This window comes from Streptococcus sp. 2022WUSS037 (genome assembly GCF_044427225.1).
Taxonomy (GTDB): domain Bacteria; phylum Bacillota; class Bacilli; order Lactobacillales; family Streptococcaceae; genus Streptococcus.
The window spans coordinates 1-57,671 of sequence record NZ_JAOTGJ010000001.1; the positions used below are offsets into that span (position 1 = coordinate 1).

The 57,671-nt window shown below is 43.6% G+C and carries 52 protein-coding genes and 2 pseudogenes (1 of these 54 running past the window's edge); 11 read left to right on the top strand and 43 right to left on the bottom strand.

Going from position 1 to position 57,671, the window contains the following annotated elements:
* Positions 1–285: 285 nt before the first annotated feature.
* The 4 genes from ODU55_RS00005 to ODU55_RS00020 all read right to left on the bottom strand — a co-directional run bounded on the left by ODU55_RS00005 (position 286) and on the right by ODU55_RS00020 (position 3,344).
* Positions 286–759, bottom strand: a complete 474-nt coding sequence (locus ODU55_RS00005; protein ID WP_398581441.1) for a DUF6773 family protein — start codon at positions 757–759, stop codon at positions 286–288.
* Entirely contained in the window at positions 740–958 is a 219-nt protein-coding gene (locus ODU55_RS00010) for a helix-turn-helix transcriptional regulator (RefSeq protein WP_105113856.1), read from the bottom strand. The genes ODU55_RS00005 and ODU55_RS00010 overlap by 20 nt, the downstream gene beginning before the upstream one ends.
* Positions 959–1,102: 144 nt before the next feature.
* Entirely contained in the window at positions 1,103–1,612 is a 510-nt protein-coding gene (locus tag ODU55_RS00015; protein WP_398581442.1) for a hypothetical protein, read from the bottom strand.
* 421 nt (positions 1,613–2,033) lie between these two features.
* Positions 2,034–3,344 (bottom strand): nucleobase:cation symporter-2 family protein, encoded by a 1,311-nt coding sequence (locus ODU55_RS00020; protein ID WP_398581443.1) that lies wholly within the window; start codon positions 3,342–3,344, stop codon positions 2,034–2,036.
* 216 nt (positions 3,345–3,560) lie between these two features.
* On the opposite strand from ODU55_RS00020, the gene ODU55_RS00025 reads away from it, so the two are divergent.
* Positions 3,561–4,142 (top strand): xanthine phosphoribosyltransferase, encoded by a 582-nt coding sequence (locus ODU55_RS00025; RefSeq protein WP_398581444.1) that lies wholly within the window; start codon positions 3,561–3,563, stop codon positions 4,140–4,142.
* 41 nt (positions 4,143–4,183) lie between these two features.
* On the opposite strand, the gene ODU55_RS00030 is transcribed toward ODU55_RS00025, so the two are convergent.
* The 8 genes and pseudogenes from ODU55_RS00030 to ODU55_RS00065 form a co-directional block, all read right to left on the bottom strand.
* Complete coding sequence (locus ODU55_RS00030; RefSeq protein WP_398581445.1) at positions 4,184–4,912, bottom strand: pseudouridine synthase; 729 nt, start codon at positions 4,910–4,912, stop codon at positions 4,184–4,186.
* Positions 4,913–4,996: 84 nt separating this feature from the next.
* Positions 4,997–5,101, bottom strand: a pseudogene (locus ODU55_RS00035) (topoisomerase DNA-binding C4 zinc finger domain-containing protein); the annotation flags it as partial.
* 145 nt (positions 5,102–5,246) lie between these two features.
* The gene (erm(B), locus tag ODU55_RS00040) at positions 5,247–5,984 is read right to left on the bottom strand and encodes a 23S rRNA (adenine(2058)-N(6))-methyltransferase Erm(B) (RefSeq protein WP_277839894.1); all 738 of its coding nucleotides are present in this window, start codon (positions 5,982–5,984) and stop codon (positions 5,247–5,249) included.
* 149 nt (positions 5,985–6,133) lie between these two features.
* Positions 6,134–6,190, bottom strand: coding sequence for a 23S rRNA methyltransferase attenuation leader peptide (locus tag ODU55_RS00045; RefSeq protein ID WP_398581631.1), 57 nt, complete (start codon positions 6,188–6,190; stop codon positions 6,134–6,136).
* Between the two features lie 20 nt (positions 6,191–6,210).
* A complete protein-coding gene (locus tag ODU55_RS00050; RefSeq protein ID WP_002935077.1) occupies positions 6,211–6,375 on the bottom strand; it encodes a peptide-binding protein in 165 nt (54 codons plus the stop codon).
* A 125-nt stretch (positions 6,376–6,500) separates the two neighbouring features.
* Positions 6,501–6,611 (bottom strand): annotated as a pseudogene (locus ODU55_RS00055) (topoisomerase); the annotation flags it as partial.
* A complete protein-coding gene (locus ODU55_RS00060; RefSeq protein ID WP_398581446.1) occupies positions 6,593–7,213 on the bottom strand; it encodes a GNAT family N-acetyltransferase in 621 nt (206 codons plus the stop codon). The gene ODU55_RS00060 and the pseudogene ODU55_RS00055, both read right to left, overlap by 19 nt.
* A gap of 36 nt (positions 7,214–7,249) precedes the next feature.
* Positions 7,250–8,419, bottom strand: coding sequence for an MFS transporter (locus ODU55_RS00065; RefSeq protein ID WP_398581447.1), 1,170 nt, complete (start codon positions 8,417–8,419; stop codon positions 7,250–7,252).
* Between the two features lie 129 nt (positions 8,420–8,548).
* Between ODU55_RS00065 and def the strand changes: the two genes are divergently transcribed.
* Positions 8,549–9,163 carry a peptide deformylase gene (gene def / locus ODU55_RS00070; protein WP_398581448.1) on the top strand — a complete coding sequence of 205 codons (615 nt, stop codon included), beginning with the start codon at positions 8,549–8,551 and terminating at the stop codon, positions 9,161–9,163.
* A 148-nt stretch (positions 9,164–9,311) separates the two neighbouring features.
* Here def and ODU55_RS00075 read toward each other — a convergent pair whose 3' ends face one another.
* The 3 genes from ODU55_RS00075 to ODU55_RS00085 form a co-directional block, all read right to left on the bottom strand.
* Positions 9,312–11,654, bottom strand: a complete 2,343-nt coding sequence (locus tag ODU55_RS00075) for a hypothetical protein (protein ID WP_398581449.1) — start codon at positions 11,652–11,654, stop codon at positions 9,312–9,314.
* The gene (locus ODU55_RS00080) at positions 11,651–12,535 is read right to left on the bottom strand and encodes an ABC transporter ATP-binding protein (protein WP_398581450.1); all 885 of its coding nucleotides are present in this window, start codon (positions 12,533–12,535) and stop codon (positions 11,651–11,653) included. The genes ODU55_RS00075 and ODU55_RS00080 overlap by 4 nt, the downstream gene beginning before the upstream one ends.
* Before the next feature lie 69 nt (positions 12,536–12,604).
* Positions 12,605–12,817 carry a hypothetical protein gene (locus tag ODU55_RS00085; protein WP_398581451.1) on the bottom strand — a complete coding sequence of 71 codons (213 nt, stop codon included), beginning with the start codon at positions 12,815–12,817 and terminating at the stop codon, positions 12,605–12,607.
* A gap of 132 nt (positions 12,818–12,949) precedes the next feature.
* Here ODU55_RS00085 and ODU55_RS00090 point away from each other — a divergent pair, with 132 nt between their 5' ends.
* A complete protein-coding gene (locus tag ODU55_RS00090; RefSeq protein WP_398581452.1) occupies positions 12,950–13,840 on the top strand; it encodes a helix-turn-helix domain-containing protein in 891 nt (296 codons plus the stop codon).
* A gap of 680 nt (positions 13,841–14,520) precedes the next feature.
* On the opposite strand, the gene ODU55_RS00095 is transcribed toward ODU55_RS00090, so the two are convergent.
* The 11 genes from ODU55_RS00095 to dhaS all read right to left on the bottom strand — a co-directional run bounded on the left by ODU55_RS00095 (position 14,521) and on the right by dhaS (position 29,759).
* A complete protein-coding gene (locus ODU55_RS00095; protein WP_044767659.1) occupies positions 14,521–15,306 on the bottom strand; it encodes an L-threonylcarbamoyladenylate synthase in 786 nt (261 codons plus the stop codon).
* A gap of 340 nt (positions 15,307–15,646) precedes the next feature.
* Positions 15,647–16,240 (bottom strand): 3-isopropylmalate dehydratase small subunit, encoded by a 594-nt coding sequence (gene leuD / locus ODU55_RS00100; protein WP_398581453.1) that lies wholly within the window; start codon positions 16,238–16,240, stop codon positions 15,647–15,649.
* Positions 16,240–17,631 (bottom strand): 3-isopropylmalate dehydratase large subunit, encoded by a 1,392-nt coding sequence (gene leuC / locus ODU55_RS00105; RefSeq protein ID WP_398581454.1) that lies wholly within the window; start codon positions 17,629–17,631, stop codon positions 16,240–16,242. The genes leuD and leuC overlap by 1 nt, the downstream gene beginning before the upstream one ends.
* Positions 17,628–18,680: a 3-isopropylmalate dehydrogenase gene (gene leuB, locus ODU55_RS00110; protein WP_398581455.1), complete on the bottom strand. Its 1,053-nt coding sequence runs from the start codon at positions 18,678–18,680 to the stop codon at positions 17,628–17,630. Before leuB ends, leuC begins: the two co-directional genes overlap by 4 nt.
* An 8-nt stretch (positions 18,681–18,688) precedes the next feature.
* Positions 18,689–20,251, bottom strand: a complete 1,563-nt coding sequence (locus ODU55_RS00115; protein WP_398581456.1) for a 2-isopropylmalate synthase — start codon at positions 20,249–20,251, stop codon at positions 18,689–18,691.
* A gap of 387 nt (positions 20,252–20,638) precedes the next feature.
* Positions 20,639–20,872, bottom strand: a complete 234-nt coding sequence (locus ODU55_RS00120; protein WP_024377350.1) for a GlsB/YeaQ/YmgE family stress response membrane protein — start codon at positions 20,870–20,872, stop codon at positions 20,639–20,641.
* A gap of 59 nt (positions 20,873–20,931) precedes the next feature.
* Positions 20,932–22,173, bottom strand: a complete 1,242-nt coding sequence (locus ODU55_RS00125) for an aminopeptidase (protein ID WP_158456506.1) — start codon at positions 22,171–22,173, stop codon at positions 20,932–20,934.
* Between the two features lie 786 nt (positions 22,174–22,959).
* On the bottom strand, positions 22,960–23,562 hold the full coding sequence (locus tag ODU55_RS00130) for a nitroreductase family protein (protein WP_398581457.1): 603 nt from the start codon (positions 23,560–23,562) through the stop codon (positions 22,960–22,962).
* Between the two features lie 143 nt (positions 23,563–23,705).
* On the bottom strand, positions 23,706–28,097 hold the full coding sequence (locus tag ODU55_RS00135; RefSeq protein WP_398581458.1) for a PolC-type DNA polymerase III: 4,392 nt from the start codon (positions 28,095–28,097) through the stop codon (positions 23,706–23,708).
* 116 nt (positions 28,098–28,213) lie between these two features.
* Entirely contained in the window at positions 28,214–29,203 is a 990-nt protein-coding gene (dhaQ, locus tag ODU55_RS00140; RefSeq protein ID WP_105149044.1) for a DhaKLM operon coactivator DhaQ, read from the bottom strand.
* A gap of 10 nt (positions 29,204–29,213) precedes the next feature.
* Positions 29,214–29,759 (bottom strand): dihydroxyacetone kinase transcriptional activator DhaS, encoded by a 546-nt coding sequence (gene dhaS, locus ODU55_RS00145; protein ID WP_024378834.1) that lies wholly within the window; start codon positions 29,757–29,759, stop codon positions 29,214–29,216.
* Between the two features lie 144 nt (positions 29,760–29,903).
* Here dhaS and dhaK point away from each other — a divergent pair, with 144 nt between their 5' ends.
* The 4 genes from dhaK to ODU55_RS00165 are packed head-to-tail and all read left to right on the top strand — an operon-like array spanning position 29,904 to position 32,570.
* Complete coding sequence (gene dhaK / locus ODU55_RS00150) at positions 29,904–30,893, top strand: dihydroxyacetone kinase subunit DhaK (RefSeq protein ID WP_222336911.1); 990 nt, start codon at positions 29,904–29,906, stop codon at positions 30,891–30,893.
* 10 nt (positions 30,894–30,903) lie between these two features.
* Positions 30,904–31,479 (top strand): dihydroxyacetone kinase subunit DhaL, encoded by a 576-nt coding sequence (gene dhaL, locus ODU55_RS00155; protein ID WP_172042403.1) that lies wholly within the window; start codon positions 30,904–30,906, stop codon positions 31,477–31,479.
* A complete protein-coding gene (dhaM, locus tag ODU55_RS00160; RefSeq protein WP_398581459.1) occupies positions 31,476–31,850 on the top strand; it encodes a dihydroxyacetone kinase phosphoryl donor subunit DhaM in 375 nt (124 codons plus the stop codon). Before dhaL ends, dhaM begins: the two co-directional genes overlap by 4 nt.
* A gap of 9 nt (positions 31,851–31,859) precedes the next feature.
* Positions 31,860–32,570, top strand: coding sequence for an MIP/aquaporin family protein (locus tag ODU55_RS00165; protein WP_398581460.1), 711 nt, complete (start codon positions 31,860–31,862; stop codon positions 32,568–32,570).
* Positions 32,571–32,647: 77 nt separating this feature from the next.
* Here the strand turns inward: ODU55_RS00165 and ODU55_RS00170 are convergent, their stop codons facing one another.
* From ODU55_RS00170 to ODU55_RS00195, 6 genes are all read right to left on the bottom strand, one after another.
* On the bottom strand, positions 32,648–34,510 hold the full coding sequence (locus ODU55_RS00170; RefSeq protein ID WP_398581461.1) for a proline--tRNA ligase: 1,863 nt from the start codon (positions 34,508–34,510) through the stop codon (positions 32,648–32,650).
* A gap of 470 nt (positions 34,511–34,980) precedes the next feature.
* The gene (rseP, locus tag ODU55_RS00175) at positions 34,981–36,240 is read right to left on the bottom strand and encodes an RIP metalloprotease RseP (protein WP_398581462.1); all 1,260 of its coding nucleotides are present in this window, start codon (positions 36,238–36,240) and stop codon (positions 34,981–34,983) included.
* Positions 36,241–36,249: 9 nt separating this feature from the next.
* The gene (locus ODU55_RS00180) at positions 36,250–37,044 is read right to left on the bottom strand and encodes a phosphatidate cytidylyltransferase (protein ID WP_029186786.1); all 795 of its coding nucleotides are present in this window, start codon (positions 37,042–37,044) and stop codon (positions 36,250–36,252) included.
* Positions 37,045–37,065: 21 nt separating this feature from the next.
* Complete coding sequence (locus tag ODU55_RS00185; protein ID WP_398581463.1) at positions 37,066–37,821, bottom strand: isoprenyl transferase; 756 nt, start codon at positions 37,819–37,821, stop codon at positions 37,066–37,068.
* 113 nt (positions 37,822–37,934) lie between these two features.
* Positions 37,935–38,258, bottom strand: a complete 324-nt coding sequence (gene yajC / locus ODU55_RS00190; protein WP_398581464.1) for a preprotein translocase subunit YajC — start codon at positions 38,256–38,258, stop codon at positions 37,935–37,937.
* A gap of 110 nt (positions 38,259–38,368) precedes the next feature.
* On the bottom strand, positions 38,369–39,661 hold the full coding sequence (locus ODU55_RS00195) for an adenylosuccinate synthase (protein WP_002937782.1): 1,293 nt from the start codon (positions 39,659–39,661) through the stop codon (positions 38,369–38,371).
* Between the two features lie 366 nt (positions 39,662–40,027).
* On the opposite strand from ODU55_RS00195, the gene gshAB reads away from it, so the two are divergent.
* Entirely contained in the window at positions 40,028–42,259 is a 2,232-nt protein-coding gene (gene gshAB, locus ODU55_RS00200) for a bifunctional glutamate--cysteine ligase GshA/glutathione synthetase GshB (RefSeq protein ID WP_398581465.1), read from the top strand.
* A 395-nt stretch (positions 42,260–42,654) separates the two neighbouring features.
* Here gshAB and ODU55_RS00205 read toward each other — a convergent pair whose 3' ends face one another.
* The 8 genes from ODU55_RS00205 to ODU55_RS00240 form a co-directional block, all read right to left on the bottom strand.
* Entirely contained in the window at positions 42,655–44,532 is a 1,878-nt protein-coding gene (locus tag ODU55_RS00205) for an alpha-N-acetylgalactosaminidase (RefSeq protein WP_398581466.1), read from the bottom strand.
* Complete coding sequence (locus tag ODU55_RS00210; protein WP_398581467.1) at positions 44,522–45,856, bottom strand: alpha-L-fucosidase; 1,335 nt, start codon at positions 45,854–45,856, stop codon at positions 44,522–44,524. Before ODU55_RS00210 ends, ODU55_RS00205 begins: the two co-directional genes overlap by 11 nt.
* Positions 45,853–46,692, bottom strand: a complete 840-nt coding sequence (locus tag ODU55_RS00215; RefSeq protein WP_024377507.1) for a carbohydrate ABC transporter permease — start codon at positions 46,690–46,692, stop codon at positions 45,853–45,855. Before ODU55_RS00215 ends, ODU55_RS00210 begins: the two co-directional genes overlap by 4 nt.
* Before the next feature lie 10 nt (positions 46,693–46,702).
* Entirely contained in the window at positions 46,703–47,623 is a 921-nt protein-coding gene (locus ODU55_RS00220; RefSeq protein WP_024377508.1) for a carbohydrate ABC transporter permease, read from the bottom strand.
* A 197-nt stretch (positions 47,624–47,820) separates the two neighbouring features.
* The gene (locus ODU55_RS00225) at positions 47,821–49,119 is read right to left on the bottom strand and encodes an ABC transporter substrate-binding protein (RefSeq protein ID WP_024377509.1); all 1,299 of its coding nucleotides are present in this window, start codon (positions 49,117–49,119) and stop codon (positions 47,821–47,823) included.
* Between the two features lie 16 nt (positions 49,120–49,135).
* Positions 49,136–49,780 (bottom strand): L-fuculose-phosphate aldolase, encoded by a 645-nt coding sequence (locus ODU55_RS00230; RefSeq protein WP_398581468.1) that lies wholly within the window; start codon positions 49,778–49,780, stop codon positions 49,136–49,138.
* A 14-nt stretch (positions 49,781–49,794) separates the two neighbouring features.
* Complete coding sequence (locus ODU55_RS00235; RefSeq protein WP_398581469.1) at positions 49,795–51,582, bottom strand: L-fucose isomerase; 1,788 nt, start codon at positions 51,580–51,582, stop codon at positions 49,795–49,797.
* Positions 51,566–52,993, bottom strand: a complete 1,428-nt coding sequence (locus ODU55_RS00240; protein WP_398581470.1) for a rhamnulokinase family protein — start codon at positions 52,991–52,993, stop codon at positions 51,566–51,568. Before ODU55_RS00240 ends, ODU55_RS00235 begins: the two co-directional genes overlap by 17 nt.
* Before the next feature lie 175 nt (positions 52,994–53,168).
* Between ODU55_RS00240 and ODU55_RS00245 the strand changes: the two genes are divergently transcribed.
* From ODU55_RS00245 to dusB, 3 genes are read left to right on the top strand one after another with little or no spacing between them, the layout of a single operon-like run.
* The gene (locus tag ODU55_RS00245) at positions 53,169–53,939 is read left to right on the top strand and encodes a DeoR/GlpR family DNA-binding transcription regulator (RefSeq protein WP_398581471.1); all 771 of its coding nucleotides are present in this window, start codon (positions 53,169–53,171) and stop codon (positions 53,937–53,939) included.
* 56 nt (positions 53,940–53,995) lie between these two features.
* A complete protein-coding gene (hslO, locus tag ODU55_RS00250; RefSeq protein ID WP_398581472.1) occupies positions 53,996–54,862 on the top strand; it encodes an Hsp33 family molecular chaperone HslO in 867 nt (288 codons plus the stop codon).
* Positions 54,855–55,859: a tRNA dihydrouridine synthase DusB gene (gene dusB, locus ODU55_RS00255; protein WP_099776988.1), complete on the top strand. Its 1,005-nt coding sequence runs from the start codon at positions 54,855–54,857 to the stop codon at positions 55,857–55,859. The genes hslO and dusB overlap by 8 nt, the downstream gene beginning before the upstream one ends.
* A gap of 98 nt (positions 55,860–55,957) precedes the next feature.
* Here dusB and ODU55_RS00260 read toward each other — a convergent pair whose 3' ends face one another.
* The 3 genes in view from ODU55_RS00260 to ODU55_RS00270 are tightly spaced (at most 52 nt apart) and all read right to left on the bottom strand, a layout consistent with a single transcriptional unit that may run on beyond the window.
* Entirely contained in the window at positions 55,958–56,452 is a 495-nt protein-coding gene (locus tag ODU55_RS00260) for an adenylyltransferase/cytidyltransferase family protein (protein ID WP_398581474.1), read from the bottom strand.
* A gap of 48 nt (positions 56,453–56,500) precedes the next feature.
* Positions 56,501–57,181 (bottom strand): Fn3-like domain-containing protein, encoded by a 681-nt coding sequence (locus ODU55_RS00265; RefSeq protein ID WP_398581475.1) that lies wholly within the window; start codon positions 57,179–57,181, stop codon positions 56,501–56,503.
* Positions 57,182–57,233: 52 nt separating this feature from the next.
* Positions 57,234–57,671: the 3' portion of a class C sortase gene (locus tag ODU55_RS00270; protein WP_398581476.1), read on the bottom strand. 414 nt of this gene lie beyond the right edge of the window; the window shows 438 of its 852 coding nt (coding positions 415–852); the start codon falls outside the window, past its right edge; it ends in the stop codon at positions 57,234–57,236.

Genomic DNA, 57,671 nt, shown 5'->3' on the forward strand with positions numbered 1-57,671 from the left:
ACTGATGAATTGCATCAGACATTTGGTTTCAGAAGTGATTATCAAATTATTAGCGAAAAAAAGATGAAAAAAATTTTACAAGCGTCAAAATCGAGAAAAAGTACGCATTTTTGATATAAAAAGAAAACCTCTCTAAACCCTTGATATGCATAGGGTTAGGGAGGTTTTTGTCGTTTAAAACTGTCAAAGACGGGATTGTAACACAAAGGTTCGTTTTTTTGCAAGGAATTTTATAAAATTTTATTTTTTAGGACAATGGCAGAGCGGGGATAAGAACTCCATTGCTTATTCGAGTTCATCTGCCAGCTCTTTTTCCACCTGCTTCTGACGATACTTATTCGCCCAAGATAGTATGTTCAACAATAGCAAATAAAGACAGGTAACAGAGACGAGGAATATCAAAATCACCACCCAAAAATGCCAATCCCAGACACCAGAATAATGCTGTCCATAGGTCTGGTAGTTGGTCCAAGCCATTACAATCGTTGTCCCAGCAATCACCCCTCCTAGGTAAAGGTAAGCCTGCCAAGTAGTTCCTCTTTCCATATCAAGCCCTTTCTTCCAATAGCCATAAAAGAGATAGACTGAAACAACCAACATGGCAATCAGTTCAAAAACATAGGTATCAAACGGCCATTTTAAGACCAGACTTTTGATGAGAAATGAGAGGGGCAAAAGAATATTCATGGTCTTTCCCACCCAGGCAAAGACTTGGTTTTCTTCTTGTTGAACACGTTCATCAGTCACAATTTTTTTCATCAGTTGGTTCCTCCCAAAATAATTGATCTAAACTTTTCCCTAAACAGTGGCAAATCGATAGACAAAGACTTAGACTAGGATTGTATTTCCCTGCCTCAATCAGACCGATGGTCTGGCGGGTCACTCCAATAGCCTCTGCCAAGTCCCCTTGGGTCATATCTTTTTCCACACGCGCTAACTTTAACCGAAGATTTTTCATTCCATAGCCATCCTCCTGTCCATTTTTATAACTTTATTATACACTATATTTTTCTTTTTGCAATATATACATTACATTTTGTTTGATTTTTTTAACAAAAAAGAAGATAAAACCGACTCCTTAAATATCCATGCTCCTCTCCGCTTATTTCACACTCTTAATCCGTTTCTTAATCTTCTGACCAAACTCCATCATTCTCCGCTTTTCTTCTGGCCAGATTTTGGTCACGCGATCCACGGCTATGATAAAAATTACCACCACTCCGTAATCTTTGGCACTGGCAATTACTCCTAGGTTTTCCAAAATCGTCAAAAGCAGGTAAAAACTAAACAAGATGGTCCGTTTGGGCAGAGCCATCAGGAATTCAATCCCCGCCTTATAGCCCAGATAAATCTGCCGATTAAGTCCCTTGGCACGTTCCAACCGCCGATTGAGAAAGGCACGAATGCGACTATAAAACCAGTCAGAAGTCAGAAAAAGTGACTGGGCACCAATTACAATCAAAGAAACATTATTGGCATGTTCTTCCTTAAGCCCGAGCGCTCTAGTCACAACGTAGGTCCAATCACCATTATCAATACAGATAAAAATAGTAAAGTAAACAACCGCTCCCGCTACTATAACAAGGGGAAGAGCACGGATATATTTCAACATAGAATAACCTCTCTTGGACAAATCTTAGAACCTATATTCATAAACAAAGTGTTCTTATGCAAGAAATCGTTTTTGCTCATCAAGGCATTTTTTTGAAGGAATACTTGACTCTATCACCATTTAGTTTCACTTTATTGCTTCGACGAGTAAAAAGCTCCTATGGCTGTTTTCGCCTACCACCTAATTGGTCAGAAATTTCCTTTCCTTATCTCCACCTTCAAACACTCCAATGAAAGCGATGAACTGTGAACACAGGTTCTTATATATATTGTAATATGTTATACCAAATACGGTCAAGCAGGGGCTAGAATTTCAGATACGACAACTGTATATCCTTAGCATTTTTTACTTACCCCAAAAAGAAGAAGACCACAAATGGACCTTCTTCTCTTTTCATCTAAGTAAGCTAATAAAATAACTCTTATTTTTCCTCTTTTAACACCAGATTTAATACCAAGGCCGCCAAGGTCCCTGTTGAAATACCTGATGAGAAGACCATTTGAAGTGCTGATGGAAGATGGCTTAACAATTCTGGACGAACGGTCACTCCAATCCCAAGCGCAAAGGCAATGGAAATAATCAAGAGCTCACGGTCCCCAATTTTAACCGTTGCAAGCGTCTTAATCCCTTGAGCAGCAACCAAACCGAACATGATAATCCCAACACCACCAAGAACCGGCTGGGGCATGATGGAAATCAAGGCTGATAATTTTGGAAAGACACCAAGTAGGGTCAAGATAATACCTGCTAGAATCATGACATGACGACTAGCAACTTTTGTCAAAGTAATGAGGCCAACGTTTTGTGAGAAGGCTGTATTTGGACCAGCCCCAAAAATACCGGCAATTAAGGAACCAACGCCATCTGCTAAAACACCATTTGCTGCCCGCTCAGAAGAAATCTTTTGATTTGAAGCTTCTCCAATAGCCATCATAATCCCCACCGTACCAATCAAGGATACAACATAGGCCGGAATGAAGGCTAGAATAGAAGATAGGTCAAATTTCACACCATAATGGAAAATTTTAGGAAGAGCAAACCAGGCTGCCTCTCCAACAGCAGACATATCTACTTTTCCAAGCAGAATACAGAGGACATATCCAAAGACCATACCGAAGAAGACTGACGCTGTTTTCAACATTCCTTTACCATAATGATTCAATGCCAGAGTAAAGACCAAGACGATAAAGGCAATACTGATATTTTCAACAGAGGCATAGTCTGAAGCGCCAGCTCCACCAGCTGCCCAGTCCATACTCACTGGCATGAGGGTAATACCGATGAGGGAAACAACGGTTCCCGTAATCAATGGTGGAAAGAAGCGCATCAAGGGTTTGACAAAACGGCTGAGAGCGATCTCTACAAATGAACCAGCAATCGTTGCTCCTACAATACCAGCAATTCCCAACTGACTACCAACGCTGATAGCTGGATTGGCAAAGGTAAAGTCCGTTCCCATCATACCAGAGACACGTGAACCTACTGACCCAACACCTTTAGATTGCAAAATGGTGGCAATACCAGCAACAAAGATAGAGGCTGATACCATAATAGAAGTATCTTCTACCGATAATCCCAAAGCACTTGCAACGACGAGAGGCACTGCGATGATTCCTGCAAAAGCTGCTAAAATATGCTGAAAAGCAAGCAAAACTGCCATCCCTTTTGGTGGTTGTTCATCAATTCCGTAAAGCATCCCTGAGGAATGTTCATTTGTTATTTTCTGAGACATGATTTCTCCTTCATTATTCCTAAATAATGGTATTAGTCTATCAGAAAACATAATCATTTTCAATACATTTTACTCCTATAAACAAATAATGTTCGTGTTTATAGAGGGATTTCGTCAATATTTACAATATTCCAACCCAAAAATTCGTTTATTGTTTTGATTTTGACAAAAAAATGCTATAATACACAAAAGTAGCATTTGGAGGAGAAGATAAACATGAAAGCTTTGGAAGCACGCATTTTAAAAGATGGTCAGGTATTAGGTGAAAATATCTTAAAAGTTGACTCATTCTTGACCCATCAGGTTGATTTTCGCTTGATGAAAGAAATGGGGCAGGTCTTGGCAGATGCCTATCGCTCTAAAGAAATTACCAAGGTTATCACGATCGAAGCCTCGGGTATTGCACCAGCCGTCTATGTTGCAGAGAGCTTAGATGTGCCAATGATTTTTGCTAAAAAGCATAAAAATATTACTATGACCGAAGGTATTTTGACTGCCGAAGTCTATTCGTTTACCAAGCAAGTCACCAGTACCGTCTCTATTGCTAGTAAGTTTTTGTCGCCTAAGGACCGTGTTCTAATCGTTGATGACTTTTTGGCCAATGGACAAGCAGCAAAAGGCTTGATTGACATTATCCAACAGGCTGGGGCGCAAGTGGCTGGGGTTGGTATCATCATCGAAAAGTCCTTCCAAGACGGTCGCCAGCTCTTACTGGATGCAGGTGTCCCTGTTACTTCACTCGCTCGTATTGAAAAATTCCAAGATGGACAGGTTGTTTTTGCAGCTGCGGATATTTAAAAGGACTTGCTTCCAATCGGGAGCAAGTCTCTTCTATTTATCTATAATTCCACACCAAAGACTTCTAATTGCTTCAATTCGGCAGCAGTCAACCTGCGGTATTCCCCCAAGGCTAAGCTGTCGTCCAATACCAAGGGCCCCATTGATAGTCGTTGCAAGTCTGTCACCGTCTTTCCACAGGCCTGCACCATGCGTTTGACCTGGTGAAATTTCCCTTCTCGGATAGTGATGTCAACGAGCGAGGTCTGCTTAGCTTCATCTGTAAAGAGGATGGTCAACTGGGCTGGCTGACAGGTAAAGTCTTTCAGCTCCATTCCTGCCGCAAATCGTTCGACATCCTCTTGGGTCATGATCCCGTCCACCTGTGCACGGTAGAGTTTATCAACATGTTTCTTCGGAGAAAGCATGGTATGAGCCAGCTGACCGTTGTTGGTCAAGAGGAGCAAGCCATGGGTATCGATGTCCAAGCGTCCAACAGGAAAAACTTCCTTCTGGCGAGCCGTATCATCTAGCAGGTCCAAGACAGTCCGATGGCGGTCATCCTCGGTTGCTGAAATAACTCCTTTGGGTTTGTTCAATACATAATAAACAAATGTTTCATGGCTCAAGACCTGACCTGCTACTGCAATCTGGTCCGTCTTTTCGTCAATCTGTTGCTTGGGGGATGTCTCTACTTGGCCATTGACTGTGACTTGCTTGTTTTTCAGGACTTTCTTGACTTCTGTCCGACTTCCAACACCACAATCCACTAAAAATTTATCTAATCGCATACGAGTTTCTTTTCCCTCTAGTAATTCTTTTACATTTGTTTTGGTGAGTTTTTTCTTTCTAAAATGTTCAGCTAAAGTAAACTTACATTCAGGATAATTTGAACAACCATAAAACGATTTTTTTAATACAATATTGTTGCCACACTTAGGACATTTTCCTACAAGGGGTCCCGAGCGCTTAGTGGGAATTTGTACCCCTTATCGATACAAATTCCCCGTAGGCGCTAGGGACCTCTTTAGCTCCTTGGAAGCTGTCAGTAGTATACCTAATAATTTATCTACATTCCCTTTAGTAACGTGTAACTTTCCAAATTTACAAAAGCGACTCATAGAATTATTTCCTCCCGTTAAATAATAGATAACTATTAAAAATAGACAATACTTGCTCATAAGTAACGGTACTTAAATTGTTTACTTTGGCGTGTTTCATTGCTTGATGAAACTGATTTTTAGTAAACAGTTGACGATATTCTCGATTGACCCATTTTGAAACAAAGTACGTATATAGCTTCCAATATTTATCTGGAACATCTGTGGTATGGCGGGTAAGTTTTATTAAGACACTGTTTACTTTTGGTTTAGGATGAAAGCATTCCGCTGGCAGCTTAAGCAATTGCTGAATCGAGACTTGAGTGTGCAAGAGCAACCCTAGTGTTCGGTGAATATCCAAGGTACGCTTGTAGAATCCTTCTTCAACAATCAGATAGATGTCAGACGCATGGCTTTCAAAAACCACTTTTTTAATAATTTGTGTACTTAAATGGTAAGGAATATTCCCAACAATTTTATACCTCTGTTTGTTAGGGAATTGAAACTGTAGAATATCTTGGTGAATTAAAGTGACACGATTGTTCAGTTTTAATTTTTCTGACGATAAGTTGAATAGATGACTGTCTAATTCAATAGACGTTACCTGTTTACTTATTTTAGCCAGTTTCGTCGTTAAATGCCCTTTACCTGTTCCAATTTCGTAAACGGTATCGGTTTCTTTTAAATTCAATTGTTTTATTATTTGGTTGAGTACTTTTTCACTCGTTAAAAAGTTTTGAGAATGTTTTATATTTTTGTTCATGTTATCACTCCTGAAGTGATTACATCTATAAACAAATACAGAAGTTAAACGATTTGTTTGTAATTTTAGTTATCTGTTTAAAAAGTCATAAGATTAGTCACTGGTAGGAATTAATCTAACGTATTTATTTATCTGCGTAATCACTGTTTTTAGTCTGTTTCAACAGTAGATGTTTTATCTACATTACGCATTTTGAATACCAACATGACGAATCCCTCCTTCTTAATTACAAATTTTTAGCATCTAATTTAACTTCAATTCCTATTATACAAAATTTTATGATATGGTGCAAGTCAGCACGAACACGAACCGTCTTATCTCCCATTATATCTTTTTTTGCACTGATTGGTGTATCATTTCGTTTTTCTTTTTGTGCGCCTAAATTTCCCACAATCACTCACTTCTTTCTATTTCTTCTTATTCTTATTTTATCATCAACAATCACAAATCACTTGTGATTTGTGATAAGTGATTTGTGATTAATATATAAAAGCCCTCTTTAAAGGGCTTTTATGTTTATTTTGAGAAAGATATAAAATCAATATATCCCTTTTCTCCGATTTTTACAACGGCATTGTAGGACTTTCTATCTTTCGTTTTGATTCCTTTTACCAGGGTTTCTTTTCCATTTTGATATATTCTGCTTGCTTTTCTATTTCTGTAAATCCAAGAGCATGAAAGAGTTTTTGGTCAACTTGATGAGAGCTAGCAACTGTCAGTTTGATACTAGCTGGTTGAACATGTTCCACTATGTAATCTTCAATAGTCTGGTAGAAAGCTCTGCCATTCCCCTGACCTGTCAAAGACGGTTTCATGCCCAAACGAATGTCAACGGTCTCGCCATCTTGGTCAATACAGAAATAGCCCATGAGGGCGGCATTGCGGATGACTGCAAAAAAGCGGTCCCCACGCGCCTCTGGTGAAATCATCTCAGCATAAGTCTCGGAGTTTGCACTAAATGTATAGGCATCCAAAGGTGGTTGATAGCGCCATTGGTTAGCAATTTCCAATGCCAGATCCTGGGGCAGGGGCATGATGTAAAAATAATCCATTCTTCGGAAATTTTTTGCCAAATTTTTAATCCGACGGTTTTGGGTGGCGTAATGATCTGTCTGATAGACATAATCCACATAGCCCTGCTGATAGGAGGGAATCATGTCCTTAAAAATCAACTGAACATCCTCGGGAAAACGAAGAATTAATTCATTTAAGCGGTTGTTTTCTAACATAGGAATATTATACCAAAAAGGAGCGGAAATCCGCTCCTACTTCTTCAATCGTACTTGTTGGTAAATCAAGCCAGCGCTTATCAAGGCACAGCCGATGGCGTAAATACCAAAGGCTCCTGTTGGGGTTGGGTTGAGTTTTTCCAGATAGGTCGGCAAGATGGCAGATGTGGCACCGCCGATATTGCAGCCCATAAGGACGATTGTCATGACCGCATTGAGCAAGGCCTTAGGCGCTCGGTCTGTTACCTGACTAAAGACAATGGTTAGAATGATGCTGTAGAAAAATCCTGACACCATGCCACCGAGTCCAAGCACCCAGAGATTATCCGCAAAGGCAATGCCGACAACCGCGAGTCCAAAGACCACGTAGGCAACAGCTAAAAGCCAGCCCTTCAAACGACCAACCAGGCTACTAAAGACCGTCCCTGCCACAATCCCCATGACCTGCATAAGACTGAGAATCAGACTGGCTTGCTGAGCAGTACCGATGCCCTTTGCCAAAACAATCTGAGGAATACGAATGGTCAGAAAGGTATTGACATTGATAACAAAGAAGGCTAAGAATGCCAGATAAATTCCCATCATCCACATGGTCTTGTCCAGTTTGACCTTGGGCGCGTTCTCCTCAACCTTCACCTCCATGCGAGCCAGCAATTCCTCCTTGGGAACAAAGAGAAGGAAGAGGGCCAAGATGACCAAGGCAAAAAGGTAGACCAAGAAGGCAGGTTGCCAACCAAACTGGGTCAACCAACCGACAAGGAGGGTAAGCCCTGCACTTCCCAAAACCTCTGCTGAACCACGCAAGCCCATCATCTGCACCCGTTCTTGACCGGTGAAAAAATTACCGATGATATTAATAGCACGCGCATTGATCAAGCCAATCCCCAAACCAAGCAAGATACGAGCCAATAAAATCAGAGGATAAGCCGTTAGAAACATGGGCAAAGCTCCGCCGATGGCCATAAGCAAAAGCCCTGCAATGATAATGTTTCGTTCAGACAAGAAACGGACAACTAGACCGTTTGCCAATAGAGTAACCATAATAGCAAAAGAGGTCACCGTAATCAAATTTTCCACCTGGCCCGCTGCAATTCCCTGCTGGGCAAAATGCTCAATCATCTGCGGAATAGCTGGCGAGACAGCAAATGTCGAAACCAGCATGGTGGATAGGGCCAGCAAACTGGCTTTTTCTAAAATTCTTTTCATTTTTCTCCCTTTCAACGTTCGTCTTTTACTAGTATAGCAGATTTGAGACAAAATAGATAGGTGACTGAGACTTTTATTCTCCTAGATTTCATGCTATACTTAATCTATCGATACCCAAAGGAGAGAATCATGTCTGTTATTGAACGATTGACAAAAGCTGCCCATTTGATTGACATGGATGACATCATCCGTGAAGGGCACCCAACCCTACGCCAAGTCGCTGAAGAAGTTGTATTTCCCCTATCTGATCAGGAAATTATTTTAGGCGAAAAAATGATGCAATTCCTCAAACATTCGCAGGATCCAGTCATGGCGGAGAAGATGAAACTCCGTGGCGGAGTTGGTCTAGCAGCACCTCAGATTGACGTTTCCAAACGCATCATTGCTGTCTTAGTCCCAAATCCAGAAGATGAGGAAGGCAATCCACCTGCCCAAGCCTACTCTCTAAAAGAAGTATTGTACAATCCTAAAATCGTGGCTCATTCTGTCCAAGAAGCCGCCCTTGAAGGAGGCGAAGGCTGCCTATCTGTTGACCGCGAAGTTCAAGGCTACGTAGTCCGCCACGCGCGTGTGACTGTTGATTACATGGATAAAAACGGAGAAAAGCACCGCATCAAACTCAAAGGCTATAATGCCATTGTGGTCCAACACGAAATCGACCACCTCAACGGTGTCATGTTCTACGACCGCATTGACCCAGAACACCCATTTGCCGTTAAAGAAGGCATGTTGGTGATTGAATAAACATAAGAAACTGACTGAATATATAGTCGAATGAATTAGCTTTCAGACAAGGAACTGAGGTGCAGGCTGTACTAGAGTACGGCAATCCGAAAGTGACGATGTATCAAAGTTAATTCAAATGACTATATTTTCAGCCAGTTTTTCTTTTTCATATACATAGCAGAGCTAACTGCCTAAAAATTTCCTGCCCATCCAAAATCAGATCTTGAAAGAGGAGGTAGTCCAGCAGAGCCAGCAAACCAGCTAGCAGGATGAAGACGACCAAGCGGTTTGAAAACCGAACTTGCAAGAGATGATTGAGACTGACTAGCACAATTTCCAAGACAAGCAAGCCAAGCACCATCCACAAGAGATAAGAAGCATTGGGCAGGAAGTAAGCCCAGAGTTCTTGTCCCCTCAAGAGTTCTAGAAAAATCCCCCTCTCCGAATGCGAAAGCAAGATAAGGCCATCTTCCAGATAACCGATTCCCCCGACCAGACTATTGACTAGGAAAAGACTAGCTAAAAAGAGCATTGTAAAACAAAGAGCCTGGACCAGTCCCAGCAACCACTTGGTGACTAGAACCTTGCGCAAATCCACAGGCTGGGTCTGATAGAGACGCCAGTTTTTCCCTGCAACCTCTACCGCCTTACCCCGACTGCCAAGCCAAACCGCCAGCAAGAGAACCAACAAATAGACCGGACCATCAAAGAGAGAGCGCAGGCTGCCGATACCTGACAGATCTCTGGAGCGGTCCCATGAGGGATCGTCTACTGGAACCAAGGCATCATTTGTGTCAAAACGATCTTCCAAGCTGGTTAAAATGACATCCTTGCCCCGCTTAGTTGCTGGCACCCCAGCCTCCATCAGCTGCTGCCAGTAATACTGACTGACCTGATTGCGGGTCTGGTAACGGCGAAGATTGTCCACCGTCTGGGTGGCCCCAATATCACCATTGGCAAATGCCTTCTCCTCCCTAGCCCATAGATAGACCTGCTCTGCCTCCAGCATAGCAAGGTGACTGGCTGGCAAAGCATTAGGATTGTCCTGATAAACCTGCCACTGCTTGACATATAGGTCCTTATAGATATGATATTCCTGTAAAAGCTCAACTCTTCGCTCCAACTCTTCCTGATAGCTCGCGTCCTCCTTGACCAACTGCCTCAGACGGTTGATTTCCGACTGCAAAACCTCCACATAGGCCCCATCCTGCTCATAGGACTGGGCAACCAACTCCATAGAAACCCTCTCCTCCTGGGCAACCTCTTGCTTTTGTAGGCCTGTCACTAGGGAAAATAGCAGAGCTAGGAGCAAGTTGCCTAAGACGAGCCCTTTCCAAGAATTGAGCCGACTAAGGATGAGAACATCAAAAGACCAAATCTTGTCTAAAGAACCTGTGTCTAACTCCTTCTGATGACCAACTAGCAGGACTAGCCTTTTCTTTTCTGTCAGCACATAATAAGCAAAGAAAAGCCCAATGGTCAGCAGGAGGAAAACATCCACCTGTAAAAAGACCTGTGAAAATCCAGCTGTGTCTAAAAAACTCGGAAAGGCTAACAAAGGCAGAACTTGACCTGACCAACCAGCTACTGCACCAGCCTGATAGGAAAGCCCCAGAGCCAATAGTAACCCCGTCACCACAAAAATCAGCCGACTGGCTAACAAGTGGTCCAAAAATCCAAATAGCAGGCGAACAGCAAGAAGCAATACCAACCAAAAACCAAGCAAAATAAGCCCGTAAAGCCAAGAGCCAATCAACTGACTCTGACCCAAAATCTCAACAGGGGCTTGAAAACTAGATACAGCCAACTGACCTGTCAGCCCATCATAGACCAGGATAAAAAGTAAACCTATCCCCATAGCCAGCAAAAGCGATAGCATGGAGGCAGCCAAACGCCTGATCCCCTGCAAACTCAGACTATCCCATTGCCGCAACTGCCAAACTTGATGAGCCAGTGTCTTTTCCACCAGCTGATTGGCAAGCAGAAAACCAAGCACCAAAAATACAGGAAGAAAACCAAACAAGCTTTCTAAGTAGGCTTGAACAATACGCCCTGTTGACCAAGCCTTGTTTTCAGGACCATCAGGCACTTGATACTCAATCAACCAGTCATTCCATCTGGCCAAACGTTCGACTTCCGTTTGTGTCAAGGAATTCCGAGTTTGAAAAAGCTGTCGATTGCGACTGATAAAATAGTCCAGGTCTTGATACATGAGTTTGCGATAGTTGGGGATAGCTTCAAACTTCCCCTCATCTAAGGCCTGACCGACACTTTCTATATCGGATTTCAAGCCCAGCATTTGCGGTGCTTCTTCTGAGCCCTCCTCAATTTTTATATCTGCCAAGACACTAGCCAATTCACTCAGTTCTTCTTTATAGGTTTCCACATAGGTCGCTTGATGGGCTTGCCTTTGCGAGATGGGAAGGTAGGCCAGACCTAGAAAACCCAGCAAAAGCAGGCAGTAAAGAGGCGACCAGAGGATTTTCTTGATTTCAAAGTTCAGCCTCATGTCCCCTCACCACCTTCCTCCACGTAGAGATCACGATAGAGGGATTCCATATAGTCGCTGGCTTTTGTAAGGCCAGCCACCTGCTGGATTGGAATACGATCCAGACAGTCTAGTAAATCTCTCTCAGGCAAGAAGATTTCCACCAGACCCTGCTCTACCTTTTTCCACAAAAGTTGAGGATAATCCCGTAAAAATTCCTGAACCTGCTTGGAGTTTTCCACAGCAAGATGGTAATCATAATCAGCCGTCAACTCCACTTCTGTGGCAATCAACTTGCTAGCCTTGAGGAAATAAACCTGATTAGTCAGCTTCTCAATCTCCGACAAATGATGGGAAGAAAGCAAAATGGCAACACCTTCTGCTTGTAGGTTTAGAAGAAATTCCCGCTGTTGAATAATATTGGTCGGATCCAAGCCGATATGGGGTTCATCCAGCAACAAGAGCTTGGGCTTGGGAAGGACAGCCATGGCAAAGAGCAACTTCTGCTTCATGCCCATGGAATAGCCAGCCACCCGCTTTTTGACATAGTAGCCCATCCCCAATTCTTCCACCAGCCCATCCACTTCCTTTTTCCTCAGCTTGTGGGTGGCAGCCACATAGGTCAGATGGTCATAACCCGTCAACTGTGGATAAAGGGCTTGGGCATCCAACATGACAGACATATCCTGAAAAATCGCTCGGTCACTATTGGGACGACCATTGATGGTTACCGACCCACGGTCAGCGGTTTCTGTGTTGCTGATGATATTCAGGAGGGTGGATTTCCCCACCCCATTGGGACCAACTAAGGCCACCAAGTCCCCCGCTTGCAGCTCAAAGGACACATAGGACAAGACCTGGTGGGTACCGTATCGCTTGCAGACATCGACTACTTTTAGCATAGAAACTCCTTTCTTTAGGGAAATGGCAGAGCGGTGCAGCAGACTTTCATCAGCTTACTATTGGCTAGACTACTTCTTGAGAGCCTTATACAGCAAATAAAGTCCCACAAGAAAACCTAGACTAGCAGCAGGTTTTAAAAATAGCACATGAATAAATGAATTTAGCCAGAGCCAAATCTCTCTATCTACAATCTGAATCGGGTCCATATGAAACAATAGGACACTACACGAAAGAACAATGACACTACTTAAAAATAAAGTACTTTTATCAATCTGTTTCATTAGGTTACTCCTTTTATCAGCCTATTTTCTATATACAAAACATAATGTTTCCACATTATTATGATATACTATTTTTACAAATATTCTTTATTTTGTTACATATTTTCACAGTTTTTTTGAAAGGAGTAGATTATGCGGTGGGATTACGGAAGTGTTTATAAGAGCATTCGGAAAAGCAAGCATTTGAGTCAGGAACAGGTATGTGGGGATTATCTCAATCGGGCAACCTTGTCACGTTTCGAGAAAAATCAGAACATTCCCAGCTACGAACTCATGCGTTTTTTGCTCAAGCAAGTGGACATGACCTTCGAGGAATTTGAATACCTCTGTAACTACTATCAACCCAGCCAACGCCAACAATTGCTCTATGATATAGATAATCTCAGAAATCCGACCACTAAGACCATGGAGGATTTGATAAACCGCTGCCATGACCACTTGAAAAAAGAACCAGACGATGGTCCTATCCGTCGAAAATGTCAACTTTTAGAAACCGTAGTAGCCATTCGAAAAAGCACTTCTTTCAATCAGCTTTCCGAAGAAGCTGAAACCCTTTCAAAACTTCTGTGGTCAGATCTAGAAAGATATGACAACTGGTACCATAACGATATTCTCTTAGTAGGTACTCTCTTGTCACACATACTCTCACTTGATGTTATTGAAGGTACTGCCAAACTCATCTTGGAAAGATTAGAAAAATACAAGGATTACAAGCGGATCCAGCCCACCATACTGTCATACTATCAATCATTTGCTTATTTCCTTCTTGAACAAAGACAGTACAGCAAGTCTACTTTCTTTGCCACCAAACTCATGGAACTAGCCAAACAAGAAAAACGCTATGACCAGCTAGCCCGTGCCTATGTCTACCTAGGCATAGCCCAAAACAAGCAGGAACTGATTGACAAAGGACTACAAATCTTGGAACTGACAGACGAGAAAAGACTAATCGACAACCTCAAATCACTTATCAAACAACACCAAACTGAGGCTGGGCAAAAAGTCCAGACTCGCTTCTCATAGTTCGTGTCAACATCTCAGCGCAGTGGTTGATTGGCAGATTTGTTCGCGTTTCACACTCCAAATCTGACCTCTACGACTGATGCGAACAGAGTTCGCTTCATTTCCAACCTCAAAAGGTTCACTGAACCTTTTGAGCTGTGCGGGGTGGGAGTAAAATAGTCCAGTGGACTATTTTAGCCCGAACCTGCATATTATTTGGAAGTGAGGGGAACTCTTTTTTAGACCAGTCGAGTTCTTTCCCACTCCCAGTTTTTTTGTGGGACTGAAAAACGACCCTTTCGGATCGTTCCTATTTATAGTTTATAGTCTTTCAGTTTGCTTTTAGTACTCGCTTCAAAGGTTTGGGGAACCTTTGAAGGCTGGAGATAGTGCGAATCAAGTTCGCTTCAAAAGCCGCAGGCATAACTCAATGCTTTCTTGTTTCTAGGCATTGACTTGCTGAGGTACTTCGCTTTTTTGTTTTCAGGCTCAGGTACGAATAGTCCACCGGACTATTCGTATCCCCCAGACTGTTTCAATCAGGCAAGGTGAGTTCAAATAATGATGAAATTATTTGAAGTTGGAAATAGGGAAACGGAGTTTCAAACTACCACTCTTTTAATGAAAGGTGGTAGGCTGAAAACCTCCACTGGAGCTTTTCAGTCGTCGAAGTAATAAAAGATAAACTGAATGACTATATCTTAATAGTATTCCCCTTGTCTGTAATCCCAAGAGTTGAAGTGGTCTGACAAGTGCATCATGATTTTGTCGATGTCCAGACCCTTACGGATGACAACTGGGCATGGGCTGATAGAACGGCTATCTGCACCTTGTTCTGGAATTAGTTTACCATCTTTATCTACCATAGACACCATAACCCCTTGCTCATAGCGGGTTTCAATGGTCTTGTCTGGCTGAATAGATGCCACGTAGTCATCCGCCTCAATAATCAAGTCTACCTTAGACGCGATACGCTCACCGATACCTTCTACCTTACCACGATTTCCCTTACCTGATGGGTTAGCAGATGAAGCGTAGACCATACGGCCTTCTTTTTCCCACATTTCCTTAGCAATCTGCTCGCCAGCTACACCAAACTTGATAACAAAGCATGAAGTCCCACGAACGTCGGTCATCAACTCTTCACGACCATCGCCATAAGCCTGCAACTTGGCGTAAGCCTCTGGTTTCCAAGGCAGGATACAACCCAACAAAATGTCCTCATCCCAATGTTTTTGGTAGAAAGCATCAATCTCAGGAGTCAACTGAGCCAACTCACGCAGCTCCTCCATGCTACCACAAAGAACCACGCCCGGCTTATTACGCTTGCGCTCCTTAGCGTCAAACTTCCGCTCCAAACCAGCCTTGTCCGATGTCATAATGATGTAACCAACCTTAGTCGGGCAGACAATCACGCCTCCCTCACCCTTGATAATCTCAAGACCTTCTTGTGAAAGTGCGCCATCCCAGTGAATTTGTTTCGTCATAATCATTTCCTCTTTTCTTTTGTTTCATAGCAGAGCGACCTGCTTGTTTTCTTCATATTTCGTAAGAGTCTTTCAGTTTACTTTTAGTACTAGCTCTAACTGTCTGAGAGACAGTTAGAGGTTGGAGATACAACGAACATTGTTCGTGTCAACGAGCTGCAGACAGCTTCAACAGTCAGAGTAGTGACTGTTGAAGTTTTAAAATCATGCTTACGATAGTAAGTAACGCTTGCAAAGTACGGCAAAGCGAGTTCAAATAATGATGAAATTATTTGAAGTTGGAAATAGAGAAACGGAGTTTCCTCGTTCGTCGCAGTAATAAAAGATAAAATGGAAGACTCTAGTTTTGCCAGTAGCTTGGACGGTCCCTCTCATACTCAGCAATCAAATCCTGATACTGCAAGGTAATACCAATATCATCCAAGCCATTGAGCAACTTGTGTTTCCAGTCCTGTTCGATGTCAAATGGGAATTCCCCAAAAGGCGTTCGTATCAACTGGTCGGCCAAGTCAACCGTGATTTCTTGGTCAGGAGCCAACTGAGCCAGTTGGTCCCTGACTTCTTTGGGCTGGATAATTGGCAGAATGCCGTTGTTCAAGTCATTGTTGTAATGAATATCCCCAAAGGAGCCCGCAATGATAACCTTAAATCCGTAATCTGCCAGAGCCCAAGCAGCGTGTTCCCTAGAAGAACCTGCTCCGAAGTTATCCCCAGATATGAGGATACTAGCTCCTTGATACTCAGGCTGATTGAGAATGAAATCAGGATTGTCCGTGTAGCTATCATCCAAATACCGCCAAGCATAGAGCAGATACTTGCCAAACCCCTTTTTGTCAATCAGCTTGAGAAACTGCTTGGGCAGGAGCTGGTCAGTATCAATATTATCATTCATGAGCGGAACGGTTGTTCCTGTCCATGTGGTAAATTGGTGCATTAAACTCCCTCCTTGAGAATGTCTAGCTGTCTAGTGTCGACAAATCGTCCATACAGCGCAGCTGCGGCAGCCATAGCAGGACTACACAAGTGGGTCTTGGCACCAAAGCCCTGTCGGTCTTCAAAGTTTCGATTACTTGTAGAGGCGCAGTGGACACCTGCAGGCACCTTGTCTGGATTCATACCCAGACACATGGAACAACCTGGATCCCGCCACTCAAAACCAGCCTCCATGAAAATCTTGTCTAGACCAAGCTTTTCTGCAGCTCGCTTGACAGGGCGACTGCCTGGGACGACAATGGCCGTAACCTGCTCTGCTATTTTCCGCCCCTTAACAATCCTAGCTGCCAGCTGCAAATCGCTGAGGCGAGCATTGGTACAGGAGCCAAGGAAGACATAGCCAACGGGAATGTCCGCAGCCTTTTGCCCAGGAGCTAAATCCATGTAAGCATAGGCTCGCTCGTCGTTGTGGTCACGGATGGCTGGGAAAGCTTCGTCAAAGCTAACCCCCATAGCAGGCGTCGTTCCCCAAGTGACCATGGGTGCCAAGTCCGACACATCAAGGACTAGATGCTTGTCATAGACGGTGTCCGCATCCGAGTAGAGCTCCTTCCAGTCTGCCACCGCCGCCTCGAAGTCCGCTGGTGCACACTCCCGACCTCGCAGGTAGTCAAAAGTGGTCTGGTCTGGAGCCATAATGCCCATCTTAGAGCCGAACTCAATGGACATATTGCAAATAGTCATCCGCTCTTCCATGCTGAGTCGGTCGATGACTGGACCAGCAAACTCCACCACATGACCCAAACCACAATCCACGCCGTAGCGGGCAATCAGAGCTAGGATAAAGTCCTTGGCATAGACACCTGCTTGTGCCTGACCGACAAACTCCACTAGGAGTCGCTTAGGCTTAACCTGCCAGATGGTCTGGGTAGCGAGAACGTGCTCCACTTCAGAAGTACCAATCCCAAAGGCAATGGCACCAAAGGCTCCGTGAGTCGCCGTATGGCTATCTCCGCAGACAATGAACTTTCCTGGCTGGGTCCTGCCTGTTTCTGGTCCAACCATGTGGACAATCCCCTGATGTTCCGAACCGTGGGCTGCGTGGGGAATGCCGAAATCTTCTATATTCTTCGCCAAAGCATCCATCTGAGCCTTAGAAATGACATCACGGATATTATGAATATCGACGGTTGGTACGTTGTGGTCAAAGGTCGCAAAGGTCAAGTCTGGCCGCCGAACAGGTCGCCCTGTATCCCTCAAGCCTTGAAAGGCCTGGGGACTGGTCACCTCGTGGACATAATGCTGATCGACATAGAGGAGCTGGGGCTGACCTTCCTGCCCTGTAATCACATGGCGCTCCCAGAGCTTGTCGAAAATGGATTTGCCACTCATGGTGACCTCCTTTCAAGCCGTTCAATAATAGCCGCTGTCATTTCTTTGGTAGAGGCGGTCCCACCTAGGTCTTTAGTGAAAATCCCCTGCGCAAAGACTTCTTCAACTGCCTGGCGAATGGTCTGACCTGCTTGGACCAAATCAAAACTCTCTTCTAACATCATGGCAACAGATAGAATCATGCTGACAGGATTGGCAACGCCCTGACCTGCAATATCGGGTGCCGAACCATGGATAGGCTCGTAGAGACTGGGACCTGTCACCGCATGACTAGCAGAAGGCAGAACCCCTAGCGTTCCTGTTAATACGCTGGCCTCATCCGACAAGATATCACCGAAAAGATTTTCCGTCACCAAGACGTCAAATCGACTAGGATTGGTAATCAAGAGCATGGCAGCACTATCCACCAACTGGTGCTCCAAGGTCACATCTGGGTAGTCCTTAGCCACCTCATCCGCTACCTTACGCCATAATTTTGACGTCGCCAGTACATTTTGTTTATCAATGCTGGTGACTTTTTTTCGTCTTTTTTGGGCTAGGTCGAAGGCAGAGCGGACAACTCGTTCGATTTCATCAACTTGATAGGTATTGCTATCGCTGGCTTGGTCTGTTTCCAGAATATGCTCTCCAAAATAAATCCCTCCTGTCAACTCCCGTACCATGACCAAATCCACACCGTCCAGTCGGTCGACTTTCAGAGGAGAATAGTCTTTCAGGCTATCAAAAATTTTGACCGGACGGATATTGGCAAAGAGACCCAATTTCTTCCGAAGTTGAAGCAAGCCTTGTTCTGGTCGAACAGCTGCATTATCATATTGAGGGCTACCGATAGCTGCTAACAAAATCGCATCCGCCTGACGGCAGGCTTGTAAGGTAGCATCTGGTAGAGGATGGCCAGCCGCATCAATCCCAGCGCCACCAAAAGCCCTCTCCTCAATCTCATAATCAAATCCTACTTGCCCAGCAACAGCTTCGAGGACTGCTAGTCCAGCCTCCATGATTTCAGGACCGATTCCATCACCAGCCAAGGCTACTATTTTTTTCGTCATATTTCCTCCTAGCTAGTTGGCAACTCTTTCTCAGATAGTTTCTTATCAATCTGTCCGCTATTTTCTTTCTGTACCATGACATTGGCATGAATATAGGCAATTGCAGAAGCTTTCAATACGTCAAAGTCAATACCAGAGGCGTTAAAGACAGTTTCCGTTGCCTTGTTTTCTACAGCGACAAGCACACGCGCCTGGGCATCAATTCCATCGGTAATGGCGTCGATATGGTAGCGTTCTAAGCTGATCTCTTGGTGGAAGAATTGGTCAATGGCATTAAAGACAGCCTCAACCGAACCTTTGCCTGACTCCACAACAACCACTTCTTCCCCATCCTGATTGATAAAGATGACCTGAGCCTGAATACTTCCGTCAGACTGACTATCCAAACGCAAATCTTTAAATTGGAAACCATCACGATTGCTGATTTCTGTCCCAGCTACCAAGGCACGAATATCTGCGTCCGTGATTTTTTCTTTCTTGTCTGCCAGATTTTTAAAGCGAGCAAACAAACTAGCAACGTCACTTTCTTCAAAATACAAGTCTAATTCTTTCAGCTTTTCCACAAAGGCATGGCGACCAGATAGTTTACCCAGTGGCAGAGAATTTTTCTTGACCCCTACCAACTCAGGTGTAATGATTTCATAAGTCAATGGATTTTTCAAGACACCATCTTGGTGGATACCTGACTCATGAGAGAAGGCATTGCCACCGACCACCGCCTTATTGCGTGGAATGGCAATCCCAGAAAATCGAGATACTAATTCCGAAGTATTGAGCGTTTCCTTTAGAACAATCGGACTAGTCACATCGTAAAAATCTTTCCGAATTTCAAGGGCAACAGCTACTTCTTCAAGGGCCGCATTCCCCGCCCGCTCACCAATACCGTTGATAGTTCCCTCGACACGACCGGCACCATTTTTAATAGCTGAAAGGGTATTGGCAACAGCCATACCTAGGTCATTATGGCAATGGGGACTGAAAATAATCTCACGGTCCGATTTGACGTTGATTGTCAAGTAACGGAAAATTTCTCCGTAGTGCTGCGGAGTCGTAAAGCCGACTGTATCTGGAATATTGATGTAGGTCGCACCTGCATCTACCGCTGTCTGCACCACTTCTAGCAAATAATCCAACTCAGTCCGCGTCGCATCCTCTGGTGAAAACTCCACCACCTCAAAACGCTCACGGGCATAGCTGACATGTTCAGTGATTTGCGCCAAAATTTCTTCTTTGGTCTTTTGAAGTTTAAACTCACGGTGAATGGGACTGGTCGCAATGAAAACATGAATCTGCGGATGCTTAGCATCTTTCAGAGCCTCATAACAAGCATCAATGTCTGACTTGACTGACCGAGCCAAACCTGTCACAGCCGTCTTGGTCATAGCCGCCGCAATCTGACGAACCGCTTCAAAAGAATCAGGACTAGCCGCTGGGAAACCCGCTTCAATAGCAGAAATCCCCCATTTCTCTAACTGCTTGGCGATGGTCACTTTTTCCTTGATAGAAAAATTCACACCCGGCGTCTGTTCACCGTCCCGTAAAGTCGTATCTAAAAATTCAATCACACGCATAAGAATACCTTTCTAATACAAGCCTAACTTTAAAATATCATTAGGTTCTCCTTCTTGGTCCGTTTGATAAACCAAATAAAAAGAAAACACCTCGAGGATTCCTACCTGCGAGATGTTGTCAACAGCGCCCGCTTGGTAAGCCAAACAGGACTAATGCATTCTTTCAGCACTAGCCCAACCGTCGCAACAACAAAGTAAAGTTTGTAGTGACAGGTTTCATTTGACTTTTTCCTTTCGGTGTTTTAATTGTTTACAATGATACCTTACTTTTTTTCACTTGTCAACAGAAAAATGGAAATTTTCTGAAAAATCCGAACAATACGGCAATTCACGCAAATCCACAAAACAAACCCAAACCTCGTCAGAAGTTTGGGTTTATAGTTCATTCTAATTCCGTCTGGAACTGCTAAAAATGGCCACTAGCAATACTGCTCCAAAGACTGACGGTACCAGGGCCATACCAGCAAATTGTGGTCCCCAATCACCAAAGAGCAACTGTCCAATCCACGAACCAGCAAGCCCAAGAATAATATTCCCCAGACAACCACGACGGTCATCTGACGAAGTCAAAGCACCTGCAATCAAGCCAATAATAGCACCAGCGATAATACTTGCTAACATCTTGTATTCCTCCTATTTCTTACAAAATAAGACTGGTTGCCCAGTCTTATATCATATCATTAGATAGCCCACTCACCGTCGCGGAAGATTGGTACACGGGTACCGTCTTCACGGATACCGTCAATGTTCATCTTGTTAGAACCAATCATGAAGTCCACGTGAACATCTGAACGGTTGAGACCAGCTTCTTTCAGCTCTTCCTGGCTCATTTCTGTACCACCTTCGATAGAGAAGGCATAGGCTTGACCAATCGCCAAGTGGTTTGAGGCATTTTCATCAAAGAGAGTGTTGAAGAAAGTCACACCTGATTGAGAGATTGGGCTCTTGTCTGGCACAAGGGCAACTTCACCGAGACCGCGTGCACCGGCATTGTCAAAGACCAATTTCTTCATGACTTCATCGCCTTTTTCAGCAGTCACATCCACGATTTCACCGTCTTTGAAGGTTACTTTGATGCCTTCGATGATGTTACCATTGTAGCTGAGTGGTTTTGTAGATGTTACATAGCCATCTGCCACACGATAGTCAGGTGCTGTGAAGACCTCTTCTGTTGGCATGTTGGCGATAAAGTGTTCACCTTGGGCATTGACCGAACCAGCCGCTTCCCACAAGTGATTCTTCGGCATACCAAGAACGAGGTCAGTTCCTGGTGCTGTGTAGTGCAATTTGACAAACTGCTCGTCGTTAAGGACCTTAGCCTTAGCCACCAAGCGTGCCTCGTGCTCTTCCCAAGCCTTGATCGGATCTTCCTCGTAGATACGGCAAGTCTTGAAGATTTGGTCCCAAAGGAGGTCCACTGCCTCTTCGTCAGACGCTGCATTTGGGAAGACTTTTTTAGCCCATTCCAAACCAGAGGCTGCACCAAGAGTCCAACTAACCTTGTTAGCTTGCGTTGCTTGACGCATTGGCTGCAAAGCCTGGCTAAGTGCACGAGCGTTGCGAGACAATTTCTCTGGATCAACACCGTCGTAAGCTCCTGGATCTTCAGACAAGACCACCAAACGACTTGCCTTGCGCTCCAAGAGGTAGTTCATTTCAGTAACACGTTGTGGATGAACTTGTTCCAAGAGTTCCACATCGACATTGACCAAACGCTCACGCGCAATCACATCGTCCAACCAGTTGACCAAGACTTCAGCCGCACCGTGAGCGTATGCTTCTTTGACAATCAAACGAGCCAATTCAGCCTGTTCCACACCGATAGTCAATTGAACCGTGTGACCAGGCTGCACATTGATACCTGTTGAAACCAAGAGTTTGGCATATTTAGCGAGATTTTCTTTAAAATTTGGTAATACCATATTCTTCTCCTTTGTACTTTGAAATACCCTATTATTGTATCATATTTTGAAGCTAGGCTGACAAAAAAACTTCCTGACTGAGACAGGAAGTTTCAGATTCTATCCAACAGTCTTACACTCATCAAGGTAAGCTGACAAAGGATATTTCCAAATTTCGCAGGGTAAATTTTCAGTTTGCTTTTAGTACTAACTTCAACTATCTGGGAGATAGTTGAAGGTTGGAGATGAAACGAACGAAGTTCGTGTCAGCAGCTGCGATAAGCTGAAGTACGCCAAAGCGACTTCAAACAATCCAGTGGAGTGAAACAGTTCGGGGAACTGTTTCAGCCTGAGCCAAAAAACGCAAAAGCGAGGTTGAAGTTGGAAATAAGGAAACGAAGTCTCCTCAACTGCCGACGTAATAAAGCAAACTGTAAATATGTATACTCAATGAAAATTGAAAATAGCCTAACTTCAACTATCTGGGAGATAGTTGAAGGTTGGAGATGAAACGAACGAAGTTCGTGTCAGCAGCTGCGATAAGCTGAAGTACGCCAAAGCGACTTCAAACAATCCAGTGGAGTGAAACAGTTCGGGGAACTGTTTCAGCCTGAGCCAAAAAACGCAAAAGCGAGGTTGAAGTTGGAAATAGGGAAACGAAGTTTCCCCATCTGCCGACGTAATAAAGCAAACTGTAAGTATGTATACTCAATGCAAATTGAAAATAGCCTAGGAAGCGAAGTCGAAGGTAGAACTGAAGTTCACCAAGACAAGCTGACAAAGGATATTTCCAATTTTCGCAGGGTATTAGTTACCAAAAACCTTTACACGTTCCCCATTCGCCATGTATTCTTTATCTGCTGCTGGAGCTGCAATGCTACCGAATGGTGCTTGGGCACGGAGTTTCCAGTTAGCTGGGATACCGTATTTTGCTACAACTTGTGCATCAACCAGTGGGTTGTAGTGTTGTACGTTCATGCCGATATTTTTCTCAGCGAAAGCCAACCATACTGCGTACAAGTTGATACCGTGGGCTTGTTCAGACCAGATTGGGAAGTTTTCAGCGTAAAGTGGGAAGCTTTCTTGCAAGCCTTTGACCACATCTTGGTCTTCGAAGAACAAGATGGTACCAGCACCAGCTGCAAAGCTAGCCAAGCGACCTTTTGTAGCTTCAAAAGCTTCTGCAGGTGTTACTTTTTCCAATTCGCTGTAGGCAATTTCGTTCCAGAAAGCATCTGATTCAGCACCGAAAAGGACAACGGCACGACTGGATTGAGAGTTGAAAGCTGAAGGAGATTCTTTCATGGCTTTCTCAACAAGTGCCACCACTTCCTCATTTGATACTGGCAATTCTTTACCAAGTGCATAGATAGAACGACGAGTTTCTTGAAGTTTTGCAAAGTTTGACATAGGATTTCCTCTTTTCTTAATTATTACTACCTAGTGGCATTTATCACTATGTAGAGATTATATACCTATCCAACATAATAGTCAAGAGTTTTGATTTCTTTTTATAAAAAAATTCACTGCTTCCAAAGAAACAGTGAACAAGTTTAAAACAAATCATCAAAGAGACTGAGCTGGTTATCCTCTGGCATTTTACCGAGAATGCCCATTTCATCCATTTTTTCGACCAGTGTACCTGACAATCCACCACGCTTACGGAGTTCTGTCTTAGAGAGGAATTCTCCCTCGGCACGCGCCGCCACAAGCTGCTTGGCTACGTTTTCTCCCAGACCATCCATAGCGACGAATGGGGGGATGAGGGTGTCTTCTTCAATCAAGAAGTCAGTCGCATGGGACTTGTAAAGGTCCAATTTACCGAACTTGAAGCCACGTTCCAGCATCTCGTTGACCAATTCAAGCGTGGTATAGAGGTCCTGTTCGACGTTTGAGACTTCATTGTTCTTCTTCTTGAGAGCAATTTCTTCCATCTTGGCCTTGACTTTATCTAAACCACCTGACATGGTCGCCAAATCAAAGGCCTTGGCCCGAATAGAGAAATAAGCACAATAATAGTAAATTGGATAGTGAACCTTGAAATAGGCAACCCGCAAGGCCATCATAACGTAGGCAGCCGCGTGGGCTTTAGGGAACATGTACTTGATTTTCCCACAGGATTCGATGTACCAGTCTGGCACCTTGTTATCCTTCATGGCTTGGATATAGCCATTTCGCTCCTCCTCGGAAATCTTGAGCCACATGCCCTTCCGCACCCGTTCCATGATGTTAAAGGCCATCTTAGGTGGCAAACCTGCGTGCATGAGATAAACCATGATGTCATCCCGACAGCCGATAACGGTGGATAGGTCGGCAATTCCTGCCTTAATCAAGTCCTGAGCATTGCCCAACCATACGTCTGTACCGTGGGATAGACCAGACAGCTGCAAGAGTTCCGCAAAGGTGGTCGGTTTGGTTTCCTCCACCATCCCCCGTACAAAGTTGGTTCCGAATTCCGGAATACCCAACATACCTGTCGGCGTCCCAATCTGCTCTGGGGTAACTCCCAGAATTTCCGTACCAGAAAAGAGAGCCATCACTCCCTTGTCATCAGCAGGAATGGTCTGCGGATCAATGCCTGACAAGTCCTGCAACTTGCGAACCATGGTCGGATCATCGTGTCCCAGAACATCGAGTTTCAGGACATTTTCATCAATATCGTGGAAGTTAAAGTGGGTGGTCTGCCAGTTGGCCGTCACATCATCGGCAGGATACTGGACAGGCGTAAAGTCATAAACATCCATGTAGTCAGGGAATACGATAATTCCCCCCGGGTGCTGACCAGTCGTCCGTTTGACACCGGCCGCTCCAGCCGCCAAGCGTTCCACTTCCACATCACGGTAGAATTTGCCATAATCTCGCTCATAACCTCGGACAAAACCATAGGCAGTCTTCGCAGCCACCGTACCAACCGTTCCTGCACGGAAGGCATTTTCTTCACCAAAAATATCCCGAACATCCAAATGGGCAGAGGGTTGGTCATCCCCAGAGAAGTTCAAATCAATATCGGGAACCTTATCTCCATCGAAACCAAGGAAGGTCTCGAAAGGAATGTCCTGGCCATCTTTTTTATATTTGGTCCCACACTTTTCACAATCCTTGTCTGGCAGGTCAAAACCAGAACCATAGGAACCGTCTGTGATAAATTCACTGTATTGACAATTTGGACAGACATAGTGAGGAGGCATAGGGTTTACTTCTGTAATCCCAATCATGGTGGCCACGAAACTAGATCCGACAGACCCTCGTGAACCAACTAGGTAGCCCCGCTCATTTGACCGATGCACCAACATCTGCGACGCCAGATAAATCACGGCGAATCCATTACCCAGAATGGAGGTCAATTCCTTCTCAATCCGCAAATCGATAATATCTGGCAGAGGATTGCCATAAATCTCAAAGGCTTTTTGATAGGTCAATTCCGCAACTGTTTCCTCGGCCTTCTCAATATAAGGCGTGTAGAGGTCGGTCTTGACCACCTGAACATCTTCAAAACGGTCGAGCATAGCATTAGGATTGGTAATGACAATCTCACGGGCCAGACTTTCTCCCAAAAAGGCAAACTCATCTAGCATCTCACTGGTCGTTCTAAAGTGAGCCTTAGGCAGTGGTGCTGGTTGGGCATTCTCACCATTTCCGATGGTCCAGTTAATCGGTGCCCCTTGACCTAGAGCACGAACAATGATTTCCCGATAGATTTCCTCTTCGGGGTCAATATAGTGGACATTTCCTGTCGCCAAAACTGGCAGACCTGCTCTACGTCCTACCTCAATCAACTGCTTGATAGTCTCTTCAATCTCTGCCATGTCCTTAAACTGCTCCTTGGCAATCATGGGAGCATAGAGGGCAGGTGGCATAACTTCGATAAAATCATAATAGGCTGCCGCTTTAACCGCTTCATCTATCCCTTTGGAGAGTAAATCATCGAAGACCTCGCCCTCTTGACAGGCTGTTCCCAATATTAAACCTTCACGATGGGCATTGAGAACGGTCCGTGGAATACGTGGAACTCCCTCAAAATACTTGGTATTGGAAAGAGAGACCAGTTTGAACATATTTTTCAAACCAACCTGATTAATCACATAGAGCGTGGCATGCTTGACACGAGCCTTCTTATAGGAATCCTCCGCAATCAGCTCCGTATTTAGCTGGTTGAGATTGGTCAAATTGTGCTTCTCCAAGGCATCTTTTAGGAAGATGAAGAGCAGGCGCCCTGTCGCCTCCGCATCGTAGTTGGCCATGTGGTGGTGTTCAAGAGCAACACCAAACCGCTTGGTGAGAGGACCTAAACCATGACGCTTAAAGTCGGGGTAAAGGTTACGAGCAAATTCCAAGGTATCAATGACAGGCTGGCTAATAATAGGTAAGCCTGCTCGTTCATAGTTGACATTCATAAAGCCAACGTCAAAGGTCGCGTTGTGGGCAACCATGACGGAATCTTGACAGAAATCTTGAAACTCACGCAAGACTTGTTCTAGAGGTTTAGAACCACGCACATGCTCATCTGTGATTCCTGTCAGATCTGTTGTAAATTGACTGAGCGGATGACCTGGATCGATAAACTCATCAAATTCTGCAATGATATTGCCCTTGTGCATCTTAGACGCCGCAATCTGAATCAGGGCATTATTGACCGCAGAGAGACCGGTTGTTTCCACGTCAAAGACCACATAGGTGGCATCAGATAGGACTACATCTGCTTCGTTGTAAGCAATGGGCACAGAGTCCTCGACAATATTAGCCTCCATCCCGAAGAGCGGCTTAATCCCAGCTTTACGGGCAGCATGATAGCCATGGGGGAAGGACTGGACATTGCCGTGGTCGGTAATCGCCACCGCCTTGTGTCCCCAGGCTGCCGCACGCGCCACCAAGTCCTCAACAGCAGGCAGGGCATCCATTGTAGACATGTTGGTATGAGCATGAAACTCGACCCGTTTCTCCCCTTCAGGCATAAGATCCTTACGGATTTCCTTCTTAACCTCTTGGACTTCCTGCACGTTCATAGTCAAATCACGAGTGAAATTATTGGTTTCCACATTGCCTCGCACCCGTAGCCAGTTGCCCTTTTTGACCATATCAAACTTCTGGGCCTCTTCCTCATTCTTAGCCCACTTCTGCAAGGTGAAGGACGAAGTATAGTCGGTCATCTTAAAGTTGATAATGACCCGTCCCGTCTTGGTCGTCTTCTGCTCGACCTCAAAGACCAGTCCCTCAAAGACAATCCGATTCTCCTCGCTATCCACCTCAATCATAGGCGTAATTTCAGCTTTTTCTATATTGACCTTGGCAGGACGATTTTTCTTATATTCTGGGACAAATGGCTGAGCTGCCTCTGGTGGTGGAGCCATTTGAGCCAGTTGTTCAAGGGCCGCCAGGTTTTCTTCATTAGCCTGCTGGTAAATTTCCTCATTCTGCGCATGGAAAGCCGCAGCCTGCTGCTGCGTCATCTCTTGACAAACTTCAATATCCACCGCAAGATTGCCAAAACCAAATCGCTTGTATTGTTCCACAAGATTTGGCAGGTGATTCTTCCGAAAATGAACGGTATCAATAGTTTCAGGCCCCTTTATCCACAGAGTATTCTCCCGATAAACAACCTCCAAAGATTGAAACAGAGCCTTAAAACCTGCACTCTGGCACAAATCTTCTGTAAAAGCCTCTGGATAATAGGCCTCTACTAAGCCCGCTTCAAAACTTTCCGCATCGCTGACAATAGAAAATTGAATCTTATTGCCCACCTTTTCAAACTCTGTCGCCAAACGAGCCTTGAAGAGTTGATAGTCCATGAGCGGCAAGGGGGTTTCAAAACGGAAGGTAAATTCCCAAAGTTTGCTGACCTTGTGCAAGACTACTTTCTCAATCGTTGCAGTCGAAAAAGCCCCTGATTGTCGTGTATCAAGAGGCATCCCGATTTGTTGTAGCAAGAGTTGAAACTTATCTGACATACTTATTTCCTTTGTAGTTCGTTAGAAACATTTTACCATAAATAGAGGAAAATTTCTTGGGAGAGAGAAAAAACCTCTTCGGCATTCCAAAAGAGGTTCATCATTTGATACTTAACTTACCAAGCCGCAGCTTCTGTCGGTGCTTCTAAAAAGTCCAGCCATTTTCGATCCTTGACACGACAGAGGGTGACAGAAATTCCTCCCATATCAAGACTGGTCATAAATTTACCTATTTTAATATAGGAAAGCTGTAAACCTTCTAGCTCTAGAAATTGGCAAATGTCATTCAAAAAGATTCCTTGCTCAATCTCCGACATAGAACCAAGATTATTGACCAAAAGAATATACTCCTCGCCCTCCTTCCAACGGAATTTTAATTTTAATTTGTTCACAATTTCGTTGGCTAACTGCTCAGAAGATTCAAATGCAACCGTCCGATAGCCCTCTTCTCCATGGATACCGATGCCGTAAGATATTTGTCCCTCCTCCAAATCAAACAAAGGCAGGGCAGCATTGGGCAAATAGGCCGACTTGGTTGCAAAACCGATGGTCGCAATCTCTGTTGCCAGAGACAGTCCCAGCTGTTCCAATTCATCCAAGCTATAGCCAGTAAGCGCAGCAGCTCCTAATATCTTATGAAGTAGAATGGTCCCTGCAAGCCCCCTATGCCGCATACGGAAATTATTCTTAGTATCGACCGAAATATCGTCATGGGATACGATGTACTTGACTGCAATCCCCTCCTGCCGAGCCAATTCGATAGCTTTTCTAAAAGAGACAAGGTCTGCCTCAAAGTTTTTTACAATCAGAAAAACTCCCTTGCCTTTATCTACTACACGAATGGCTGCCAATACTTCTTCAGCGGTTGGGGGCGTAAATATTTCACCATATACTGCAGCAGTCAACATACCCTTTCCGACAAATCCAATATGTGCCGGTTCGTGCCCCGAACCACCACCTGAAATAATTGGAACTAAATGGTCATCCTGCACTTTCTGAAGCACAATCGGAAGGCCCTTCACTTTCTTCACTTTAGGATTGGTTCGACAGAAACCATCCAAATAATCTTCAATAATTGTTGCCTGTCTATTTCTAATAAACACCATATATTAACTCCTACAAAATCAAAAACGACTCGCGAACAAGAGCCACCATTTGCTTCCAATAGCTGTGAATCTGACAAGGCGACTGCGTCAGTCCTTCCTTTATCAGTCCAATCCAAGCATTAGCATGATAGAGAATCAAAAAATGCTTATCCTGTTGGGAAATCATTTTACCCTCCTGGAGCTGGTACTCGTTGATAATTTTCTCCATCAAAACCATAAAGTAGCCTTCTAAATAGCTGACAAAATCATTTTGCCCCTTAATCTCAAAGAGTTGCCTATAGAAAGATTGGTTACTCTCGATGTAGTACAAAAGCTCATCCAGAAGCTTGATTCCACTAATATAGGTTAGATTGTCAGTTACCTGCTCCTGCAATTCTGTTTCAAATATCCAGTCCAGCAACTCATACTTGTCTAAAAAATGGTTGTAAAAGGTTTGACGACGAATCCCTGCTTCCTGCATGATGTCGACAACTGAGATTTTATCAAAGGATTTTTGGGATAGCTGTTTTTTAAAAGCCTTTGCAATCCTTTTCTTTGTAATCAACGAGGTTGGCATATGTCACTTCCTTTCGCTTCCTCTCCATTATACCCTATCATGCTTTTCTTTGGAACAAAAGGGACACTTTGGACAATCTGTCCCTTCCTTTTTTCTTTTGGACAATGTAAAATGAAAACGCAAACAAAATAAAGGAGTTTTCTCATGAAAAAAATTATCAATCAACCCGAACATGTCGTTGATGAAATGTTAAAAGGACTTGTCTTTATGCACCAAGATCTTGTCGATCGTATCGATGGATTTGATGTGATTATCCGCAAGGCTGAAAAAACTGGTAAAGTCGGCATCATCTCAGGAGGTGGCTCTGGTCACGAACCTTCTCATGCAGGCTTTGTCGGCAAGGGCATGTTGTCCGCCGCTGTATGTGGTGCAGTATTTACCTCACCAACACCAGACCAAATCTTAGAAGCCATCAAGGCCGCTGACGAGGGAGCTGGCGTCTTTATGGTCATCAAAAACTACTCTGGCGACATCATGAACTTTGAGATGGCACAAGAATTGGCGGAAATGGAGGGCATCGAAGTAGCCAGTGTCATCGTGGACGATGACATCGCTGTGGAAAATAGCCTCTATACCCAAGGCCGTCGTGGTGTAGCTGGTACCATCCTTGTCCATAAGATTCTCGGTCACGCTGCAACAACTGGCAAATCTCTGGCTGAGATTAAGGAACTGGCTGACCGTCTCGTCCCACAAATCAAGACTATCGGCTTAGCCCTATCAGGTGCTACGGTACCAGAAGTGGGCAAACCAGGCTTCGTCCTTGAAGAGGATGAATTTGAATACGGTGTCGGTATCCATGGTGAACCTGGCTATAAGAAAGAAAAACTCCAACCATCTGCTAAATTGGCTGAAGAATTGGTTGAGAAATTGGCAGAAGGCTTTGATATTCAAGATGGCGAGCATTATGGTGTCCTTATCAACGGTCTCGGCGCAACTCCTCTCATGGAACAATATGTCTTTGCCAACGACGTTGCTCAATTGCTGGCTAAAAAAGGTGTGGTCGTTGACTACAAGAAAATCGGTAACTACATGACATCAATTGATATGGCTGGACTGTCATTGACCTTAATCAAACTAGAAGACCCAAGCTGGATTAACGCTTTGCAGGCCCCTGTTGAAGTGGTAGCTTGGTAGGAGAAAGACTATGGATGCAAAACAAGCACTGCTCTGGATGGAGACATTCAACAAAAAAATTCAAGAAAACAAAGATTATTTGAGCGAACTCGATTCTCCAATCGGAGATGGAGATCACGGGGGCAACATGGCGCGAGGAATGGCTGCCGTCATGCAGGAGCTATCTGAGAAAGACTATGAGACTGCTGACCAAGTCTTTAAGGTGGTTGCCATGCAACTTCTCAGCAAGGTTGGCGGTGCTTCCGGTCCTCTCTACGGCTCTGCCTTTATGGGTATTACTAAAGCCAGTCAAGCTGGCGCTGATTCGGCAGACATGCTTCAAGCAGGTTTGGACATGATCCAAAAACGCGGCAAGGCTGAATTGGGCGAGAAAACCATGGTAGACGTGTGGATTCCTGTTATTTCTGCCCTAAGAGAAAGCCAGCTGACAACGGAAATTATCCATAAAGCCGTTCAAGGGACAAAGGATATTGTTGCAACCAAGGGCCGTGCGTCCTATGTTGGGGAAAGGTCTATTGGACACATTGATCCAGGCTCTTTCTCATCTGGACTTCTCTTTGAAGCCATGTTGGAGGTGGGACTATGACAAAGGTTGGTATCTTACTCGTATCCCATTCAAAAAATTTGGCACAAGGAATCATTGACCTCGTATCTGAAGTCGCAAAAGATATTCCCATCACCTACTGTGGCGGACTAGAAGATGGTAGCATCGGTACTAGCTTTGAAATCGTACAAGAGCGAGTTGAAGCAAACCCTGCTGATACTCTCCTTGCCTTTTTCGACCTAGGTAGCGCCCGAATGAACATGGAACTTGCTGCCGATTTTACAGACAGACAAATTCTTATCCAAACCGTACCAGTCGTCGAAGGTTGTTATACTGCCGCAGCTCTCTTACAGGCTGGAGCTGACTTGGAGACTATTCTTGAACAATTAAAAGAACTGACAATCAATAAATAGGAGGTCATTATGAATCTGATTGGAGAATTACTTGGAACTTTCATACTAGTATTACTTGGAAACGGTGTGGTTGCATCCTGCATCCTCTCTAAAACCAAGGCTGAAAATAGCGGCTGGCTGACCATCGTACTAGGATGGGGCATCGCTGTAACAATTGCCGTCTACATATCAGGAATTTTTGGACCTGCCCACCTGAATCCAGCTGTCACTATCGCAATGGCATCTATCGGCTCCCTACCATGGGCTCAAGTCCCAGGCTTCCTACTTGCCCAATTTGTTGGAGCAATGTTGGCATCCATCGTCCTCTATCTCCATTTCTACCCACATTGGCAGGAAACAAAAGATAGCGGAACAATCCTTGCTACCTTCTCTACTGGACCAGCTCTTCGTCACACAGCTTCAAACTTGCTCGGCGAAGCTCTTGGTACAGCTGTCTTAGTCATGGGAATCCTTGCAATTGGTCCTAACAATGTCAGCGCTGGCCTCGGCCCAATCATCGTGGGACTTATCGTATTTGCAATCGGCTTCTCACTAGGATCAACGACAGGCTACGCAGTCAATCCAGCTCGTGACTTAGGTCCTCGTATCATGCATGCCATCCTACCAATTCCAAACAAGGGAGATTCTGACTGGTCTTATAGCTGGATCCCAGTTGCTGGCCCAATTCTTGGAGGAGTCGCAGGAGCTATCCTCTATAACCTCCTACTAAATATGTTATAAAAAATTGGCTTGGGTGACTAAAACCAAGCCTATTTTATCAACAAAGACTTGGCTATCATCAACCAAGTCTTTTTCTGTTATTCATTTTCTTTTGTAAGGATTTGCAAGGTTTCAAGGAGTTGGTCCACATGGACTTCAACCGTGTCGCCTGTTCCCTTGATTTTCACTTCGACAATACCATCTGCGGCTTTCTTACCAACGGTCACACGGATTGGCAAACCAATCAAATCGCTGTCAGAGAATTTAACGCCGACACGCTCATTACGGTCATCTGTCAAGACTTCATAGCCTGCACCAACCAAACTTGCTTCGATAGACTGAGTCAAGGCCATTGCTTCTTCATCTTTGACATTAACTGGAATCAAATGCACATCAAACGGTGCCAATTCTTTAGGGAAGTTGATGCCCCAGGCGTAACGGTACTCACCTTTTGGTGTCTTGTTAACAAAGAGACGAGCGTGTTGCTCCAGAACGGCTGACAAGAGGCGGCTAACACCGATGCCGTAGCATCCCATGATAATCGGCATAGAACGACCATTCTCATCCAAGATATTGGCATTCATGCTGTCTGAATAGCGTGTACCGAGTTTGAAGATGTGACCAATCTCGATACCACGGGCAAAGTTGAGAACCCCGTGTCCGTCTGGAGAAGGCTCACCTTCCTTGACCTCACGAATATCCACATACTCTGTCACTTGGAAATCACGTCCTGCATTGGCACCTGTGTAGTGGAAACCGTCTTCGTTGGCACCGACAACAGCATTTTTCACATCTTGCACCTTGCGGTCTGCAATAATCTTGATGTTTTCTGGCAAGCCAACTGGGCCAAGGGAACCAAATCCTGCACCGAAGATGTTTTCCGCATCCGCTGGGCTAGCAGCATCAAAGAAATCTGCACCAAGGTGGTTTTTCAATTTAACATCGTTGACCTGGTCATTGCCAACAAGGAGGGCAACAACTGGCTCACCGTCTGCCATAAAGAGCATGGTTTTGATGGTTTGCTCTTCCGCAACATTCAAGAAGGCAGCAACTTCGTCGATGGTTTTGGCATCTGGCGTCGCTACTTTAACCAATTCTTCTTCGACGACAACTGCTGTACTTGGTTTGTATTCACTGGTTGCCATCTCCAAGTTGGCAGCATAACCTGATTCACTAGAGTAGGCGATGGTATCTTCACCAGACACAGACCAAGCCAAGAGTTCTGCCTTGATTGCTTCAAGAACATCCTCTGGGATTTCTTCAAAAGAAGCAACCGACTTGTCCAAGACAACCCAACGGTCCAGGTCAGTACGGTCTGGTGTAATAGCCATAAACTCCTGGCTATCCTTACCACCCATGGCACCACCGTCACCGATGATGGCCTTGAACTCCAAGCCTGCACGAGTGAAAATAGCCTCATAAGCTGCCTTATAGTCATCGTAGGTCTGATCCAAGCTCTCGTAGCTAGCATGGAAGCTGTAGCCATCTTTCATGATGAACTCGCGACCACGGAGAAGACCGTTACGCGGGCGTTTTTCATCACGGTATTTGGGCTGGATTTGGTAGATGTTGAGCGGTAACTGCTTGTAAGATTGGACCGCATCACGCGCCAAAAGGGTTACTGTTTCTTCATGGGTTGGACCCAGGATAAAGTCAGAACCTTCGCGGTTTTTGAGCTTGTAAAGATCGTCGCCATATGTTTCGTAACGACCTGACTCACGCCAAATGTCCGCTGACAAGAGAGCTGGTGCCAAAAATTCAATAGCATCAATCTTGTCAAACTCCTCACGCATGATATTTTTTGCTTTTTCAATGACACGGTTAGCCAATGGCAAGTAGCTGTAAATACCAGCAGAAATCTGACGAACATAACCCGCACGCAACATCAAAGCGTGGCTAATCACCGACGCATCCGAAGGCATCTCCCGCAAAGTAGGGATAATCATTTTAGACTGTTTCATAATTTAAGATACAAAAGCGTCAAGAAAACCGTATAAAAATAGGCAATCAACGCAGTGCCTATCGGCACAAGGCGATTGGTCTTTTTTACTAGGTTTTTAGCTTTTGTTCAATTCCTTTCGTAGTTTACTTGATTAGGAATCACAGAAGTCGCTTTTCAAAACCCTCGCTGACGCTCGAGTTCAAATCTGAAAACTCTCTGTTCCTTTCTTTTTCGTATTTTTCAGAACATCCTGCATTTAGCACGCATTCAATTCCTTTCGTAGTTTCATCATCAGGAAATCCAGAAGCGTAATTCTCAATCTATTTTCCGAGTTTTTAGACCGAGTTCAATTACGAACCTCCTTAGTTCCTTTCATCATTTGTTTGACAGGAAGACACGGTTTCAGCCCGTGTTCAATTCCTTTCATAGTTTTCAGAACGTCCTGCGTTTAGCACGCATTCAATTCCTTTCATAAATTTCAAATTTATCTTAGAAGAAGACTCTTATAATATCATTCCAAGTGACTACTATCATAAGAACCACCATAACAGCTACACCTGCTAGAGTGATATAAGATTCCGTCTCTGGTTTGAGTGGTTTTCTGCGAATGGCTTCCAGAATATTCATAACAATCTTACCACCATCCAAGGCTGGAATTGGAATCAAATTGAAGATTCCAAGGTTAATGGAGAGCGCAGCCATTAGCCCCAATACAGAAACCAAACCAAATTCAGCCGCTTGAGAACTTACTTTGTAAATAGCAACCGGTCCCCCCAACTGCTTAACATCAAAGTTTGCAATTAGATTCTTCAAAGCTGTTACAACCCTAAGAGCTGTCGCTCCCGCTTCTTGGAAACCACCGACAATTTTATCAACGAAACCAGTTTTCAAAATCGGTGAAATACCAATTCGATAGGCCCCATCTACTTGTTCAGCAGTAACGGAGACATGACGGTTTTTCCCATCATGCTCAACAACCAAATCAAAGCTTGGGGCTGTTGTTGCATCTATCGCTGCTTTGCTAATAATCGTTGCAACTTCTGTGTAGCTATCTGTCGTGTTCCCATTGACCGAAAGAATCTTGTCCCCTGTGACAACACCCGCAGCCTGCAAAGCACCACCTTCAGTAATACTTACTGCATTGCTTGATGGGTTGGCAACCCCGCCTTGCATGAAGAACAAAATAATAAATACTAGAATCCCTAAAATAAAGTTATTCATGGGACCCGCAAAGTTGGTCATCAACCGACCCCAGACTGTCGCATTTTGATACTGAACATCAAGTGGAGCAATCCGAACTTCTGTTCCATCCTCCTCTACAATCGTGGCATCATGATCAACCTTATAGGTCTTGCTTTCTTCCAAGACCAAGCCTGTGATTTCTAATTTTTCTTCAAAGTCAAAACTGGTTACATTCATTGGCAAACTGAGACTATCCAGTTGCTTACCAGACAAATTAATCCGCGTCACAACACCAGCTTCATTTAAACTGAGGCTGGCAGGACTACCTGTCTTAATCTCTGTCTTATCTTCACCCCATCCAGCCATTCGAACATAGCCACCTAGAGGAAGAATACGGATGGTGTAAAGTGTCCCATCCTTACCCGTATGAGCGAAAATTTTGGGACCCATCCCAATCGCAAATTCCCTCACAAGGATACCCGCTTTCTTGGCGAAGTAGAAATGACCAAATTCATGGACAACCACAATCACACCAAATATAAATATAAATGCTAAAATTCCCTTCATAGTACCTCCTTAAAATAATCCAAAGAAGTGCATGATTGGAAAGACAAAAATCATACCGTCAAAACGATCCAGGATACCGCCGTGTCCTGGAATAATTTTTCCAGAATCCTTCACACCAAAATGGCGTTTAATAGCACTTTCTACTAAGTCTCCGAATTGTGAGAATATCGAGAAAATCACAACTAACAACAACATCATGCCAAATGAATAGCCCGCCAACAAGGACTTATCGACAATCAAGAAAATGATAGCGACTACCACCGCAGAAAGAATACCGCCTACAAAGCCTTCAACCGTTTTATTTGGTGAAACCTTTGGCAATAATTTTCTCCGACCAATCTGACGACCGATTAAGTAGGCACCAATGTCTGTTGCCCAGACTAAACAGAGGGCAAAGAAGACTTTATTGAGCCCATCCATACGAGCCAGTATCAAACTATGAAAGCCGATACCAACATAGAAACTTGAGGCAATTGGAAAGACCACATCGGAATAGTTGTAATGGCCGATATTAAAAACCGTCGAACCAAGCAGTAAAAATACTACAATGGCGTAGGCTGTATAATTTCCATCCGTCGGCAAAAATGTCAGATAATTCTGGAGCGGAAGAGCCAAGACTAAACTGGCCAACATAGCTAAGACACCCTCAATAGAATTTGGTGCTAGGCGATGCATTTTAATCAATTCAGCCGTAGCAATGATGGCTAACAGGCCTACAAAAAATTGAAATGCCATCCCACCAGCCAACAAAAAGGGAATGAAAATAGCTAGAGCAATGCCACCAAATATCACTCGTTTCTGCAAATCGTTTGTCATACCTTCTCCTTATACACCGCCAAAACGTCTATGACGTCGGTTGTATTCTTTGATTGCTAATTTAAGAGCCTCACCATCAAAATCCGGCCATGCCACATCCGTAAAATACAGCTCGCTATAGGCTGTTTGCCAAGGCAGGAAGTTGCTAAGACGAAGTTCACCACTTGTACGGATAACTAGATCGGGATCGCGTAACGTTGGTGATAAGGTTCCTGTATAGAGGTAATCCGCTATTAATTTCTCATCAATATCACCAGGATTGAACTTGGCATCCAAGACATCTTGCGCAATAGCCTTGACTGCGCGAGTCACCTCATCACGACCGCCATAGTTAAGAGCGAAATTGAGAATCAAACCAGTGTTACTCTTTGTCTTTTGTTCAGCTTTATAAAGCGCATTGAGAGTCGGAACAGGAAGTTTGGAATGGTCACCAATCATCTGAATTTTGACATTATTGGCATGGAGTTCAGGAACATACTTATCATAAAACTCCACAGGTAGATTCATGATAAACTTCACTTCTTTTTCCGGTCGAGACCAGTTTTCTGTAGAAAAGGCATAGACAGTCAACACCTTTACTCCCAAATCAGAAGCCGTCTTGGTAACATTTTGAAGTGCATCCATACCAGCCTTATGCCCCATAATACGTGGTTGCATCCGCTTTTTCGCCCAACGGCCATTGCCATCCATAATCACAGCGATATGCTTAGGGACTTCAATTGCTGTTTCAATGCTTTCTTTCTTTTTAAAATTAAATTTAAACATGGTATTTTCCTTATTGTATAATCGTTTCATTATACCATATTTTTACCTAGGATAGCAAAAATCAGGCAGGGCTAAAACAAGAGAAAACCAAGGTTTCCCTCGGTTTTTCATCCTTATTCTTCAATTGCAGATTCTGAAGTCGCTTCTGTCGTTTCAACTGCCACTTCTTCAACAACTGCAGATGTAGTACCTGAACTTGCTACACGATTACGAATAGCACCACGTTCAAATGTCAAATAAACACCATCAACATCGAGAACCACCTTTTTATCATCGATTTCATCGACAATACCAAATAGCCCACCAATGGTCACAATTTCATCACCTTTTTTGATTTGATTTAGCGCTTCTTGACGTTGTTTTTGTTGTTTACGTTGCGAATAGAACATAAAACCAATCATGGCAACCATGACAAGCGGCAAAAATAAACCTTCCATATGTTTACCTCTTTTATTGTTTGATAAGCATGATTATATCAAATTCTTGACAAGAAAGCAAAGTTCGACCAAACAGAAAAAGACCGAACTCTCGTTCAGTCTTCATGGATTTATTTAGCACTCCAGACACTCTCAAGGATGTTGGTCTGTTCACGACCAGGTCCTACTGAGAAGGTTGAGATACGAACGCCTACCAATTCGCTGATACGACGAACATAGTTGCGAGCCGCTTCTGGCAATTCATCCAAACTACGCACACCTGTGATGTCTTCAGACCAACCTGGCATTTCTTCATAGATTGGTTTGCATCGTTTGAGTTGCTCCAAACTTGCAGGATAATGGTCAATACGCTCACCATCCAAGTCATAAGCCACGCAGATTTTCAAAGTCTCAAGTCCTGACAAAACGTCGATTGAGTTGAGGGACAAGTTGGTAATACCTGACACACGGCGGCTATGTCGCATGACCACTGAGTCAAACCAACCAACACGACGTGGACGGCCAGTTGTCGTACCGTACTCTTTACCGATTTCGCGGATACGGTCCCCGATTTCATCGTGCAATTCCGTTGGGAATGGTCCGTCACCAACACGGCTAGTGTAGGCCTTACATACACCAACAACCTTGTCAATCTTGCTTGGGCCGACACCGCTACCGATAGTCACACCACCAGCAACTGGGTTTGAAGAAGTAACGAATGGATAGGTCCCTTGGTCAATATCCAACATAACCCCTTGCGCCCCTTCAAACAAGACACGTTTGCCTTGGTCCAAAGCATCGTTCAAGATAACAGAGGTATCTGTTACATACTTTTTAATTTCTTGACCATAAGCATAGTATTCTTCAAAGATTTCGTCAAACTCAATCGGAGTTGACTCATACATTTTCTCAAACAAACGGTTTTTCTCAGCCAAGTTTGTTCTCAAACGCTCCGCAAAAATCTCCTTGTCCAAGAGGTCTGCAATACGGATACCAACACGGGCTGCCTTGTCCATGTAAGCTGGACCGATACCCTTGTTGGTTGTACCAATCTTGTTCTCACCTTTAGATTCTTCTTGCAACTGGTCCAATTTGATGTGGTAAGGCAAGATGACGTGTGCGCGGTCTGAAATCCGCAAATTATCTGTTGTCACACCTGAATCATGGAGATAGTTGATTTCCTTCACCAAAGATTTTGGATTGACAACCACACCATTACCGATTACAGAAATCTTTTCTGGGAAGAAGATTCCTGACGGAATCAAGTGCAATTTATACTTAGTTCCGTCGATAACGATGGTATGCCCAGCATTATCTCCGCCTTGATAGCGTGCGATTACTTCAGCATTAGCAGACAAGAAGTCTGTAATTTTACCCTTACCTTCGTCGCCCCACTGGGTTCCTACAACAACTACTGATGTCATATTCACTCTTTCTCTGAACTGGCTAACCAGCCCAGCCTTTCTTCTACTTCTGGCAGGAATCTCACCTACAAGTTTCGTTTTTACACATTATTCTACCAAAAAACGAACATTTTTTCAAGAATTTCTTACATTTTCGTTTATAACGGATGTTATCCTTTTATTTAAATAGATAAAAAGAAAAATACGAACAAAGTGCCTTATTAAACATTTTTAAAGTTGTTTTTCATTGAAATTCCCGAAGTCTGCAGCTTCTGGATAATAACCAACTTTATTTTTTCCTTCAAAACGTAGCAGAAATTTGTATTTGTACCCCAAACTAGATAAAATTGGAAGTAGATTTTTAGAGAAACAAAAAAAGGATTGCTTATGTTACAGAAATTATCCCCAAACAGTCCCATCCTCCAAGCCACCTTTGGTGTGGAACGGGAATCCTTACGAATGAATAACAACAACCGCGTAGCTCAGACGCCCCACCCAGAAAAATTGGGCTCACGCAATTTTCATCCCTATATCCAGACAGACTACAGCGAGCCACAGCTGGAGCTGATTACGCCTGTGGCTCATTCGACCAAGGAGGCCCGCCGTTTCCTAGGAGCCATTACGGATGTAGCTGTTCGCTCTATGGAAAAAACAGAGTATCTCTGGCCCCTGTCTATGCCACCTGTGATTTCAGAGGATGAGATTCAGATTGCCCAGCTGGAGAGCGACTACGAGTACCAGTACCGTGTCGGCTTGGCGAAACGCTACGGCAAACTGCTTCAATCTATGTCAGGCATTCACTATAATTTTGAGCTAGGTAAAGACCTGACCCAGCAACTCTTTGTAGTCAGTGGCTACGATGACCTTATCACCTTCAAAAACGCCCTCTATCTCAAGCTGGCTCAGAATTTCTTACGCTACCGTTGGCTCTTGACCTACCTCTACGGAGCTAGCAGTCTGGCTGAGAAGGGATTTTTGACCGATGAGATTGGTTGTGTGCGGTCCATTCGCAATTCCAACTACGGCTATGTCAACGCACCCGATGTCCGCATCTCCTTCTCTTCGCTAGAGCAATACGTGACAGACATCGAACAAGCTGTGGCTAGCGGTCAACTGTCCGCTGAAAAGGAATTTTACTCAGCTGTCCGCCTACGTGGCGCCAAAGTCAGCCGGGACTTTTTGACCAAGGGCATTACCTATCTGGAGTTCCGCAACTTCGACCTCAACCCCTTCGAGCCACTGGCTATTAGCCAAGAAACGCTGGATACCACCCACCTCTTTGCCTTGGCACTGCTCTGGCTAGATGATATGGACCAGGTCGATGAAGAGTTGGCTCAGGCAGCAGACCTCAACAACCGCATCGCCCTCAGCTACCCCCACACTCCCCTACCAGCAGAGGCAGACGCCCGCCCTATCCTGACCGCCATGGAGGCTATCGTCCAGCATTTCGGACTAGACGACTACTACAGCCAGCTCATCGCTCAAGTGGAGGCGGCCCTTCAAGACCCACGCTTGACCCTCTCTGGAAAAATAGCAGAGCAGGTTGAAGACGGGTCTTTGGAAAGATTTGGTCAGCAGCAAGGACGGCTCTTCCATGATTATGCTTGGACAGCCCCTTACGCCCTCAAGGGCTATGAAAACATGGAACTCTCCACCCAGATGATTCTCTTTGATGCCATTCAGCTGGGCTTGAATGTAGAGATTTTGGATGAGGAAGACCAGTTTCTCAAACTCTGGCATGGTGACCATGTCGAGTACATCAAAAATGGTAACATGACCTCCAAGGACAACTACGTCATTCCACTCGCCATGGCCAACAAGGTCGTGACCAAGAAGATTCTAGACCAGGCTGGTTTTCCAGTGCCTGCGGGAGCGGAGTTTGCTAACAAGGAAGATGCCCTGCGGTATTACGGACAGGTAGCCAGCTCTGCTATTGTTGTCAAACCAAAATCCACTAACTTCGGCCTCGGCATCTCTATCTTCCAGGAGCCAGCCAGTCTTGCAGACTATAAAAAAGCCCTGGATATCGCCTTTTCGGAAGACAGCCATGTGCTCGTGGAAGAATTCGTGGCGGGAACCGAGTACCGCTTCTTCATCTTGGACGGCAAGTGCGAAGCTGTCCTGCTCCGCGTCGCAGCCAATGTCGTGGGGGACGGACAGTCAACAATCCGTGAATTAGTGGACAAGAAAAATCAAGATCCCCTGCGAGGGCGTGACCACCGTTCACCACTTGAAATCATTAACTTGGGCGACATCGAACTGCTTATGTTGGAGCAACAGGGTTACACGCCTGATACAGTTTTGCCAGAGGGCGTTCAAGCCTTTCTACGTGGCAACTCCAATATCTCAACCGGTGGCGACTCCATCGATATGACCGATCAGATGGACGAGTCCTACAAGCAACTGGCCGCTGATATGGCGACTGCTATGGGAGCTTGGGCCTGCGGTGTAGACTTGATTATCCCCGACCGCACCAAGCCAGCCAGCAAGGACGAACCCAACTGCACCTGTATCGAGCTCAACTTCAACCCTGCCATGTACCTGCACACCTACACCTACGCAGGACCTGGACAGAGCATTACACCGAAAATCTTGCGGAAGTTGTTTGGGGAACTATAGCAATTAAGCCTCCTTATCTCACTGGGAAAGGAGGCTTTCTTTAATATCAGAGCCAGCTTCTAATTAAGCCTGAAATATCTTCTTGTACATGGCTGTACAAATTTTGGTATAATCTAGATGGCACTAACGATACCGCCTTAGAAAGGAGGTAAAGTAATATGCTTGACTTTCTTCTTACCAACATCATATCACCGCTCGCGGTTGGTCTTATTCTTCTAGCTATTGATAAGTGGCTTGATGAATAGTAGTGCTTTTCTAGGAAACTAGAAAAACCCCTTGCTTTTGTAGGATCTAGCAAGGGGTTTTTATTTTGAGGTAAAGTCAACTTGACTTTCCTACCAACATCTTCCTCTACATTATCCCATAACAGCTACAGGTTGTCAATTAGGACCAATCTATTCTGTTATTTTCATCAAAATCAAAATAGCATATGGAGCTAATTCAAAATCTGTTTCTGACAGGACTGTATAGTCGCCTTTAACCAATTGATAGTCGGAAAGATTGATATTATCTAACTGAATAGTGGCTGAATGGCTAGCTGGGTTCCGAAGCGAGAGGATTTCTTTTCCTGCTTCTTCATCAATACATCTGTAACCATAAATTTCAAACGCTGACGGTTTCCCGCCAATCATTTGACTGTGTTTTAGAGTTGAGTAATTGTTCTCTATCCACTTAACAGCGCGAGCATTGGCCTTCCAACGTTCCTCATCAAACATTGTATAGGAATAGTGGAATTCCCAAAAAGCATTCCCACGAGTAGAAATAAACATCAGATAATCTTCAAACTCTTCTACACTTGCATACATTTGATGGTCCATGTACCAGGTATGAGCCGTACTCGCATAGACAGGCTCATGGTTATAAAGGCTCCAAAGAGGCAATTGAATATCTCGTTTGGTCAAAAATTCTTCGTATTGGCAATCACGATAGGTAATCATCCGTTGAATATCATTCCCAGCATTTTCTGTGAAGCCAACATCCTGAGAAATTTGTATCCAAAGGCTGTTGACCCATTGTAGGAACCACGGACTAGGGTTGACATAAGAAGTCAAGTTTAACCAGCAATCTCTCTCTCCACGCTCCGCCCTTAAATCTTTTAAGAGGTCAATCAAGAATTCATAGACAGGAGTCATAGTGTGCATGGCAAACTCACCACTAGGGTCTGGCTTATCTGGCTTCAGCAACCAACCATCGATTTTCCAATAGCTGATATCATATTTTTTCTGGTAATCCAACATTTTTTGCTTCATGCCTTCCAAATAATTGAAATCACCAATATTGACATCATTTGACAAGGCATTCTTGCTACCGAATTCTGGATGTACCTCCAACCAGTCACTCATGATAACTTCTGTACCGTTATAGCCTCCACGTGGCCCAATCCAAAGACCAAGACTTGCACCTAAATTATTTACGAGAGCTTTTACCTTTGTTAGACCGTTAGGGAACTTTTCATTAAACTCCCAAACACTTTGGTAATCACACCAGCCATCATCAACGACATAGGCATCCAACTTCACACCATTGTCTTCAAAGCCATGTGAAATCTCTTCAAAACTCTTTACAATAATCCCTTCATCAATGGCAGTCATATAGTCATACCAAGAATTGTATTGTTTTCTGAAGTAACTTGGCTGAGCAATTCCACTAATGTAAGTAAAGAAATCCTGTTGAATGCTTGCTTTCTCAAATCCAGAAGCCGCACCAATAACAACTGGCCAGATTTTTTTAGGCTCTTTAATTTCGTGACCGACATAGTAGCGAGAAAAATAGGTTTGATCTACCAGTCTATTTTCTCCCATTGGAAACTCCATACCAAAGAAGAAGGACTTGGCATAAATTGGTTGTCCCAACTCTACATAATAGCCAGAAAATCCAGCCATTTCCTTAATATCTTCTTGCTGTTTCGGAATATATACCTGCTCTAAATTTGCAAAACCAAACTGCTCCACATCAATATAGTTAATTATTTTAGAAGACGACAGAATAGTAACCTCTTTAGCAAGTACATCTTCACGTTTTGAATAAAAAATGGTTAACTGGATTTCTGAATGATAGAAACTCACCAAAAGACTTTCATTGGTTTGTTCGACCACATGAGCTGTAAAATCCTCAGAGCTGAGCTGACTTCCATCACAAAAAGAAACAAGGAATTCCGTATTTTTTTCATTTCCAATGGGTTCATCAAGCTGTTTATTCAAGATATGGGAAGTATAAAACTTCCCATCTTCTAATTTAAAATAGCGTGCTATCTGTTTATTTTCAATCTTCACTATCATCACCTACTAATTCAATCTTAATCACACTATCTACGCTGTCTGGCAAAGGATAAGTAAAGTGAGGAATATCGCCGTACTGGGCAAAACAAATCCCTTCGTAAGCATTAGTTGTCCAGCTCTTAGAAATCTTCACTTCACTACCATCATGAAGGAAACTCATCCTTTTCACTTTGCTTTCATCGATACCGATCAAGGCAAGTGGACCAATTGGCTGTTCGAAGACATGGGCATAAACCGTATTCCTTTTTTGAGTATAGTAGCCCCATTCTGGCTTAGGTAATGAACTAACGCCACAACCATAAATGGACTCCCCATTCTTATCCAGCCATTTTCCAAAATCATTTAGAATTTCCAGACTCTCTTGGTTGATAATTCCTAGTGCATCTGGACCTACATTCAGAATCATATTCCCATTTTTACTTACACACTCAACCAACTTACGAATAAGTGTCCTGGACGATTTGTAGAGATGATCCGTAGGATTGTAGGCCCAGTTATTATTCATAGTTAAGCAAAGCTCCCAAGGAATTGGCTCTCCATGTATATTTCGAATTCCCTCATGAGGTATGAGCTGTTCTGGGCTAACAAAGTCACCAGAATATAAACTAATATTATCTGTTACAATACTGCCAAATCCTTCTCCTGATGTTTCTAAACGATTGTCAACAACTACATCTGGTTGATGCTTACGTACAAGCTTAATCAAATCTGTTGCACGCCACTTTTCACCGAACATTTCTCCATAAGAGTAGTCAAACCATATTATATCCAGTTTGCCATACTTGGTTACAATTTCTTCTACTTGATTGTGTAAGAAAGTCAAGTAGTTATCAAAGTCAACCTTCTCATCTTTGAAGGCTTCATTCTCACGCATGGGATGAATCATATCACCATATTTCGGATAATCTGGGTGATACCAGTCAATCAGGCTGAAGTACAGACCTACTTTTAAACCTTCTTCTCGTACCGCTTCAACAAACTCCGCTACCAAGTCCTTTCCGATTGGGGTATTTGTAGCCTTGTAGTCAGTGTAGGCTGAGTCAAACAAGCAAAATCCATCATGGTGCTTGGCAGTCAAGACCATGTATTTCATACCTGCCGCCTTTGCCGCTTTTGCCCACTCTCTCGGATTGTATTTTACAGGATTAAACGCCTCAAAAAATGGTTGATAATCCTCAATGGATAATTGCTGGTGGCTACGAATCCACTCCCCTTTTCCAGGGATAGAATAAAGTCCCCAGTGAATGAACATACCAAAGCGATCTCTTCGGAACCATTCGGTCCGTTTATTTATTTCTTGTAAACTATTTCTTGTCATCCTTTAACTGCTCCTCCTCCAAGGGCTTCAATAAAGTATTTACTTGCAAAAGCAAAGAGTAAAATTGGTGGTAAGATAATCACAACGATAGCTGAGAAAAGACCATTATAGTTGGTATTAAAGCTAGTAGTGAATTGTCCAAGCAAGGCTGGCACTGTCAACTCATCTTTATTGATAATCAGCATAGAAGCCCAGTAATACTCATTCCAGTTGTTAATAAAGGCTAAAATTGCTGCCGTTAAAATGCCTGGTCTAGCAATTGGTAGCATGACTTTCCAAAATGTCTGAGCATAGCTTGCTCCATCAATTTCAGCTGCTTCTTCTAATTCTTTAGGGATGATTGCAAAGTAGTTTTTTATAATAAAGAAACTCATAGCAATACCGCTGCAAGAGTAGACAAAAATCAGAGCTACTGGTGTATTATAAATACCCAGAACATTTACCAAGCGATAGACTGGAAATGTCATTGCTGTAGCAGGGATAAAAAGAGTTGAGTACAACATGGCAGTTATCAACTTTTTACCGCGGAATTCCATTCGAGCTATGACATAAGAAGACATGGAAATCATGATGATGCTGATAATAACGGAAATTGAAACCACTTTAAAACTGTTCCAAAAATAATCCAATACATGCAGTTCTGTAAACACCTTGATATAACCGTCAAAGCTCAAATCAGTTGGCAAGCTAATACCAGGATTTTTCATGGGATCTGCTTTTAAGGACGATAGGAAAATCCATAAAATTGGAAACACTGAAATTAAACAAGTAATAGCCATATAGATGTAAATAATCAATTTTCCCGTTTTGGAAAGGCCATTCAAACGATTGTCCATACGTTTTATCTCACTTTCTACGCTTACCTTCTTTGAAGATCAGATTGATACACAAGATGATTAACATCCCGCCTAGAATCTGAATAACACCTATGGTATTCGCTCTGGCGTATTGTGTACGAGAACTGGATACTGCCAACTCCCTGATAATGAAACTGATACTCTTGGTACCTGCCGCACCATTTGTAAGGAAGAATACTTCGTTATACAATAGGAAACCTGAGGTTGCGGCCATAATCGATACCGTTTTTAATGTTTCTTTTATCATTGGAATGGTGATATACCACTCTCTTCTCCAACCTGTGATATTATCTAAAATAGCTGCTTCATGAATTTCTTGTGGAATGGCGAAAATTTGACCTAAAATCATAATGGTTGATGTCCCTGCAAAGAAAATATAAGCACAGGTCATTGCAATGATATTTAAACCAGGTGTCAATAAGATGGCATCCGAAAATTCAGGGTTGAAGAAGCGGATAACTTGGTTAACGACTCCATAATTTGGATTGTAGATCTGAAGAAAAATCAAACCCATTGCTGCACTTGAAATAATACTAGGTATGATGTAAAGATTTCGAGATATTTTCCAACCAGCCAATTTTTTTGATAAAGCAATCGCTACCGATAAAGCTAATGGAACTTGAACGACTACACCTATAATTGCCCATGTAATTGAATTTTTCAATGCTTCCAAAAAGAAAGGATACTCACTAAAAATATACTTATAATTGGCAAAGAGATTGCCAAAACCTAGAAATTCTGGGCTGGTTAAATTCGTGTAATCCCACTTAGTAAAGGAGGTTGCAAAAATAGTTACCACCGAATAAAAGTAGAAGAGAAAGAAACAAACTAATGTCGGAAGTAAGAATAGAAAAATAAATCGTTGTTTCTGTGCCTTCCTATTTTGTAAGGTCATGGTTTTCTTTGCCATAAAATACTCACTTTCTAAAAAAGGGAGCAGGAAAGAACTCAGTACAGTAAAATGGAGTTCGTCTTCCTGCCCCCGCACAGTTGATTAGGTCAGATTTGGAGTGTGGAGCACGAACAAATCTGCCAATCAACCACTGCGCTGAGATGTTGACTTTAATCTTGAAAGGTGGTTCTATACATGAGAACAGCCCTGATATATTAGCCGATAAGGGCTTTCAAGATGTCTTGTGTTTCTTTTACTTTCTGATCAATATCTACACCGTCAGCAGCACTTTCAGTCAATGCGTTGATAATAGCAGTACGAACGTCACCACCCCAAACTGATACAACAGTCGGAACAGTTACATCTGCATTGTTTGCCATTGACGTTGCTTCACCTAAGAGTTTTACAGTAGCGTCGTCAGATCCGCTTGCAATTTCTGCAGTATCGATTGCTTGGCTGGCTGGGTTAGCTCCAACTTTTTCAAAAATGGTTGTTTGAACTTCATCGCTAGTCATATATTTTACAAATTCCAAAGCAAGTTTTTCTTCTTCTTCAGAGAGATTGCTTGAAATTGTAATACCACCACCAGCTGAACTAATTGCAACATTGCCAGCATACAAACCTGGTTTCAAAGCTGCATTATCTTTCAAACCACCTGCTGCCCAAACTCCGTTAAAGAATACTGCCGATTTATTTTCTGTAAAATCAGTAGAATAAACATTGGCATCACCGCCAGCATTAGCTGAACCATTAGCTTGAACTTCTGTCATAACTAATTTAAGGGCTTCAGCAAATTCTTTTGAATCAATTCCTTCAGACGTTAGAGGACCTTCTAACAGTTTACGACCTGCTTCAGATGAGCCAAGTACTGTGTTAAAGAGACGAATTGCTGGCTCCCCTGCACCAAAGGCATAGACACCTTGTTTTCGAACCAAGGCCATAGCTTCCGTAAAATCACTCCACTTGGTCCATTGGTCAGGTGTTTTAGCTCCAGCCTTGGAGAAAATATCTGCATTATACCATAGACCCAAGGTCAACAATTGGTCATGGACTGTATAGATTTTTCCATTCACATCATTTTGTGTATAGTTTAGACCAACATTTTTTTCCAAACCATTTTCATCAATGTATGGTTTCAAATCTAGAACCAAACTTTGTTCAATCGCAGCCAAGGAAACATCGTTACCAGCCAAGTCAATCATATCTGGAAATTCACCACTTGCAACCTTGTTGTTCATGATGTCTGTCAAACTTCCGTTCACTGGAGTTGGTTTAAACTCAACGTCGCCAGTTGCGTGTTTTTTAGCAAATTCGTCATAAAGGTCACGCATGACTTTGGCTGCTGGCCATTCTTCTTCACTATGGTGATAACCATGATAGAATTCTAGAACAGTATCATCACCACCTGAGGCTTTTTCAGTACTTGAACTAGTTCCTGACGACGACCCACAAGCAGCAAGAATGACTGACGCAAACAAACACAATGCACCGCATTTCAACAAACTTTTTTTCATTTTAGGTTCCTCCGTATTATTTCCTTTGTCCGTAAGTTTTAAATTTTTCAGCCATCAATTCCATTTCTTCATCTGGGAGGATGACTGGTTCTCCCATGCTTTTGGCAACACAATAAATTTTTGAACAGTATTCAACCTCCTCAATGATATTGAAGGCATTTAGTAAGTCCTGAGCACCCGCTAAGATACCGTGGTTGGCAAGAAAGACTGCACGTCTGTCTTTCATCGCCTCAGCAGCATTTTCAGCCAATTCCTTAGTCCCATAGGTGGCATAATCTGCTACTCGTACATCCTTTCCTGCTACAGCAATCATATAGTGGCTTGCTGGCAAGGGTTCTCTTAGCACTGCCAAAACGGTTCCGTAAGTGGTATGTGCATGAATGACTGCATCAAGGTCTTCTCGTTTCTGGTACTGAATCAAGTGCATATACCACTCGCTAGAAGGAAGTTTTTCCCCTTCGACTACCTGTCCTTCCAAGTTCATGATGACAATATCTTCTTCCTTGATTTCAAAGAAATCAATTCCAGATGGAGTGATTGCCATTAGACCTTTTTCACGGTTAAATACGCTCAGATTCCCACCAGTACCCTTGGTTAAGCCTTCAGTAACTAACTTTTTGCCGTACTTTATAAGTTCCTTTCTTTCTTTTTCCATGAACATAAAGTGTTCTCCTTCTATTTACTATATAGCGGTCCTAAAACCTCACACATCTTGAAATCTGCCGCTTCCAAATCCTTAGTACCGACACCATCAAAAATGCTTGGACGGAAAATTCGTTCCCTTGGAATATTGTGGAGGGCTACAGGAATTCGCAACATACTAGCCAGAGTGATAACTTCTGCACCAATGTGTCCATGAACAAAGGCTCCATGGTTAGATCCCCAATGATTCATGACATCATAGACCGTTTCAAAACCAGGTTCTCCAAGATTCGGAGCAAACCAAGTTGTTGGCCATGTTTTATCTGTCCGCTCATCCAAGATGCGATGTACTTCATCATCCAATGGACAGGTGTAGCCTTCTGCAATTTGTAAACTTGGACCAACACCCTTGACTAGATTGACACGAATCAAGGTCACAGGAAGTTCCCCCTGAGTCTTGAAGTGAGAAGAATAGCCACCTCCTCGGAAATATTCATAGTTTGCTCGACACCAATCTGTCGCTTCCAGACAGGCTTTTATATCCTCCTCTGTCATATTCCAGAACTCTTTCATGGTTGGCTGACCAGCTTCATCTCGTGCTGCTGCACTTCCATCAAGGGCTGAAGCTCCTGAGTTAATAAGGTGGAGGATGCCATCCTTAGCCCTACCTGTTAGCTCTTGACCTGTCACCCGTTTGACCGCCTCTGGGCTCCAATAGGTCCGAACATCAGAGAAAATTGGAGCCTTATTGGTTAGGAGGGTTCCAAATAGCATGGCGGTCGCATTCAACGTATCATTTTCTGTTGCAAAGGCAGTAACAGGTCGTGGACCATTCCAGTCAAAGGTAGAAGCCAGGATTGCTTCAGCGAAATCTCCGTTTGGCAACCAGTCAGTCCATTGCCGTTGACCTTGGAAACCACCTGAAATAGCATTTCTACCACGAGCTTCCTCTTCCCAACCAATCTCTGCCAATCGAGGATTTCCAAAGAGAATGTCTCGAATAATCAAGGTTTGCTTAGCAATAAATTCCCAATCCTTTTCAGCTGGAATCACCTTGGATTTGGTAATCACTTCTGGAAATTCCTTCCCTGCATTGATGTCAACACCCTCTTTACAATATTCTTTGATCCAAGCAAGAGCTTTTTCATATTCTTCTTTATCGTAGATTTCCAACTCCATACGGCGAAGGATTTCTGTCATATCCACAAATTCGACTAACATTCCCAGATAGTCTTCAAAGAAGGAAGTGGTAACCTGAGAACCTGCAATCCCCATTGAAGAAGCTCCAATGTTGACATAGGACTTGCCTTTCATCTGACCAGCAGCGATCGCCCCCTTGGCAAATAGCAAGATTTTTTCAGCCACATCAGCAGGAATGCTATTATCATCCAAGTCCTGAACATCATGGCCATAAATCTTGAATGCTGGGTACCCCTTCTGAGCATAGCCACTCATGGCTGCGGCTAGATAAACTGCACCAGGCCGCTCTGTACCATTAAAGCCCCAAATAGCTTTAATCGTGTGCGGGTCCATATCCATGGTTTCTGTCCCATAGCACCAACTTGGTGTGACAGATAAGGTAGCAACTACATTGTCACGAGCAAACTCATCGTAGACAATACCTGCATCGCCCTGACCACCAATGGTTCGACTGGCCAGTAAACACTGAACAGGTGTTCCATCTGCATAACGCAAATTGGACTCAATCAAATCCTTAGCAGCTAGGGCCATCTGCATGGTTTTTTCTTCCAAGGATTCCCTTACACCGCCCTGTCGACCGTCAATGGTTGGACGGATTCCAATTTTAGGATATAGTGTCATTTTCTTCCTCCTCTTTTGGGTAGAAATAGTTAAATGTTATAGACTCTTTTACAAGTTCCTTGGCTTCTTTCATATCTTTAACACAGCCAAGAGCCTTAAATTGAACGAGTGCATTACCAATCGAAGTTGCTTCATACAGACCAGTAACCACAGTCTTTCCTGTCACATCTGCTACTAATTGTGAGAAATAGTTCGACTTAGAACCTCCGCCCAATAGATAGAGTTTTTCAAAACAATAACCTAACAGATCTTCCAGTTCAGAAATCACTTGTTTGTACTTCTCCGCCAAACCATAATAAGCTATTTTGAAATAGTGAGCTGGACTGGATGGAAGAACTTGGTTAGTTCTCTGTGCATAGGCGGTAATTTTTTCTATCATATTACCTGCACTAGCAAATTCTGGATTTTCTGTATCAATCCTAGCGACATCTTCTTGGCAATTTTCAATCATTTCCGTAATCATTTGGAACGAGTATTCTTGTCCTTGCTCCTTAAACTGTCTTCTTAATTCTTCAAAAATCCACAAACCTGTACAGTTCTTCAAGAATGTTATACTATCATCTATTCCAAATTCATTCGTAAATTCTTTGTCGTAACTCTCCTTACTAATCAGAGGGGAGCTTAAAACAGTCCCTATTAAAGACCATGTCCCTGATGAAATATAGAGTACCCTCTCCTCATCGTCTGGAATAGATGCGATTGCACTTGCTGTATCATGTTGGCAGACATTGATGACTTTGGAAGCACGGATCCCCCATTTTTCTTGTATCCTTCCAAGAATATTTCCGGGTTTAACCAAGGATGGAAATAGATTGTCAGCTATTTCAAAACTAGCTAATAACTCTTTATTCCATTCTCTGGTATAAGGGTTGAGTAGCTGCATTGTAGAAGCAATGGTTTTCTCAATGGCTATTTGTCCTGTAAGCATATAGTTCAGATAGTCAGACACCATCACTAATCTATCTGCCTTATAGTACTGATCAGGTTGTCTGTTCTTTAAACGAATCAACTGGAATAGTGTGTTGATTTCCATAATCTGATTCCCCGTTTTGTAGTAAAGTTCCTCCAAGGATGAATAGGCCGCTACTTCCTCCAATATTCCTTCTGTCCGACTGTCACGATAATGAACTGGCTGAGCTATCAATTCTCCCTGACTATCTAATAAAGCAAAATCCACACCCCAAGTATCTATACCTACCGATTGCAGGTCACTTTTCTCTTGGGCTAGCTTAATAGTATAGACAATATGTTCCATTAATTGATGGCTGTTCCAGCAGAGATTCCCTCTTTCTTTGATTGGAATATTTTCAAATCTGCTCAATTCCTCTGCCTTTAGTAATCCGTCCTCTATCCAGTAAAGGACTCCCCTGCCCGAGGTAGCTCCTAGATCAATTGCTAAAACAGATTCCATAGGTCTTCCTCCTAGAATGTTATCGCTTACATTTTTTATTATAGATTCTTGAACACTTCATTTCAATACTTGAACAGAAAGTTGGAAAATGGTCATTTTTTTAAAAATATATTGAAATATTGTTCAAAAATATTGGTTTTTTATGTATAATAAAACAAAAAAGGAGATTTTCCCCATGAGCAAAGAACAACGAATCCAAGACATCAAGGCCATTTTACAAGTAAAAAAACGTATAGGGGTAAAAGAATTAGAGAAATCGACCTATTCCAGTGTATCAACTCTACGCCGTGATCTAATTTTCCTTGAGCAGCAAGGATTCTTGAGACGACAACATGGCGAGGTCATCTTAAATTCCTTCAACACGATTGAACTATCTCACACTATTCGAGAATCAGAAAATAGACTGGCTAAAAAAATGATTGCGGATATGGCAAAAGATTTTATTGGCCCAGGCATGTGTATCTACCTAGATTCTAGTACCACTGTTTACGAACTCTGTAACTTCCTCACAAAAATTGATAATTTAATTATTTTTACAAATGGACTGAACACTGCTCAACGTTTGTCAGAATTTGCTAATCCAACAATGAAAATCTTCATTACTGGTGGAGAAATTAAACATCACTCTGCGTCAGTTGTGAACCATGCGATCGAAAATACCTTGTTAGACCACTTCAATGTTGACTTGGCATTTTGCTCCGCACGAGGTATTGATAAAGAATTTGTCTATGAAGCATCGTTTAGTCAAGCCTTAGCCAAAAAAAGCGTCATTGATCGAGCAAAAGAGACCATCCTTCTCATAGATAGTTCCAAATTTCACCAGACAGGATTCTTCAAAATCAACAACCTTTCACAGTACAAGGCTATTATTTCCGACCAACTCCCAGATGAGCTTATGCTGGAAGAAGCTGAGAAATCTGGCGTTGAGTGGTTATCTTATAAATAACCTTCTCAAAACCTCTCCCTTTCCCCATTTTCCCGACTTGTGCTATAATAATCCTTATGGATAAAATTATTAAAACACTATCAAAAAGCGGGCATTTCCGTGCCTTTGTACTGGACAGTACAGAAACCGTAAAAACAGCCCAAGAAAAACACGACACTATGGCGTCATCCACCGTTGCTCTGGGGCGCACTCTCATTGCCAATCAAATCTTGGCTGCCAATGAAAAAGGTGATACTAAGATCACCCTGAAAATCTTGGCCAGCGGTGCTGTTGGTGCTATCATCTCCGTTGCTAATACCAAAGGTCAGGTCAAGGGCTACATTCAAAATCCAGACTTGGACTACAAACGGACCTCAACTGGCGAAGTCATCGTTGGGCCTCTTGTGGGCAATGGCCAATTCCTAGTCATCACAGACTACGGAACAGGCCACCCTTACAACTCCATGACCCCATTGATTTCTGGCGAAATCGGTGAAGACTTTGCCTACTTCCTGACAGACAGCCAACAGACACCTTCTGCGGTCGGACTGAATGTCTTGTTGGACGAAGAAGATAAGGTCAAGGTAGCTGGCGGATTCTTACTGCAAGTTTTACCAAGTGCGACTGAGGCTGAAATTGCCCGTTTCGAGAAACGTATCCAAGAAATGCCTGCCATTTCGAGCTTGCTGGCTTCTGAAAACCATATAGAAGCTCTGCTATCCGCCATTTATGGCGACGACGACTTCAAACGCCTGTCAGAAGAGGAAATCGGCTTTGTCTGCGACTGCTCTAAGGACCGCTTCCTCGATGCTCTAGCCAGCTTGCCAAAAGCGGACCTGCAAGAGATGAAAGACGAGGACAAGGGCGTGGACATCACCTGTCAATTCTGCCAGACCCATTACCACTTTGACGAAAACGATTTGGAGGAACTCATCAATGGCTAATCTCAACACCCCTTTCATGATTGGTGATGTGGAAATCCCCAATCGCTGCGTGCTGGCCCCAATGGCTGGCGTGACCAACTCGGCCTTCCGTACCATTGCCAAAGAAATGGGCGCTGGTCTGGTCGTCATGGAAATGATTTCTGAAAAAGGCCTTCTCTACAACAACGAGAAGACCCTCCATATGCTCCATATCGACGACAACGAATACCCTATGTCTATCCAGCTTTTCGGTGGCGATGCCGAAGGACTAAAACGGGCTGCCGACTTCATCCAAACCAACACCAAGGCCAATATCGTGGATATCAACATGGGCTGCCCTGTCAACAAGGTTGTTAAAAACGAAGCTGGTGCCAAGTGGCTCAAGGACCCCGACAAGATTTACCACATCATCAAGGAAGTGACCTCAGTCCTCGATATTCCCTTGACTGTTAAAATGCGGACAGGTTGGAACAATACTGACCTGGCGGTCGAAAATGCCTTGGCCGCAGAAAGTGCCGGTGTGTCTGCCCTGGCCATGCACGGACGGACCCGCGAGCAGATGTACACAGGAACCGTTGACTTGGAAACCCTCACCAAGGTAGCTGGCAGCCTGACCAAGATTCCTTTCATCGCAAATGGCGACATCCGCACTGTAGAAGATGCCCGCCAGCGAATCGAGGAAGTCGGAGCTGATGCCGTCATGGTCGGACGAACTGCTATGGGCAACCCTTATATCTTCAACCAAATCAACCACTATCTTGAAACAGGAGAAGTCCTGCCCGACCTCTCCTTTGAAGATAAACTTGATGTCGCCTTCGACCACCTGACCCGCCTAACCAATCTCAAAGGCGAATCCATTGCCGTCCGCGAATTCCGTGGTCTTGCTCCCCACTATCTCCGTGGCTCAGCAGGTGCTGCCAAGATTCGTGGTGCCGTTGCCCGAGCAGAGACTATCGAGCAGGTCCAAGAACTCTTTGACCAGGCTAGAGAAGCTTATCAAGAACGGATTGCTAAATAAGAAAATCAGAGTAGTTAGACATTCGTTAAAATGAAACATATATAAAAAAACGCATAAAACAAGGTTGCAACCCGATTTTATGCGTTTTTTCTGTATAATTACGTATCTTCCCCATCTTCAAAAAAACCAACAAAGGCAGGGGCAATGTAGTCTCGATACTTCTCTGGACTCTCGCGAATGAGGGTCGCTGAAATACCAAATTTTCTAGGACTATAATGAGCTTGATAGCCTCGATTTTGCAGTTCCTGAGCGTATTCTTCCTCAGACACATAGAAGACTGGTACTTGATGTTCAGACAAATCCAATAAACCAAGCAAGCGGTCTAACCAAAGGTCCCAACCATCTGGATAGGGAGGCAAGTCCGTTTCATCCAAGGCACAAACTCTGGCCAAATCATCACCCTCAAACTGCCCTTGAGCAAATTGAAATCGTTTGGTCAAATCTAAACCAATCAAATCCCCACGATCCTTGTCATATCCTGACACCACAATACAAACCTGACCACAGGCCAACTTTGCTCGCTCGATCAAATCCAAATGTCCCTTGTGCATGGGAGCAAAGGTTCCGAAAACAACAGCTATGGTTTGATTCATAGATTTCCTTTCTACTTGCTAAAGAGGCGAGCAAGCTCACCTCTCCAACTATTTCATCCGTTTTTCAAAACGGAAGAACAATTCTGCGTCTGGAAAATTAGGCACATGTTCCATTGGATGGGCAGGATTGAAAAATTCCACAATCTGAAAGCCACATTCTTTTGACCAGTCCCCCACAAAGCCAAAATAAGGTATGCTGATGTCCGACTGCCCTTCCGTCAATGATTGGAAGTAAATATACCCGTCTGCAAACTGGTCTTTCGCTTCTCCTGCATCCAATCTCAGGCGAATGGTTTTCTTCTCTTTCGGACCCAGTTGAATGGATTGCTCAGAAAGATGAATACTCGAGCCCTTGATTTCTGTCGCATGAATCTCTTTAACTACACTTCCAGAACGTCCTATCCTATCAATAGGAACATCTTGACTAGTCAATACTTTCCCAGATGAAATAGCAAAGCTTCTTTGTTGGTTTCCTAGATTTTCCAAGGTTACCTCAAATTCTGTCTCACGCCCTATTTCTTTTAATTCCACCCCTCCTTTTAGACGGTGGTGAAGAATCACATCTGTTTCAAAGGCTCTATCAATCTGCAACAGACCAGCACCTTGTTGTCTCGGAGAATTTTCCAAAGCATGCCCAGATGAATCTAGAACATCAATCAAAGGGGTAGCAGTATTCATCAAAATGATTCTCAGCAAATCCATCCTAGTCACGCCTTCTGGTGGTGTCATTTGGCGAATCCGTGGCAATAAAAGTACGCTGCATCCGCTACAATCGACGATGCTATCGAAGCCCCTGACATGAAGCCTTAGTTAATAACTTAATGAAACAATACAAGATATACAGAAACAGAAGCCACCCCAGAACAGTTATGTAAAGCACACTACTAATTGAGCTATTTTCATACTGCTTTATCTCGTCTTTATTTTCTTGACCCGTTACTTCTTCTTTCACGGCTTCACTTACATCAGGTTCTCGATAGGCATTTACCAACAAGCGATAGTCAAATGGAGGAACTAACGGATCACATGTCAACAGCGTTACCATATCCTGATTTTCAACAGGCAATAATTTTTGCCAATCGGTCGCCTTAATGACCTCTGTATTTTTGACCAAATATGTCAGCGTTGTCCCACCGATTTCAATAAAAATCTTATCTCCTTCTTTTAGTTCCGATAGACGAAAAAATCTTAAATCAGTATACCAACCACGGTGCCCTGC

Excerpts from the sequence above, each read along its gene's own strand:
- ODU55_RS00005 (WP_398581441.1), bottom strand. The coding sequence starts at position 759 with ATGAAAAAAATTGTGACTGATGAACGTGTTCAACAAGAAGAAAACCAA.
- ODU55_RS00010 (WP_105113856.1), bottom strand. The coding sequence starts at position 958 with ATGAAAAATCTTCGGTTAAAGTTAGCGCGTGTGGAAAAAGATATGACC.
- ODU55_RS00015 (WP_398581442.1), bottom strand. The coding sequence starts at position 1,612 with ATGTTGAAATATATCCGTGCTCTTCCCCTTGTTATAGTAGCGGGAGCG.
- ODU55_RS00020 (WP_398581443.1), bottom strand. The coding sequence starts at position 3,344 with ATGTCTCAGAAAATAACAAATGAACATTCCTCAGGGATGCTTTACGGA.
- ODU55_RS00025 (WP_398581444.1), top strand. The coding sequence starts at position 3,561 with ATGAAAGCTTTGGAAGCACGCATTTTAAAAGATGGTCAGGTATTAGGT.
- ODU55_RS00030 (WP_398581445.1), bottom strand. The coding sequence starts at position 4,912 with ATGCGATTAGATAAATTTTTAGTGGATTGTGGTGTTGGAAGTCGGACA.
- ODU55_RS00060 (WP_398581446.1), bottom strand. The coding sequence starts at position 7,213 with ATGTTAGAAAACAACCGCTTAAATGAATTAATTCTTCGTTTTCCCGAG.
- ODU55_RS00065 (WP_398581447.1), bottom strand. The coding sequence starts at position 8,419 with ATGAAAAGAATTTTAGAAAAAGCCAGTTTGCTGGCCCTATCCACCATG.
- def (WP_398581448.1), top strand. The coding sequence starts at position 8,549 with ATGTCTGTTATTGAACGATTGACAAAAGCTGCCCATTTGATTGACATG.
- ODU55_RS00075 (WP_398581449.1), bottom strand. The coding sequence starts at position 11,654 with ATGAGGCTGAACTTTGAAATCAAGAAAATCCTCTGGTCGCCTCTTTAC.
- ODU55_RS00080 (WP_398581450.1), bottom strand. The coding sequence starts at position 12,535 with ATGCTAAAAGTAGTCGATGTCTGCAAGCGATACGGTACCCACCAGGTC.
- ODU55_RS00085 (WP_398581451.1), bottom strand. The coding sequence starts at position 12,817 with ATGAAACAGATTGATAAAAGTACTTTATTTTTAAGTAGTGTCATTGTT.
- ODU55_RS00090 (WP_398581452.1), top strand. The coding sequence starts at position 12,950 with ATGCGGTGGGATTACGGAAGTGTTTATAAGAGCATTCGGAAAAGCAAG.
- ODU55_RS00095 (WP_044767659.1), bottom strand. The coding sequence starts at position 15,306 with ATGACGAAACAAATTCACTGGGATGGCGCACTTTCACAAGAAGGTCTT.
- leuD (WP_398581453.1), bottom strand. The coding sequence starts at position 16,240 with ATGCACCAATTTACCACATGGACAGGAACAACCGTTCCGCTCATGAAT.
- leuC (WP_398581454.1), bottom strand. The coding sequence starts at position 17,631 with ATGAGTGGCAAATCCATTTTCGACAAGCTCTGGGAGCGCCATGTGATT.
- leuB (WP_398581455.1), bottom strand. The coding sequence starts at position 18,680 with ATGACGAAAAAAATAGTAGCCTTGGCTGGTGATGGAATCGGTCCTGAA.
- ODU55_RS00115 (WP_398581456.1), bottom strand. The coding sequence starts at position 20,251 with ATGCGTGTGATTGAATTTTTAGATACGACTTTACGGGACGGTGAACAG.
- ODU55_RS00120 (WP_024377350.1), bottom strand. The coding sequence starts at position 20,872 with ATGTTAGCAAGTATTATCGCTGGTGCTATTATTGGCTTGATTGCAGGT.
- ODU55_RS00125 (WP_158456506.1), bottom strand. The coding sequence starts at position 22,173 with ATGGTATTACCAAATTTTAAAGAAAATCTCGCTAAATATGCCAAACTC.
- ODU55_RS00130 (WP_398581457.1), bottom strand. The coding sequence starts at position 23,562 with ATGTCAAACTTTGCAAAACTTCAAGAAACTCGTCGTTCTATCTATGCA.
- ODU55_RS00135 (WP_398581458.1), bottom strand. The coding sequence starts at position 28,097 with ATGTCAGATAAGTTTCAACTCTTGCTACAACAAATCGGGATGCCTCTT.
- dhaQ (WP_105149044.1), bottom strand. The coding sequence starts at position 29,203 with ATGGTGTTTATTAGAAATAGACAGGCAACAATTATTGAAGATTATTTG.
- dhaS (WP_024378834.1), bottom strand. The coding sequence starts at position 29,759 with ATGCCAACCTCGTTGATTACAAAGAAAAGGATTGCAAAGGCTTTTAAA.
- dhaK (WP_222336911.1), top strand. The coding sequence starts at position 29,904 with ATGAAAAAAATTATCAATCAACCCGAACATGTCGTTGATGAAATGTTA.
- dhaL (WP_172042403.1), top strand. The coding sequence starts at position 30,904 with ATGGATGCAAAACAAGCACTGCTCTGGATGGAGACATTCAACAAAAAA.
- dhaM (WP_398581459.1), top strand. The coding sequence starts at position 31,476 with ATGACAAAGGTTGGTATCTTACTCGTATCCCATTCAAAAAATTTGGCA.
- ODU55_RS00165 (WP_398581460.1), top strand. The coding sequence starts at position 31,860 with ATGAATCTGATTGGAGAATTACTTGGAACTTTCATACTAGTATTACTT.
- ODU55_RS00170 (WP_398581461.1), bottom strand. The coding sequence starts at position 34,510 with ATGAAACAGTCTAAAATGATTATCCCTACTTTGCGGGAGATGCCTTCG.
- rseP (WP_398581462.1), bottom strand. The coding sequence starts at position 36,240 with ATGAAGGGAATTTTAGCATTTATATTTATATTTGGTGTGATTGTGGTT.
- ODU55_RS00185 (WP_398581463.1), bottom strand. The coding sequence starts at position 37,821 with ATGTTTAAATTTAATTTTAAAAAGAAAGAAAGCATTGAAACAGCAATT.
- yajC (WP_398581464.1), bottom strand. The coding sequence starts at position 38,258 with ATGGAAGGTTTATTTTTGCCGCTTGTCATGGTTGCCATGATTGGTTTT.
- ODU55_RS00195 (WP_002937782.1), bottom strand. The coding sequence starts at position 39,661 with ATGACATCAGTAGTTGTTGTAGGAACCCAGTGGGGCGACGAAGGTAAG.
- gshAB (WP_398581465.1), top strand. The coding sequence starts at position 40,028 with ATGTTACAGAAATTATCCCCAAACAGTCCCATCCTCCAAGCCACCTTT.
- ODU55_RS00210 (WP_398581467.1), bottom strand. The coding sequence starts at position 45,856 with ATGACAAGAAATAGTTTACAAGAAATAAATAAACGGACCGAATGGTTC.
- ODU55_RS00215 (WP_024377507.1), bottom strand. The coding sequence starts at position 46,692 with ATGGACAATCGTTTGAATGGCCTTTCCAAAACGGGAAAATTGATTATT.
- ODU55_RS00220 (WP_024377508.1), bottom strand. The coding sequence starts at position 47,623 with ATGGCAAAGAAAACCATGACCTTACAAAATAGGAAGGCACAGAAACAA.
- ODU55_RS00225 (WP_024377509.1), bottom strand. The coding sequence starts at position 49,119 with ATGAAAAAAAGTTTGTTGAAATGCGGTGCATTGTGTTTGTTTGCGTCA.
- ODU55_RS00230 (WP_398581468.1), bottom strand. The coding sequence starts at position 49,780 with ATGTTCATGGAAAAAGAAAGAAAGGAACTTATAAAGTACGGCAAAAAG.
- ODU55_RS00235 (WP_398581469.1), bottom strand. The coding sequence starts at position 51,582 with ATGACACTATATCCTAAAATTGGAATCCGTCCAACCATTGACGGTCGA.
- ODU55_RS00240 (WP_398581470.1), bottom strand. The coding sequence starts at position 52,993 with ATGGAATCTGTTTTAGCAATTGATCTAGGAGCTACCTCGGGCAGGGGA.
- ODU55_RS00245 (WP_398581471.1), top strand. The coding sequence starts at position 53,169 with ATGAGCAAAGAACAACGAATCCAAGACATCAAGGCCATTTTACAAGTA.
- hslO (WP_398581472.1), top strand. The coding sequence starts at position 53,996 with ATGGATAAAATTATTAAAACACTATCAAAAAGCGGGCATTTCCGTGCC.
- dusB (WP_099776988.1), top strand. The coding sequence starts at position 54,855 with ATGGCTAATCTCAACACCCCTTTCATGATTGGTGATGTGGAAATCCCC.
- ODU55_RS00260 (WP_398581474.1), bottom strand. The coding sequence starts at position 56,452 with ATGAATCAAACCATAGCTGTTGTTTTCGGAACCTTTGCTCCCATGCAC.
- ODU55_RS00265 (WP_398581475.1), bottom strand. The coding sequence starts at position 57,181 with ATGACACCACCAGAAGGCGTGACTAGGATGGATTTGCTGAGAATCATT.